At 47.2% G+C, this 57,671-nt stretch carries 52 protein-coding genes and 1 other annotated feature; of the genes, 38 read left to right on the top strand and 14 right to left on the bottom strand.

Features of this window, described 5'->3' with window-relative positions; genetic code table 11:
- Positions 1-49 precede the first annotated feature (49 nt).
- The gene (locus tag ACXAJH_RS07030) at positions 50-2,134 is read right to left on the bottom strand and encodes a methyl-accepting chemotaxis protein (protein WP_474993436.1); all 2,085 of its coding nucleotides are present in this window, start codon (positions 2,132-2,134) and stop codon (positions 50-52) included.
- Between the two features lie 192 nt (positions 2,135-2,326).
- On the opposite strand from ACXAJH_RS07030, the gene ACXAJH_RS07025 reads away from it, so the two are divergent.
- The 14 genes from ACXAJH_RS07025 (at position 2,327) to motS (ending at position 16,853) form a co-directional block, all read left to right on the top strand.
- Positions 2,327-3,355 (top strand): PTS sugar transporter subunit IIC, encoded by a 1,029-nt coding sequence (locus tag ACXAJH_RS07025; protein ID WP_474969230.1) that lies wholly within the window; start codon positions 2,327-2,329, stop codon positions 3,353-3,355.
- A 32-nt stretch (positions 3,356-3,387) separates the two neighbouring features.
- Positions 3,388-3,705: a thioredoxin family protein gene (locus ACXAJH_RS07020; protein ID WP_474969229.1), complete on the top strand. Its 318-nt coding sequence runs from the start codon at positions 3,388-3,390 to the stop codon at positions 3,703-3,705.
- A gap of 140 nt (positions 3,706-3,845) precedes the next feature.
- Positions 3,846-4,664 (top strand): DUF1444 domain-containing protein, encoded by an 819-nt coding sequence (locus tag ACXAJH_RS07015; RefSeq protein ID WP_474969228.1) that lies wholly within the window; start codon positions 3,846-3,848, stop codon positions 4,662-4,664.
- 3 nt (positions 4,665-4,667) lie between these two features.
- Entirely contained in the window at positions 4,668-5,276 is a 609-nt protein-coding gene (gene ytpR / locus ACXAJH_RS07010; RefSeq protein ID WP_474969227.1) for a YtpR family tRNA-binding protein, read from the top strand.
- Between the two features lie 150 nt (positions 5,277-5,426).
- Positions 5,427-8,582 (top strand): DNA translocase FtsK, encoded by a 3,156-nt coding sequence (locus ACXAJH_RS07005; RefSeq protein ID WP_474993434.1) that lies wholly within the window; start codon positions 5,427-5,429, stop codon positions 8,580-8,582.
- Between the two features lie 108 nt (positions 8,583-8,690).
- On the top strand, positions 8,691-9,806 hold the full coding sequence (locus ACXAJH_RS07000; protein ID WP_474969225.1) for a nicotinate phosphoribosyltransferase: 1,116 nt from the start codon (positions 8,691-8,693) through the stop codon (positions 9,804-9,806).
- Positions 9,807-9,996: 190 nt separating this feature from the next.
- Positions 9,997-11,292 (top strand): UDP-N-acetylmuramate--L-alanine ligase, encoded by a 1,296-nt coding sequence (gene murC, locus ACXAJH_RS06995; RefSeq protein WP_474969224.1) that lies wholly within the window; start codon positions 9,997-9,999, stop codon positions 11,290-11,292.
- 194 nt (positions 11,293-11,486) lie between these two features.
- The gene (locus ACXAJH_RS06990; RefSeq protein ID WP_027955113.1) at positions 11,487-11,906 is read left to right on the top strand and encodes a DUF948 domain-containing protein; all 420 of its coding nucleotides are present in this window, start codon (positions 11,487-11,489) and stop codon (positions 11,904-11,906) included.
- Positions 11,907-11,918: 12 nt separating this feature from the next.
- Positions 11,919-12,341 carry a YtxH domain-containing protein gene (locus tag ACXAJH_RS06985; RefSeq protein ID WP_474969223.1) on the top strand — a complete coding sequence of 141 codons (423 nt, stop codon included), beginning with the start codon at positions 11,919-11,921 and terminating at the stop codon, positions 12,339-12,341.
- A 52-nt stretch (positions 12,342-12,393) separates the two neighbouring features.
- Complete coding sequence (gene ytxJ, locus ACXAJH_RS06980; protein WP_474969222.1) at positions 12,394-12,717, top strand: bacillithiol system redox-active protein YtxJ; 324 nt, start codon at positions 12,394-12,396, stop codon at positions 12,715-12,717.
- Positions 12,718-12,901: 184 nt separating this feature from the next.
- On the top strand, positions 12,902-13,960 hold the full coding sequence (locus tag ACXAJH_RS06975; RefSeq protein ID WP_474993432.1) for a bifunctional 3-deoxy-7-phosphoheptulonate synthase/chorismate mutase: 1,059 nt from the start codon (positions 12,902-12,904) through the stop codon (positions 13,958-13,960).
- Positions 13,961-14,195: 235 nt separating this feature from the next.
- Complete coding sequence (gene ccpA, locus ACXAJH_RS06970) at positions 14,196-15,197, top strand: catabolite control protein A (protein WP_474993431.1); 1,002 nt, start codon at positions 14,196-14,198, stop codon at positions 15,195-15,197.
- A gap of 50 nt (positions 15,198-15,247) precedes the next feature.
- Positions 15,248-16,072, top strand: coding sequence for a flagellar motor protein MotP (motP, locus tag ACXAJH_RS06965; RefSeq protein WP_474993429.1), 825 nt, complete (start codon positions 15,248-15,250; stop codon positions 16,070-16,072).
- A complete protein-coding gene (gene motS, locus ACXAJH_RS06960; RefSeq protein ID WP_474993427.1) occupies positions 16,062-16,853 on the top strand; it encodes a flagellar motor protein MotS in 792 nt (263 codons plus the stop codon). The genes motP and motS overlap by 11 nt, the downstream gene beginning before the upstream one ends.
- Positions 16,854-16,883: 30 nt before the next feature.
- Here the strand turns inward: motS and ACXAJH_RS06955 are convergent, their stop codons facing one another.
- The 4 genes from ACXAJH_RS06955 to ACXAJH_RS06940 all read right to left on the bottom strand — a co-directional run bounded on the left by ACXAJH_RS06955 (position 16,884) and on the right by ACXAJH_RS06940 (position 22,585).
- Positions 16,884-18,056 (bottom strand): acetoin utilization protein AcuC, encoded by a 1,173-nt coding sequence (locus ACXAJH_RS06955; protein ID WP_474993426.1) that lies wholly within the window; start codon positions 18,054-18,056, stop codon positions 16,884-16,886.
- On the bottom strand, positions 18,046-18,699 hold the full coding sequence (locus tag ACXAJH_RS06950) for an acetoin utilization AcuB family protein (protein WP_474969215.1): 654 nt from the start codon (positions 18,697-18,699) through the stop codon (positions 18,046-18,048). The genes ACXAJH_RS06955 and ACXAJH_RS06950 overlap by 11 nt, the downstream gene beginning before the upstream one ends.
- Positions 18,700-18,704: 5 nt before the next feature.
- Positions 18,705-19,352, bottom strand: a complete 648-nt coding sequence (locus ACXAJH_RS06945; protein ID WP_474969214.1) for a GNAT family N-acetyltransferase — start codon at positions 19,350-19,352, stop codon at positions 18,705-18,707.
- 119 nt (positions 19,353-19,471) lie between these two features.
- A complete protein-coding gene (locus tag ACXAJH_RS06940) occupies positions 19,472-22,585 on the bottom strand; it encodes a transglycosylase domain-containing protein (protein ID WP_474969213.1) in 3,114 nt (1,037 codons plus the stop codon).
- A gap of 124 nt (positions 22,586-22,709) precedes the next feature.
- Positions 22,710-22,912, top strand: a binding site (T-box leader).
- 80 nt (positions 22,913-22,992) lie between these two features.
- Here ACXAJH_RS06940 and tyrS point away from each other — a divergent pair.
- Both tyrS and ACXAJH_RS06930 read left to right on the top strand, forming a co-directional pair.
- Positions 22,993-24,258 carry a tyrosine--tRNA ligase gene (gene tyrS, locus ACXAJH_RS06935; RefSeq protein WP_474993425.1) on the top strand — a complete coding sequence of 422 codons (1,266 nt, stop codon included), beginning with the start codon at positions 22,993-22,995 and terminating at the stop codon, positions 24,256-24,258.
- 66 nt (positions 24,259-24,324) lie between these two features.
- Positions 24,325-24,789 (top strand): GNAT family N-acetyltransferase, encoded by a 465-nt coding sequence (locus ACXAJH_RS06930; RefSeq protein ID WP_474969211.1) that lies wholly within the window; start codon positions 24,325-24,327, stop codon positions 24,787-24,789.
- 37 nt (positions 24,790-24,826) lie between these two features.
- On the opposite strand, the gene rpsD is transcribed toward ACXAJH_RS06930, so the two are convergent.
- Positions 24,827-25,429: a 30S ribosomal protein S4 gene (gene rpsD / locus ACXAJH_RS06925; protein WP_027955125.1), complete on the bottom strand. Its 603-nt coding sequence runs from the start codon at positions 25,427-25,429 to the stop codon at positions 24,827-24,829.
- A 374-nt stretch (positions 25,430-25,803) separates the two neighbouring features.
- On the opposite strand from rpsD, the gene ACXAJH_RS06920 reads away from it, so the two are divergent.
- Positions 25,804-27,696: a sensor domain-containing diguanylate cyclase gene (locus ACXAJH_RS06920; protein ID WP_474993424.1), complete on the top strand. Its 1,893-nt coding sequence runs from the start codon at positions 25,804-25,806 to the stop codon at positions 27,694-27,696.
- An 86-nt stretch (positions 27,697-27,782) separates the two neighbouring features.
- Here ACXAJH_RS06920 and ACXAJH_RS06915 read toward each other — a convergent pair whose 3' ends face one another.
- A complete protein-coding gene (locus ACXAJH_RS06915; RefSeq protein WP_474969209.1) occupies positions 27,783-28,262 on the bottom strand; it encodes a GAF domain-containing protein in 480 nt (159 codons plus the stop codon).
- A gap of 120 nt (positions 28,263-28,382) precedes the next feature.
- Between ACXAJH_RS06915 and refZ the strand changes: the two genes are divergently transcribed.
- The gene (refZ, locus tag ACXAJH_RS06910) at positions 28,383-28,985 is read left to right on the top strand and encodes a forespore capture DNA-binding protein RefZ (protein ID WP_474969208.1); all 603 of its coding nucleotides are present in this window, start codon (positions 28,383-28,385) and stop codon (positions 28,983-28,985) included.
- On the opposite strand, the gene hisJ is transcribed toward refZ, so the two are convergent.
- A complete protein-coding gene (gene hisJ / locus ACXAJH_RS06905; protein WP_474969207.1) occupies positions 28,966-29,778 on the bottom strand; it encodes a histidinol-phosphatase HisJ in 813 nt (270 codons plus the stop codon). The genes refZ and hisJ overlap by 20 nt on opposite strands.
- 158 nt (positions 29,779-29,936) lie before the next feature.
- On the opposite strand from hisJ, the gene ezrA reads away from it, so the two are divergent.
- The 5 genes from ezrA to ACXAJH_RS06880 all read left to right on the top strand — a co-directional run bounded on the left by ezrA (position 29,937) and on the right by ACXAJH_RS06880 (position 36,149).
- A complete protein-coding gene (gene ezrA, locus ACXAJH_RS06900) occupies positions 29,937-31,628 on the top strand; it encodes a septation ring formation regulator EzrA (RefSeq protein WP_474969206.1) in 1,692 nt (563 codons plus the stop codon).
- Between the two features lie 11 nt (positions 31,629-31,639).
- Positions 31,640-31,954 carry a hypothetical protein gene (locus ACXAJH_RS06895; RefSeq protein ID WP_474969205.1) on the top strand — a complete coding sequence of 105 codons (315 nt, stop codon included), beginning with the start codon at positions 31,640-31,642 and terminating at the stop codon, positions 31,952-31,954.
- 140 nt (positions 31,955-32,094) lie between these two features.
- Positions 32,095-33,234: a cysteine desulfurase family protein gene (locus ACXAJH_RS06890; protein ID WP_474971140.1), complete on the top strand. Its 1,140-nt coding sequence runs from the start codon at positions 32,095-32,097 to the stop codon at positions 33,232-33,234.
- Positions 33,235-33,241: 7 nt separating this feature from the next.
- Positions 33,242-34,453: a tRNA uracil 4-sulfurtransferase ThiI gene (gene thiI / locus ACXAJH_RS06885; protein WP_474993423.1), complete on the top strand. Its 1,212-nt coding sequence runs from the start codon at positions 33,242-33,244 to the stop codon at positions 34,451-34,453.
- Between the two features lie 106 nt (positions 34,454-34,559).
- On the top strand, positions 34,560-36,149 hold the full coding sequence (locus tag ACXAJH_RS06880) for an amidohydrolase (protein WP_474993422.1): 1,590 nt from the start codon (positions 34,560-34,562) through the stop codon (positions 36,147-36,149).
- Between the two features lie 47 nt (positions 36,150-36,196).
- Here the strand turns inward: ACXAJH_RS06880 and ACXAJH_RS06875 are convergent, their stop codons facing one another.
- Positions 36,197-37,000, bottom strand: a complete 804-nt coding sequence (locus ACXAJH_RS06875) for an NAD kinase (RefSeq protein WP_474969201.1) — start codon at positions 36,998-37,000, stop codon at positions 36,197-36,199.
- A 230-nt stretch (positions 37,001-37,230) separates the two neighbouring features.
- On the opposite strand from ACXAJH_RS06875, the gene ACXAJH_RS06870 reads away from it, so the two are divergent.
- The 4 genes from ACXAJH_RS06870 (at position 37,231) to ACXAJH_RS06855 (ending at position 40,981) form a co-directional block, all read left to right on the top strand.
- Entirely contained in the window at positions 37,231-38,217 is a 987-nt protein-coding gene (locus tag ACXAJH_RS06870) for a class I SAM-dependent methyltransferase (protein WP_474993421.1), read from the top strand.
- A 128-nt stretch (positions 38,218-38,345) separates the two neighbouring features.
- Positions 38,346-39,536, top strand: coding sequence for an acetate kinase (locus ACXAJH_RS06865; protein WP_474993420.1), 1,191 nt, complete (start codon positions 38,346-38,348; stop codon positions 39,534-39,536).
- 102 nt (positions 39,537-39,638) lie between these two features.
- Entirely contained in the window at positions 39,639-40,466 is an 828-nt protein-coding gene (locus ACXAJH_RS06860; RefSeq protein ID WP_474969198.1) for an EcsC family protein, read from the top strand.
- A gap of 2 nt (positions 40,467-40,468) precedes the next feature.
- Positions 40,469-40,981: a MogA/MoaB family molybdenum cofactor biosynthesis protein gene (locus tag ACXAJH_RS06855; RefSeq protein ID WP_474971144.1), complete on the top strand. Its 513-nt coding sequence runs from the start codon at positions 40,469-40,471 to the stop codon at positions 40,979-40,981.
- A gap of 171 nt (positions 40,982-41,152) precedes the next feature.
- Here ACXAJH_RS06855 and ACXAJH_RS06850 read toward each other — a convergent pair whose 3' ends face one another.
- A complete protein-coding gene (locus ACXAJH_RS06850; RefSeq protein ID WP_160836355.1) occupies positions 41,153-41,611 on the bottom strand; it encodes a universal stress protein in 459 nt (152 codons plus the stop codon).
- Between the two features lie 273 nt (positions 41,612-41,884).
- Complete coding sequence (locus ACXAJH_RS06845; RefSeq protein ID WP_474969196.1) at positions 41,885-43,213, bottom strand: purine-cytosine permease family protein; 1,329 nt, start codon at positions 43,211-43,213, stop codon at positions 41,885-41,887.
- A 106-nt stretch (positions 43,214-43,319) separates the two neighbouring features.
- Here ACXAJH_RS06845 and ACXAJH_RS06840 point away from each other — a divergent pair, with 106 nt between their 5' ends.
- From ACXAJH_RS06840 to ACXAJH_RS06820, 5 genes are all read left to right on the top strand, one after another.
- Complete coding sequence (locus tag ACXAJH_RS06840; RefSeq protein WP_474969195.1) at positions 43,320-44,078, top strand: SDR family oxidoreductase; 759 nt, start codon at positions 43,320-43,322, stop codon at positions 44,076-44,078.
- Positions 44,079-44,172: 94 nt separating this feature from the next.
- Positions 44,173-44,685: a DUF4178 domain-containing protein gene (locus tag ACXAJH_RS06835; protein WP_474969194.1), complete on the top strand. Its 513-nt coding sequence runs from the start codon at positions 44,173-44,175 to the stop codon at positions 44,683-44,685.
- 15 nt (positions 44,686-44,700) lie between these two features.
- Positions 44,701-45,372: a PspA/IM30 family protein gene (locus tag ACXAJH_RS06830; RefSeq protein ID WP_474969193.1), complete on the top strand. Its 672-nt coding sequence runs from the start codon at positions 44,701-44,703 to the stop codon at positions 45,370-45,372.
- A gap of 248 nt (positions 45,373-45,620) precedes the next feature.
- Positions 45,621-46,301, top strand: a complete 681-nt coding sequence (locus tag ACXAJH_RS06825) for a metal-dependent hydrolase (RefSeq protein ID WP_474971146.1) — start codon at positions 45,621-45,623, stop codon at positions 46,299-46,301.
- A gap of 175 nt (positions 46,302-46,476) precedes the next feature.
- A complete protein-coding gene (locus tag ACXAJH_RS06820; protein WP_474969191.1) occupies positions 46,477-47,790 on the top strand; it encodes a DRTGG domain-containing protein in 1,314 nt (437 codons plus the stop codon).
- A 37-nt stretch (positions 47,791-47,827) separates the two neighbouring features.
- Here ACXAJH_RS06820 and ACXAJH_RS06815 read toward each other — a convergent pair whose 3' ends face one another.
- Positions 47,828-48,130, bottom strand: a complete 303-nt coding sequence (locus ACXAJH_RS06815; RefSeq protein ID WP_027955148.1) for a YtpI family protein — start codon at positions 48,128-48,130, stop codon at positions 47,828-47,830.
- A 124-nt stretch (positions 48,131-48,254) separates the two neighbouring features.
- Between ACXAJH_RS06815 and ACXAJH_RS06810 the strand changes: the two genes are divergently transcribed.
- Positions 48,255-49,211, top strand: coding sequence for a DHH family phosphoesterase (locus tag ACXAJH_RS06810; RefSeq protein WP_474989545.1), 957 nt, complete (start codon positions 48,255-48,257; stop codon positions 49,209-49,211).
- Positions 49,212-49,227: 16 nt separating this feature from the next.
- On the opposite strand, the gene ytrI is transcribed toward ACXAJH_RS06810, so the two are convergent.
- Together ytrI and ytrH are read right to left on the bottom strand one after the other, a co-directional pair.
- Positions 49,228-49,725 (bottom strand): sporulation membrane protein YtrI, encoded by a 498-nt coding sequence (gene ytrI / locus ACXAJH_RS06805; protein WP_474969189.1) that lies wholly within the window; start codon positions 49,723-49,725, stop codon positions 49,228-49,230.
- Positions 49,725-50,057 (bottom strand): sporulation membrane protein YtrH, encoded by a 333-nt coding sequence (gene ytrH, locus ACXAJH_RS06800; RefSeq protein ID WP_027955151.1) that lies wholly within the window; start codon positions 50,055-50,057, stop codon positions 49,725-49,727. Before ytrH ends, ytrI begins: the two co-directional genes overlap by 1 nt.
- A gap of 131 nt (positions 50,058-50,188) precedes the next feature.
- Here ytrH and dnaE point away from each other — a divergent pair, with 131 nt between their 5' ends.
- From dnaE to ACXAJH_RS06775, 5 genes are all read left to right on the top strand, one after another.
- A complete protein-coding gene (dnaE, locus tag ACXAJH_RS06795; RefSeq protein WP_474993418.1) occupies positions 50,189-53,548 on the top strand; it encodes a DNA polymerase III subunit alpha in 3,360 nt (1,119 codons plus the stop codon).
- A 120-nt stretch (positions 53,549-53,668) separates the two neighbouring features.
- Positions 53,669-54,907, top strand: coding sequence for an NADP-dependent malic enzyme (ystJ, locus tag ACXAJH_RS06790; RefSeq protein WP_474993417.1), 1,239 nt, complete (start codon positions 53,669-53,671; stop codon positions 54,905-54,907).
- Positions 54,908-54,985: 78 nt separating this feature from the next.
- Complete coding sequence (locus ACXAJH_RS06785) at positions 54,986-55,579, top strand: FadR/GntR family transcriptional regulator (RefSeq protein ID WP_474993416.1); 594 nt, start codon at positions 54,986-54,988, stop codon at positions 55,577-55,579.
- A 100-nt stretch (positions 55,580-55,679) separates the two neighbouring features.
- Positions 55,680-56,540 carry an acetyl-CoA carboxylase, carboxyltransferase subunit beta gene (gene accD / locus ACXAJH_RS06780; RefSeq protein WP_474969185.1) on the top strand — a complete coding sequence of 287 codons (861 nt, stop codon included), beginning with the start codon at positions 55,680-55,682 and terminating at the stop codon, positions 56,538-56,540.
- Positions 56,537-57,499, top strand: a complete 963-nt coding sequence (locus tag ACXAJH_RS06775) for an acetyl-CoA carboxylase carboxyltransferase subunit alpha (RefSeq protein WP_474969184.1) — start codon at positions 56,537-56,539, stop codon at positions 57,497-57,499. The genes accD and ACXAJH_RS06775 overlap by 4 nt, the downstream gene beginning before the upstream one ends.
- Positions 57,500-57,671 lie beyond the last annotated feature (172 nt).

Here is a 57,671-nt window from a genome sequence, read left to right as displayed (position 1 = left end):
TCTTTTTCAGTATGAGAGAGATGGTGATTCAAGTCCAGTTGAAGCTCTTTCAGGAGCTTCGTTTTTTCGGTATATTCCATTTTTGATCTTCTATTGTAAGAACACCCTCATTCAATGGAGTTTCTTTTTCAACCGGACCTTCGTCATCATCCATGGGCTGTTGAAGAATGAATTGGCCTCCTTCTTCTTCAAGTTCGCTGGACAGTTTTTTAACATCTGAAGCCGAACGTGTCACCTGCTCGATGGCAGACAATTGATTTTCACTGGATGCCGCTACTTCTTCGGATGCTGCCGCTGCTTCCTCTGAAATGACACTTATATTGTGCAGGCGGGTCTTGACCTCTTCATTGGCTGTTTCGACTTCGTTGACCGCATCCGTTACTTTACCCGTCTGCTCATTTATATACGTGACGTGGGAAGCGATCGTTTTAAAGGCTTCTTCTGTCTGTTTGACGGAGGATTCCTGTGCAGCCCGGTACTGTTGGAATTGGTCGGCTTCATTGGTCAGCTTATCCATCTGGACGGTCATATGCTCAATCATGCTTTGGATGCTCCGCGCTTCTGTTTTGGACCGTTCAGCAAGTTTCTTCACTTCATCAGCCACAACAGCAAAGCCACGTCCGGATTCTCCGGCACGGGCAGATTCAATAGCCGCATTCAAGGCTAAAAGGTTCGTGCTGTCGGCAAGATCTTCGATCGTTGTTACGACATGATGGACTTCTTTGGACTGTTCGGCCGCAGCTTTCACTTCCTGCGTCATTAAATTAGACAAACGGATAAAATCGTCGGACGTTTCTTTTAAGCCTGTCATCCTCCGAAGGCCTTCATCTCCAGCTTCTTTCGCTTGATCAAGCTTCCCTGCTATGTCTGCTGCTGCTGTCTTTGTCTGTTGAATGGCCGCTGATACATCGTGAATGAAGTGATTGGTTTCATCAATCTGCTGAGCCTGCTCCTGGGAACCAACGGCCACCTCTCCGATGGCTGCATGAACTTCTGAGGCCTGTATGGAAGTTTGCGAAGATACTAGAGCCATCTGCTCCGATGTGTCGTTCATCACCCCGGAGGCTTGAAGCACTTTTCTGACGGACTTCTCCATCTTCCCGGCCATCTCATTGAATTGATCCGCCAGTTCGCCCATTTCATCTTTCGTTTCAAGCCGGATCCGGTGACTTAAATGTCCATCTCCGATAATGGAGGCTCCTGTTTTCAGCTGCTGGATGGATTTACTGATGGAGCGGATCAGCAGAAAACCTGTGAAGAAGAGAATGATAAGCATCAACGACCCTAAAGCTGTAAGGCCTGCTGTAAACCAGACCTGCTGTTGTTCCTGGTCAGCAGCCATGCGTTCGTTCATTTCACCGGCTGCATGCATCACCTGATCCACCCGGGTGGAAACCTGTGAAGCAATTTCCTCGAACGAGGTGCGTATGTTTCCTGCCTGTCCGTAAGTATTATCGATGGTGTTTAAGCCCTGCTCATACTTCAGCAGGCTTCTGCTTAGTACAGCGTTTTCTTCTTCCGGAAGGTTCAAACTTTCAGCGGACTCTTTTAAGGACGAGGAGCTCTCCTTAAAATCATCAAGCTGTTCTTCCTCCGGATTGTTTAAATAAGCCTGCTCCTCCATTTTCATTACCAACAGATCATTTTCCAGCGCTGGACTTCCGGATTGGCTGATCAGCTCACTGAACTGTGCAGAGGCTTCCTGGATCTGCTTACGCAGTCCTTCTGAATCGGAAAAGCCGATCAGCTTAAACATATTTACCAACGGTCCGAGCTCTTCTATGTACTGTTCGGAGCTTTCGTAAATCGACTGAAATCCTTCCTCAATGGATGGGTAGCTGCTGTAGGTTTCTCTGTAGCTAAGAGCTGCTTCCTTCACTTCAGTGACGGCTGTCTCCACAGCTGCGCCCTGGTCTTTTGATGGCTCATTGAAAAACTGCTGCTGTTCCAGTTTCACCTCGTTCATGAGAGCTTGGATGGATTCACTGTCTGTTACGGCCTGCTGAATCATTTGTCTCTCTTCGGCCTGCTTCGACTGCTCCATAAATAAATACGTCGATACGCCTACAAGAAGCAGCAGGGAGCAGAGTGAGGAGATAAGGATGAATCTTACACGTGCGCGAATCGTTTTCATAAGGACCCTCCCTGTGAATTTTCTGAAATTTATGTAGTTATGGATTTATTATAAGACTAATCGATTAGGAACACAATAAAATCCAGGCTTTTAGGAATGGGTCAAAAGACCTTGTCGGAATGCAAGTGACATGTCTTTACACGTGTTGTGTATAGGTGTATAATTTCTTTCGGTAAGACAGGAGGTCATGGAATGAAAAAGTTCTTAAATAAAAAAGGTGTGTACATTTCGGTTCATGCCTATTTCATAACGGCTCTGAGTTATATGGCTCTTGGACTTTTTTCTTCATTAATTATCGGGCTGATTATGAAAACGATTGGTGAACAGCTGGATTTGGGGATGTTTTCAGCTTCTCTTATTGATATGGGAACCTTCGCTATGGATGCAAAGATATGGGGAGGAGCCATCGGGGCGGCTGTAGCCTACGGGTTGAAAGCACCGCCGCTGGTCATCTTTGCTGCCTTATTCAGCGGGGCTTACGGAGCGGATCTCGGCGGCCCGGCCGGCAGTTATATTGCTGCCTTGTTTGCAACGGAATTTGGAAAGGTTGTCAGTAAGGAAACGAAACTTGATATTATCCTTACTCCTTTTTCTACGATTTTGGCAGGGTACTTCGTTGGTGTGATCATTGGAGCGCCGATTGGAGCATTTATGACCGGAATGGGTGAAATCATCAATTGGTCCACTCAACAGCAGCCACTGTTGATGGGTGTCCTTGTTGCCGTTCTCATGGGGCTGGCTTTAACCGCTCCGATCTCGAGTCTGGCAATCGCTCTTATGCTGTCTTTGGAAGGGGCAGCTGCCGGAGCGGCTACTGTCGGCTGTGCAGCCCAGATGATTGGGTTTGCGGTGACAAGTTATAAAGATAATGGATTTGGAGGCGCCGTCGCCCAGGGGATCGGCACATCCATGCTCCAGGTAGCCAATGTCGTGAAAAAACCGTTGATCATCCTTCCGCCGACGCTGGCCGGGGCGCTGCTGGCTCCATTGGCGACGATGTGGCTGTCGATGGAAAACAATGCAGCCGGAGCCGGCATGGGTACAAGTGGATTTGTTGGTCAGATTATGACATTTGAGACGATGGGACTTTCGCTTGAAGTGGGTCTGATCATCCTTTTCCTCCATTTTATAGGGCCTGCGGTCATCAGCTATGGCTTCTATTATTGGTTTTCCAGAAAAGGGTGGATTGAGCCTGGAGACATGAGAATTGAATATGAGTGATCCTGTGCTAGAATAGCGGTGGAGGTGTCCTTATGATTACATTAGAATCGGATCAGCAATTAAAAGAATTGATAGAAAATGAATCGGTCATCCTGCTCTTTTCGGCGGACTGGTGCCCGGACTGCCGGGTGATCGAGCCCTTCCTTCCTGAGCTGGAAGAAAAATATTCCCAATGGACATTTGTTTATGTAGACCGTGATCAATTTATCCACGTCTGCGCCGAGAATGACATTTTTGGAATTCCGAGCTTTCTTGCTTTCCGCGAAGGCGGAGAAGCCGGACGGTTTGTCAGTAAAGATCGTAAGACAAAAGAAGAAATCGAAGCTTTCCTAACGAACGTTTCCGGTTAACCTACAGACAGGCTGTGCAGATGGCGCAGCCTGTCTGCTTTTTTTACTACAAAGATGTGTGTATAATGGAAGAGTATGCAAATCGAAAAGAAATCAACGACATGATCTTCTTTCTTCCCATGTAAAAGGAGGAAAAACCAATGAAAATGACGAGTATTAAAATGAAGAAGAAATTAGAGGAGCGGCTGGCCCGGGACGAGTGGAAAGCTACCTTTAACCGAGATAAGGACACATTCAGAATTGAATGGGCAGAGTCTGGAAAAGGGATCACAATCACCCTCCCCAATGTCATATCTAAATACCAAGCGCGTGGGGAAGAGGCTCTTGATGAGCTGGAAGACCATGTAACAGAAGCCCTGCGTGTGATGGAGGAAGATCACCAACTGACAGGAAAGGAACAGTATATCTTTCCTGTTATTCGTGCGGCTTCTTTCCCAACAGAGACAGAGCAGGGGAAAAAGCTCGTTTATACAGATCATACGGCTGAAACCCGTATTTATTATGCCATTGATCTTGGGAAGTCCTATCAGCTGATTGATGAGGATATGCTGAAAAAAGAAAAGTGGGATCTTGACAGGATCCGGGAAATTTCAGGTTTCAACGTCCGGTCTCTGAAAACCAATCTGAAAAAAGATACGGTCTATGGCAATGATTTTTATTTTCATTCCGCCGGTGACGGGTATGATGCAAGCAGGATTCTGAATGAAGCCCTGCTTGAACAGCTCAAGGCAGAAGCCAAAGGAGAGCTTGCCATCAGCATTCCGCACCAGGATGTTATCATTTTTGCGGATGTTCAAAATCCAGAAGGCTATGATATATTAGCTCAGATGGCTATGAAGTTCTTTGCTGAAGGAACGGTCCCCGTAACTTCTTTGAGCTTTCTTTATGAAGATAAACAATTGGAGCCGATATTCATTCTGGCTCAGAAAAAACCGAAAAAGGACCGAAAGGAAGAGTAGATCATGCACGTATTTTACAACAAGCAAGGAATTGGAGACGTTTTACTTATTCCCGTGAAGGAAGGCAGCCGGGACGAAATCAAACAGGAATCCTATGGTGATGTCGTAAAAATCACTGATAAAAGAGATGGATCCCTGCTTGGGTACAACATCTTCCATGCCTCCAAGTATTTCAATATTGAAGGACAGGGCAAAATCCGTTTAACGGAAGACGTGCTGGCTCCTATCAAGGATCTTTTTACGCAGAATGAATTGAATGATGTCCTTGATTTCGACCTCAGCCCTAAGTTTGTCGTAGGGTACGTAAAAGAAAAAGCCCCTCATGAAAATGCGGATAAATTAAGCGTGTGTCAGGTGGACGTTGGAGATGAAATTCTTCAAATCGTCTGTGGTGCACCGAATGTGGATGCAGGACAGAAGGTGGTTGTAGCGAAAGTAGGAGCTGTCATGCCAGGTGGAATGAAGATTAAGGACGCGAAGCTTAGAGGTGTTCCATCTTCAGGAATGATCTGCTCTGCCAAGGAACTCAATCTGCCGGATGCACCTGAGGAGAAGGGTATTCTTGTATTGGATGACCAATATGAAACAGGGCAGACGTTTGAAATGGAATAACTCTGTCTAAAAGCAAAGCAGCTGGTCTGCTTTGCTTTTTTTGATTCAAAAGTCATTTTTAAAGCGATTGTAAACCAAACCCTGCTGTAAACCTGTTAAAATATAAGGGAATCAGCATTATGATTTAAATTGGAAAAGAGTGTGAACTTAATGTGGAAAGACTTAAAAGATAAAATGAAACGCTTGTTTGAACAGGAAGAAAACCATGCTGAAGAAGCTGCCGTACATAAAGAAGAAAAGAAAGATGTCAACGCAAAAACAAAAATGACCTATCGATACCCGAAGCAGGGAGAATTCCGTTTCCCTGTCATTCCAGATCAGGATCAGGAACGCAGAGAACATGTGTCACGCGCAAGATCTGAGCGCAGACGTCATGTTCAGGAAGAAGAGCCGGAAGTAGAAAAACGACCACAGCGCAGGCAGAGAAAACAGCCGGAACCGGAAGAGGAATTGAAAGAGACACTTGAAACGACGTCCATTCCTTTTACTCCAAGTGATGTTCCCTCCCCTATCTTTGGCTATCAGACCAGGCAGATGACGAAAGGGCTGCAGAACCTGGAGTATACAGTCGAGGAAAATTCCAAGCCGGAATTTTATACAGGTTCCTATGAAGAGAAAAAGTGGCAGGATTTACGGGAAAAATTGAGAGAGCGCGTCCAGGTTGGCAGGAAACAGCCGGATGCTGTGACTCCATCCGAGAGTGAGCCGGAACGGGAAAGCCGTCAGGAAGGTGCGGCGTCGCTGGAAATGGAAGTGCCTGTCCAGGAGGAGCTTCCAAATAGAAATGAAGAGCTGTCGAAGCTCAAAAATGATTCCATGCGCGACGAACATACCGAAGAGACGCCGGCAGACACAGAGTCCCACGAACACGAAGACACATCCACAGTAGATTTGGAAATGCATGCATTGAATCCGGGGACGGGAGACAGCTCTGTGGAAACCGGTTCAGATCAGGAAGTCCATTCAGAAGCGCCTGAAGAAGAAACATACAGGTACCGTCTGCAGGATATCTTCGACCAGGATGCTCCAACCATAGACAAAACCAATGCATATGGTAATGGAGAGGTTTATACAGAAGAAGAGAAGCCGGAGAATGAAGAAACTCAAGATGCCCCGTTTGAAGATGATACTTCTGAGGCGGCAGAGCGGCCGTTGATCAATGAAGAGGAAGAAGAAGCCGCTCCAGACAGTGTTGGAGAGCTTCCTGACCCGGAAGAATATAGGGCAGAGGAAGAAACAGCAGAGCTCGAAGTTGAGATGGAAACCGAGCGGACTGAGGTAAATCAAGCTGAATTCGAGGAGTCGGAAGCTCACACGGCTGAGGACGTTTCTGAGGCGGCAGAACGACCGTTGATCAATGAAGAGGAAGAAGAAGCCGCTCCAGACAGTGTTGGAGAGCTTCCTGACCCGGAAGAATATAGGGCAGAGGAAGAAACAGCAGAGCTCGAGGTCGAGACGGAAACCGAGCGGACTGAGGTAAATCAACCAGAATTCCAAGATATGGAAACTCACACGGCTGAGAACGAAGCCGGAGATAGGGCAGAGGGAACCGAAGAACTTCCAGATGCCGGCACAGGACATGAGGCTGTGTCTGAATTGGATGAACAGGAGAGGGGAACGGAAGAAGACATGGAGCCCCAACCGCTTGGGGAAAAACCGTCAGGATCCCGGGAAGACCAAGAGGAAACACGAAAATCCTCTTCCAGAAGAAGCGTGCCATTTAATGTGCTTATGACGCCTCGGGATAAGCGGTCAAGAGATCATCAGAAGACGGAAGCTCCTAAACAGGAAGAACCCAAGCCTGAAACTGTCCAAACGAAGGAAACTCAGGTGGAGAAACCAGCACCTGAACAGGAAGAAGAAGCAGGAAAAAGACCTCCTGAATATGTACGGAGTGAATATCAGACACCGCTGCATCTACTCGAGGATCCTGTCCGTCCATCCACAGATGATGACAGCTGGATTACCGGACAGATGGAACTGCTCGAAACAACCCTGCGTCATTTCCATGTCCGGGCGAATGTTATCAATGCAATGAAGGGGCCTTCTGTCACACGTTTCGAAGTTCAGCCGGAGCCGGGAGTGAAAGTAAGCAAAATCACCAACCTCGCGGATGATATAAAACTGAGCATGGCTGCAAAAGATATACGTATAGAAGCTCCGATTCCAGGAAAGCAGGCCGTCGGAATTGAAGTTCCCAACAAACAGCCACAGATGGTGGGACTGCAGGAGATTTTTGAGGATGAAGCCTTTTCTCAAGAACAGTCCCCGCTTTCTGTCGGACTCGGCCTTGATATCGGTGGGGAGTCGATTGTGACCAACCTGAAAAAGATGCCGCACGGGTTGATTGCAGGGGCTACAGGTTCAGGGAAAAGTGTGTGTATCAACACCATTCTTGTCAGCTTGTTATACAAAGCACACTATGATGATGTGAAGTTCCTGCTGATTGATCCTAAGATGGTGGAACTGGCGCCTTACAATGACCTCCCTCATTTAGTCGCACCAGTCATTACTGATGTAAAAGCGGCCACGACAGCTCTGAAGTGGGCCGTAAAAGAAATGGAAGAGCGGTATGAAAAGTTCGTAGCCGAAGGCGTCAGGGATGTGGAGCGTTTCAACGATAAGATGATTAAACAGGGACGTGCTTCTGAGAAGCTTCCTTATCTTGTAATCGTGATTGATGAGCTTGCCGACCTGATGATGGTTTCTCCGCAGGATGTCGAAGATGCCATCTGCCGGATTGCTCAAAAGGCTCGTGCCTGTGGCATTCACCTGCTGCTTGCTACTCAGCGTCCGTCTGTAGATGTCATTACAGGCCTTATCAAAGCGAATATTCCAACGAGGATCGCCTTCAGTGTATCTTCCCAGGTGGATTCCCGTACCATCATCGACTCGTCAGGTGCCGAGAAGCTGTTAGGAAAAGGGGACATGCTTTTCGTTGAAAATGGTTCAGGTCAGCCTGTCCGGATTCAGGGAGCTTTCGTATCAGATGACGAAATTGAACGGGTCACGAGCTTTGTGAAGAAAATGGCTCCTCCTCAGTATCTGTTCCATCAGGATGAATTGATCAAGCAGGTATCGACCGAAGAAGAGACGGATGAGCTGTTTGATGAAGCGGTTGATTTCGTCCTTGCTCAGAACGGAGCCAGTGCCTCTTTGATCCAGCGCCGCTTCAAAGTCGGGTACAATAGAGCCGCCCGCCTCATTGACCAGATGGAGGACTATGGGATTATTTCTGAACAGAAGGGAAGCAAACCGAGGGATGTCCTTCTGACCAGACAGCAGATCGAAGAAATAATGGACTAAAATCTTGGAGATTGGTCGAAAGGCTTGTGAAACAGGTCTCAATTTTATATGATGGACTATGAATAAAAATTCGACCAATTACGACCTATATGTTTAAGGAGTTAAGCCATGAAGGAAATTGCACTTAAATTAAATGGGGAGATCAGCCGACTGACCAACAAGACATTCAAGTTTGATGAACGCGTTGCTGAAGGCTGGTTCTCTGCCGTCTATTTTTTGAAGACCCGGGATATCGTTAAAAGCCACCTTCCTGATAATAAGGTGACGATGCAGTTTTTCCAGAAGGATCATGCCGTTTTATGCGGGACGGATGAAGTGATTGCCCTTATCCATACCTTTGCGGACCATCCGGAGGAATTGGAGATTCATTCTCTGAAAGATGGCGATAAGATCAGTCCGTATGAAACTGTTCTTACAGTCACGGGCCCTTATCAATATTTCGGATTTCTGGAGGGGATCATTGACGGTATTCTGGCCCGGCGTACATCTGTGGCCACCAATGTCTACAATGTCGTAAAAGCGGCCAGATCCTCCGGCAAACAAAAACCGATTATTTTTATGGGAGACCGGGATGACCACTTTACGCAGCAGTCCGGGGATGGATATTCTGCATTCATCGGGGGATCGACTGCCCAGGCCACCCACGCCATGAATGAATGGTGGGGGAAAGAAGGAATGGGTACGATGCCCCACGCGCTGATCCAAATGTTTAAAGGTGATGTAGTCGCGGCTACAAAAGCCTATCATGAACAATTCCCGGACGATCAGCTCATGGCTCTCGTTGATTATAATAATGATGTCATTACAGATTCCCTTAGCGTTGCCCGGGAATTCGGAGACGAGTTGAAAGGCGTCCGCCTGGATACGTCAAGGAATCTCGTGGACAAATATTTCCTGAGAAATCAGCATCTGATGGGGACATTTGATCCGAGAGGGGTCAATCCTGAATTAATCTTTGCCTTACGCCGGGCATTGGATCAGGAAGGATTCCGTCATGTGAAGATTGTCGTGAGCGGCGGGTTCACGAAGGAACGTATCCGCGCGTTTGAAGAGAAAAAAGTTCCTGTTGATATGTATGGAGTAGGTGGAAGCCTCTTGAAGATAGGAATCGGATTTACGGGGGATAACGTCATCATTGATGGCGAAGCGGAAGCCAAGGAAGGCCGTCGTTTCAAACCGAATCCAAGACTGGAATATGTAGAATATACAGGACCAGCCGAATAGCAGTTTGGAAGGTGCGGACGATCCTCGTTGGTGCCTTCCCGGCAGGTCCTGCTTTTTCTAAAGCGATTTCCGTGATAAGATAAGGAAATGCAGACAAGGACTCATCTGTGCAGAGAGGTGAAGCGCAGATCGATCCTCGTTACATATACTATACCTAAAGTGACCCACTTTATTTTGGAGGTTCTTGTTTATGACAACTTACCATTTCATTGGTATCAAAGGAACTGGAATGAGTTCGCTTGCCCAGATTCTCCACGACTCGGGCGAGAAAGTTCAAGGATCAGACGTAGATAAACGCTTTTTTACACAAGACGTACTAGAAGCTAAAAATATAGAGATCATGTCTTTTTCAGAAGAAAACATTACTGACGGCCAGACGATTATTGCCGGAAATGCCTTTGGGGACGATCATGAAGAAATCGTGGCAGCCAGGGAGAAAGGTCTGCCGTTTTACCGGTACCACGATTTTTTAGGTGAGTGGCTGCAGAAGTATACAAGTATAGCTGTCACAGGCGCACACGGGAAAACGTCGACAACCGGCCTTCTTGCACATGTGCTGACAGAGAACTACCCGACGTCCTTCCTGATAGGGGACGGAACCGGGCAGGGTCATGAAGACAGTCAATACTTTGCTTTTGAAGCATGCGAGTACCGCCGTCATTTTCTTGCTTATGAGCCGGATTATGCCATCATGACAAACATTGACTTTGACCACCCGGATTACTTCTCAAGTGTGGAGGATGTTTTCCAGGCCTTTCAACAGATGGCAAAACAGGTGAAGAAAGGGATTATTGCGTGCGGGGATGATGAGCATCTGCAGCATATTCAGGCCAACGTCCCTGTCCTTTACTATGGACTGGCTGACACGAACGATTTCCAGGCTCAGAATATCCGTGAAGGTGAAGATGGAACGACGTTTGACGTGTTTGTGCGCAACAACTTTTATGATACATTCACGATCCCGCAGTACGGAAACCACACCGTTTTGAATGCCCTCAGCGTGATTGCTCTCTGCCATTATGAGCAGATGCAGCCGGAGCAGATCAAAAAGCTTGCCACATTTAAAGGTGTAAAGCGCCGCTTTACCGAAAAGGTCTGGCATAATCAGATTCTTGTCGATGACTATGCCCATCACCCGATCGAAATTACAGCGACCATCGACTCAGCACGTAAGAAATATGCCGATCGACCGGTCATCGCTATTTTCCAGCCCCATACCTTTACAAGGACAAAAACGTTCTTGAATGAGTTTGCGGAAAGCTTGAAGGAAGCGGATCATGTATACTTGTGCGATATCTTTGGTTCGGCCCGTGAAAATGGCGGAAAACTGACCATTGACCATCTGCAGGAGCTGATTCCTGAATCCAAGGTCCTTCAACTGGATGAAACGCAGCAGCTGGCCGAGTATGATGATGCTGTTCTTCTTTTCATGGGAGCCGGGGATATTCAAAAGTTCCAGGACGCTTACGAAAAGCAGTACAATTAAGCAGGCATGCGGCTTTCAACTTTGAAAAGCCGCATGTTTTTTCAATAAAAGTAGAAAATTGGCTGATAAAAAAAGGATATTATGTTTAAGATAGCGAATATGTCCATTTATAAGCAGCCTTCACGTTTAGGAAAAGCCTGATTAGGGCAATAACTAAACTGTGTTGATTACATAAGAAGGAGTGTGCAGGGGGAATGATCAATATCCTTTACATTGCTGCTTTAATTGCAGCAGTGGCTTTTGCTGTTCTTGTAATTTTCTTAGCAAGAACGTTAACGGCTGTACGCCGTACAATGAACAACGTCGCTGATACCCTTGAGGGTGTAGAGAAACAAATGGAAGGCATCACTCTTGAGACCACTGAGCTGTTGAATAAAACGAATAAGCTGGCTGAGGATGTAGGCGAGAAATCGCAGAAACTCAATACATTAGTTGATGGTGTAAAGGGTATAGGGGATACCGTACAGGAATTTAACCAATCCATACGTTCTGTATCCAAGGGTTTTACTCAGTCAGCCAATGAGCACACAGACTCAGCTGCCCAGGCAGTCAAGTGGGGGCAGGTGGCGATCAGCCTTTGGAAGAAAGCGAAGAAAGAAGATAAGAATTCATAAGGAGGAATTAACATGGGACAACAAAACAAAGAACAAAATAATGGTAGAGATTTTGTACTGGGTTCGCTGATCGGCGGTTTAGTCGGTGCAGCTGTTGCCTTGCTCTTTGCTCCGAAATCCGGACGTGAACTGCGCGAGAACATCAATCAAGGCTCCGGGGAGTTGAGAGAGCGTGCCGGCGAGTGGAAGGATGTCGCTTATGAAAAGGGCGGAGAATGGAAAGACCGTGCTGTTGAATCCTCTTCCCATCTGACAAAATCCGTTTCTGAAAAATCTCAGGAGTGGAGCGGACTGATGAAGGACAAAGTGAAAAACATCCGTACAAATGAAGAAGATGAAGCGGAAAGAGCCGCTCAGGAAGTAGCTGAAGCCATCGAGGAAGCTGCTCAGGAGCTGGAAAGACAGCAGGACTCTACGACATCGACAAATATTTGACACAGTATGGAGACTGTCCGCAGTCTCCATCTTTCTTTTAGGAGGAATAGAAATGACAATCGAAGTGATTCAAGACAAACAGGCATTTGAACAGGTGGTTAGCGAAAAAGAGGCATTTATCCTGCTCAAGCACAGTTTAACATGCCCGGTCAGCACGTTTGCTCATCACCAATATAAGCAGTTCACCGACGGAGCGGATGTACCGTGCTACATTCTTCATATCCAGGAGGCAAGAGATTTGTCCAATCATATTGCTGCGGAATATGATGTCCAGCATGAATCCCCACAGGCCCTTTATTTTAAAAACGGGCAGGTGGTATGGCACGACAGCCATGGCGCAATTACAGCAGATCAGCTGAAAGAAGTCACAGCATAAGAACACGGTTTTATGGAGGAAGGTTCAAGATAAGCTTGATCCTTCCTCCAACTTTTTAGCCAGTTTTTCATGAAAACACTTTCAAAGGGATGACAATATTCAAAAAGTTAGCTATAATTGTCCCTAATTATTTCATAATACTTATGATTCTAATTATCAAATATCATTGTAGGGGGACGTAAGCATGAGTAATCAAAAGCTTGACCAGTTGCGCAGCGAGTTGGATAAGGTTAATTTAGACCTTTTGAGTTTAATCAATAAACGCGGTGATCTGGTAAAGGGAATTGGTCAGATCAAAGAACAGCAGGGGATGAACCGCTTCGATCCAGTAAGGGAGAGAGCGATGCTGGACCAGTTGTCCCAGCACAATGATGGACCTTTCGAGGATTCAACAATCGTACATTTATTCAAGGAAATCTTCAAAGCAGCGCTGGAACTGCAGGAAGATGACCACCGTAAAGCACTGCTTGTATCCAGGAAGAAAAAGCCTGAAGATACAGTCGTTGAAATAAAAGGAGAACAAGTCGGAAACGGCACACCTTCCTTTGTTATGGGGCCATGTGCGGTGGAAAGCTACGAGCAGGTATCTGAAGTGGCCAAAGCTGTGAAAGCAGAAGGTCTGACACTGCTTCGTGGTGGAGCCTTCAAACCGAGAACTTCTCCATATGACTTCCAGGGACTTGGTCTGGAAGGATTGAAGATTTTGAAACAGGCGGCAGATGAGCAGGGACTTGCAGTCGTCAGTGAAATCGTGAACCCAGGAGACCTGGAAGAAGCTCTGGAATACCTGGATGTCATTCAAATCGGTGCCCGAAACATGCAGAACTTCGAGCTTCTGAAAGCCGCAGGTTCTGTGAACAAGCCGGTACTACTTAAACGTGGATTGTCAGCAACGATTGCCGAGTTCATCAATGCAGCTGAATACATCATCTCACGTGGGAATGAAAACATCATTCTCTGTGAGCGCGGTATCCGCACCTACGAAAAAGCAACAAGGAATACATTGGACATTTCCGCTGTCCCGATCCTTAAGCAGGAAACCCACCTGCCGGTCATGGTGGATGTAACGCACTCAACCGGCCGTCGCGACCTACTGCTTCCTACAGCGAAAGCAGCAATCGCTGTCGGTGCCGATGGTGTCATGGCTGAAGTTCACCCGGATCCGGCTGTTGCTCTTTCGGATTCAGCTCAGCAGATGGATATTCCGACCTTCCACGCCTTCATGGAAGAACTGAAAAAATAACGGAGAAAAAAGATAAAGACAGGCTGATCAAACAGCCTGTCTTATTTTTTATTCATAGTTTCTAAAAAAATCAGGAAGACTATAAGTAACCTTTTGCACGAATTTAGGAATCCGTTATAATGGATAGGGTACAAACTCTAGAGAACCGTATGATTATTGCGCAGGCAGGCGATCTGTCGTATGATTGTTCTTATAAGTACTACGGTACGACAGGATTCGATGAGGAGGAAATTAGATGAATGTAACAATATATGATGTAGCACGCGAAGCTAACGTTTCAATGGCAACCGTTTCGCGGGTCGTCAACGGCAACCCGAATGTGAAACCCGCCACAAGAAAGAAAGTACATGATGCGATTGAACGGCTCGGCTACCGTCCAAACGCAGTAGCGAGAGGTCTTGCGAGTAAGAAGACAACGACAGTGGGTGTCATTATTCCGGATATCTCCAGCATTTTCTTCGCAGAATTGGCACGGGGAATTGAAGATATCGCAACCATGTACAACTATAACATTATCTTAAGTAACTCAGACCAGAACAAAGACAAAGAGCTTCATTTGATCAATGCCATGCTCGGCAAGCAGGTGGACGGACTGATCTTCATGGGTGGCGACATTACCGATGACCACATCCGTGAGTTCAAGACGTCTTCTGTACCGATTGCGCTGGCGGCGACTGTTGATGAGACTCAGGAAACGCCATCTGTAAACATTGATTATGAAGAAGCGTCCTATGATGCAACGAAGATGCTTCTGGACTCCAATAACGAGCGGATTGCCTTCATTTCCGGACCGGAGAATACATTAATCAATACAAGAAAAGTGACAGGCTTCAAACGTGCCATGAGTGAAAAGGGCGTCGAGGATGCTGACAAATACATCGTAACTGGAGATTACTCCTACGATTCCGGTCATGAAGCGCTTGAGCAGATCCTTGAGATGGACGAACAGCCGTCAGCCGTTTTCGTTTCTTCTGATGAAATGGCCCTCGGGGTTATTCACGGAGCGCAGGACCGCGGCATTCGTGTACCTGAGGATATGGAAGTGTTCGGTTTTGATAATACACGTCTGGCTACCATGGTGCGTCCAACGCTTTCCACTGTTGTACAGCCGATGTATGACATCGGAGCAGTGGCCATGCGTCTGCTTACGAAATTCATGAACAAAGAAGAAGTAGAGGAACAGAACGTGGTTCTTCCACACCGAATTATTGAAAGAAACTCAACTCAGCAGAAATAGTACCGATATATGTACTAAAAGGTACTTGTTCGAACTGAGGAGAGAGTGAAATGACAAAAAAAGATTTAATGACTCCCATAGGAATTACTCTTGGATTTGCTATGGTTATGGTTGGAATCATGTCCAACGCAGGCATCGGAGGGGCCGCCTCCTTTATACAAATGTCCTCTATCGTGATTGTGCTGGGAGGGCTGGCCGCCGCTATTCTCGTGAACTTCAATCTTACTGAAGTGAAGCTGACCTTCCGTGTGACGAAGGAAGCCTTCAAAGAAAGCAGCATGAACCTGAGAGAGCTGATCAGCCTCTTTGTGAGGCTTTCTGAGCGGGCCCGGAGGGAAGGGCTGCTTGCCTTGGAAGCTGAGCTTGAGGAAGTGGAGGATCCTTTTATAAGGAAAGGGATTCTTCTGGCTGTTGACGGTGTAGAGCCTGATGTCATTAATGAAATTATGAATGCGGAGATTTCCGCTGTGGAAGAGCGGCACCAAAAAGGAAGAGCTCTTATTGAAAAGGCGGGGGAATATGCTCCTGCCTGGGGAATGATTGGAACGCTGATTGGTCTTGTCCTGATGCTTTCCAGCTTATCCACTCCGGAAGAGCTTGGTCCTAAAATGGCCGTCGCTCTTCTTACTACTTTCTATGGAACACTGCTCGCCAACCTTGTTTTCATTCCGATGGCGGGGAAACTTGAGAACAAAACGGACCAGGAAGTGTTCATGAAGCAGATTATCATCGAAGGGGTCATCGGTGTCCAGTCCGGCCAGAACCCGAAACTTCTGGAAGAAAAACTGGGAGCATTCCTGTCTGAAAATGATAAGAAGATTCTGGAAGACGAAGAACAAAACGATCCACTTGGGGAAGCAGCCAATGAGGCGTAGACCTAAAAAGAAGAAGCAGGACGGCGCACCCAAATGGATGACTACATATGCAGACATGATCACCCTTGTCCTTGTATTCTTTATTCTTTTATTTTCCATGTCCCAGATTAACCTCGATAAATTTGAGGCGATAGCAGAAAGCTTCCGAAACCGGATGATCCTGGACTTTTATCCTTCTGCTGTGGAAAACGAGAATCCCACTGATCAGGCTGAGATAGAGGAAAACGGTGAAAAGAATAATGAATTTGACATGCCGCCGGAAGAAGCGGAAGCTTCACAATCAAGTGAGGCTGAAGCGGAAAAGGAGCAGGACCTGGATGAACTGAAGCAGGAGATCGATGAATACCTGAAGGAAAACGATTTGAGCGACATTATTGCTGCGACAAATTCCGACCGCGGCGTCGTCCTCGTTCTTGAAGAACAGCTGCTCTTTGAAACAAGTGAGGCAGAAATTCTGGACCAGGCTAAGCCGTTCTTATCCAAGGTAGGCACCCTGCTTGAAAACATTCCGAACTTTGTCAAAGTGGAAGGGCATACGGATAACCGTCAGATTTCCAGCTATCGCTATCCTTCAAACTGGGAATTGTCCGGAGCACGGGCGAGCAGTGTTATCCGGTATATCCTGGATAACACGGAGGACATGGACCCGAAGAGGTTTACCGCTGTTGCTTACGGAGAGACGAGACCGGTCGCTCCTAATGATTCTGAGGAGAACTGGAGCAGGAACCGAAGGGTTGAAATTGTCATTTTAGATCCGGCTTACGAAAATTCCGGATCTTAAAAGCCACTACATAAGTAGTGGCTTTTTTTACTACAAGGAATTGAATTTCTTTTGGTTATGAATCAGCTGCAGTGCTTTTTCCAACAGCTTATTGTTCTTTTCTGTAATTTCTTCTCTTCTCGGTATAGGTTTGAAAGCGTTTGGTGGATCGTTCCATGCATCGGGTAGAGAAACGGGGGATTCTTTTTCCCATTTCTTCAGCCATTCGACAGGGAGGGGACCTGTAAAAGGTTCTTCTTCCAACATAACTTTCCAAATTTGAGCCCAAGCTCTCGGGACAACACGCCAGATGTCATACCCGCCCCCGCCAAGTGCCACCCAGCGCCCTTCACAGTATTGATGAGCCAGTTCATGGGCAATTGCAGGTATGCGCTCGTAAATGGCCATCGTTGAGCTTAGATGGGTCAGAGGATCAAGGAAATGAGCATCCGCCCCGTTCTGCGTAATAATGATGTCGGGCTTGAAATAATCGGTAATTTCCTTGAAAGCGGATTCATAAACGTGCAGAAATGACTCATCCTCAGTGAAGGCATCGATTGGCAGGTTAAAAGAATATCCGTATCCTTCTTTCAATCCTCGTTCATTCACATGTCCTGTACCGGGAAACAGGTACCGCCCTGTTTCGTGGATGGACAGTGTACAGACGTTGGGATCATCGTAAAAGGCCCACTGTACGCCATCCCCGTGATGAGCGTCTGTATCAACATAAAGGACCTTGTAATCGTATTTCCGGCGGATGTATTTAATACCTACGGCTCCGTCATTGTAAATACAGAAGCCTGAGGCTTTGCGTTCAAATCCATGATGGAGGCCGCCTCCCAGATTAAGGGCGTGTGTGACATCACCGTCAAGAACCGCATCAATAGCAGACAATGTACTGCCTACAAGCAGCTGTGAAGCTTCATGCATACCTTCAAACATTGGTGTATCTTCTGTTCCTATTCCGTATTCAAGCCCTTCCTCTTCCGACAATTTACCTTCTGATGCTTTTTTCACCGCCTGGATATATGCTGGACTGTGGGCAAGACGGAGTTCTTCCTCTGTTGCCATTCTGGGAGTGATCAAGTGATTTTCCTCAAGCATGCCTGCTGCATCCAGAAGTTCCTTTGCCAGGACGACTCTCATCTGATTGAAAGGATGGTCATCCCGGAACCGATAGGAAGTGAAATCGTTGGAGTATACAAATCCTGCTTTACAAGTCATAGGGACTCTCCGGCTTCTTAGGCCACAAAACTTCATAGCCTGCTTCCTCCAGATCTTCAACGGTGGGAAGTGGGTTCATCGTCTGAATCCGGACCACGACGACTTTGTACTTGGCATCCGGCTTGTAAGGATAAATGAGGATGGAGCTGATATTCACTTTGCGTTTTCCGAATACTTGCGTCACTTGAGGAAGAATCCCTGGTTTGTTCATGACTTTCACTTCAATCTGGGAACTCTGGACGTGGGTGCCCGTTAATTGAATCAACGTATAGAGCATGTCTTTTTCCGTTACAATTCCGACCAGTTTCCCGTCTCTGGTGACAGGAACACAGGCAATTTCCTGTTCATAAAAGATGGAAGCTGTTTCTTCGACAAAATCAAGAGGGTGCACGGTCGTCACCGGATAAGTCATGATGGAGCGGATCGGATACTGCAGTTCCTCCTGTCCGGTGTCTTCTTCCAAAATCGATGGACTGGCATCTCTGACATCACGGTCAGAAACAATACCTATGACAGCCCGGTCCTCGTCTATAATAGGGATATGCCGGATATGGTGTTCATGGAGAAGTTTCAACGCTGTTTCAATCGTTTCATCCGGAGTAAGTGTAATCACCTGGTCCTTCATGATTTCTTCTACTAACAATTCCGCTACCTCCTCAGCTGGCGATTTCGGTGCCTCGTTAAAAAGCGCAGTTGATCAAATGTCTCTACTGATGATTCAGGAACCCGGCTGCCTACTCTGACCATAAGGCAGTTGGCTGGGTGGGATATGATTTCAGGATCATCGGTGGGGGAAGGGGTCAATCCGCCTGCAGCCATCATCTTTTCCATGACCTTTCGATAATCCCATATGTTCAGCCCTGTTCCTTTCAAGTCCCAATGCCAGTAATATTCAGTGGAAATGATAATGTAATTTTCCATATAGTCATCCATCATGGAAAGTTTCAAGAGACGTGAGCCAATCCGGTACCCGCGAAACTTCGGGCTGACTTCAATGGCGCCCAGTTCAATCAAATCTTCCATGTTTCCTTCCGACCACCGTTCCAGGGGGTCTGGATGCAGGTAGGTCACATAGCCGATGATCTCTTCGCTGTTTCTTGCAATGATGATCCGGCCTTCTTCGAAATCCGCGATGCTCTTTACAGCTTCAAATTGTTTTTCCGGCGGTCGGAAAGCGACAAGGCCTTCGTTAAACGTAAAATGTGATAATTCTTCTGATGTCAGCGGTCCTTCAACAATAATCGGCCCATGCTCAGAGCTGAAGGATTCGCTGTAATAAGTTTTTTCATGATTCATTCAGTCACCACCTGAAAAAGAGATTCATAGAGCGATTGCTTCTATTATACAACAAAATATGGGATTGTTAATTGTTCTCCAAAAAGAAAACCAGCCCATGATGGGCTGGTTTGATTCATTTATTCTTGATTTTCCGTTGTTTCATCTCCGCTGGACTCGTCGCTGTTTTCGTTATCTGCGTCTTCTTCCGGTGGTGTATCGCTTGAACCATCATCGGAATTACCTTCTGAGTCATCAGATTCGCCGCTTTGATTATTGTCATTAGCGGAATCATTATTCTCTTCTGTACTTTCATTTGACTCGTCTGCATTGGAGTCGTTCGTGTTTTCATCGTTGTTGCCATTGTTACCTTCGCTGCTGTTTTCACTACTGGAATCATTCGTATCCTCTTCTGGTTCCGGCTCTGGTTCCGGTTCCGGCTCAGGGTCCTGCTCCGGCTCCGGTTCAGGCTCCGGCGCCCCTGGATTTCCGACCGTCACGGAAGAGGAAAGACTGGATGATTGACCGAAATAATCCACCGATCGAACCGCGTAGACACCTTCGCCTGAAAGGCTGTACGACGTGTTCACTGTGCTGCCAAGCAGGGAATAGCTGCCACCCGGCTCAGAAGCGCGGTAGACCCGGTACCCGACGACATCGCTGCTTCCGGATGCATTCCAGCTGATGGTTGACCCGCTGGCAGAAACCGATCCCGGAGCGGAGGGCGCATTGCCATCATTATCAATAGACGACACGGTTGATCCGATGGAAGAAGAGGAAGGCAGAGCTACATTGCTCCATCGAGATGAATTAGGAATTAATTCACTTAATTCTTCAGAGGAAGTCAACCCTTCCTCTTCCAGCCATTCAGGACTCAATGTGACACCGCCGCCGTCTTTGACGAATTCACGCGGAGTATCCGGTCCAGCGATAACCAATTTATCTTTCACGCGTACGAAGTCGCCGCCGATCAAGCTGTCATCGACTTTTGATGGAGCATAGTCGGCATCAAAAATGTCACTGTCTACAAGGCCTGCGGATGAGCATAAGTCAGAAGGCAGCATTCCTGATGTCGCACAGTAGGAACTCGTTACAAGCCCGCCCGGGTTCTCGAAATCATTGCTTGGAGCCATCAGTTCCGGACGTAATTCCGTGACTGCATTGACTACATCGGCCCACAGCCCCTGTGTCCGCTGGTTGTAGTTCATGTTCTGCATGTTGCCTTCATCAAACCCTGTCCACATTCCGACAGAGACATTCGGGTTCGTAGCAACAAACCAGGAGTCTTTCGTTGCCTGTGATGTCCCGGTTTTACCCGCCCACTCGACACCGCGGTTAGCGAGCAGCCCGCGTACACGGGAGCCTGTCCCGTAATCGAGTACATCTTTCATGACATCCAGGGTAAGGTAGGAGGCCTGCGGACTGAACACCTCTGTTTCTTCCGCTTCGTGCTGATAGACGGTCTCCCCGTCCTTCGTTTCAATTTTTTCAATCATATACGCATCGACGAATTTACCCATGTTGGCAAAAGTAGCAAATGCATTCACATTCTGTTCGACGGATATGCCGTAGGTTAATGCGCCGAGGGCCATGGATTCATTCGTATAGTCATCCTTGTGTAATCGATCTTTCATCCCCATTTTCTCTAAATAACTTTTTACTGGGTTATCGCTCTTAATCTCATTGTACTGTTTAACAGCTGGCACATTATAGGACTGGGCCAGCGCATATCGGGCACTGACAAAGCCTTTATGGCTTCTGGAGAAGTTCCTTACCTCTGTACCGCTGTCGTAATAATAAGGGACATCGGCAATAACGGATCCCGGCTGGGCAGCCCCCATGTCAAAGCTCGGACCATAGACGAGCAACGGCTTCATCGTACTACCGTTGGAACGGTAGGCCTGTGTGGCATGGTTGAGGTTTGTCTCATCAAAGTCATGTCCGCCAATAAACCCGTGAATTTTCCCTGTGGAGTTTTCTATTATTACGCTGCCAAGCTGGAGGGAAATATCTTTGGTATCCCCTGTAGGATCTCCGTTTTCATCACGGATGGGAACGGTTTTCACTGGCCAGTTGGATGAATAGGAGTCTTTTACATCCTGCATCGCATCATAAACTTCTTTATCCAGTGTTGTATGGATTTGATAACCGCCGGAGGACATTTCCCGCTCCGCCAGTTCATCGTACTCCCGGGCCAGTTCTTCATCATCGTCCAGGTCTTCCTGGGTATGACCGTTTTCTTTCATTAAGTAATCTTTAATGAGACCTCTAGCACGACTCTGTACTTCCTGGTTGATGGCGGGGTATTGGCTGATTGCTGTTGGTTTAGCATCAGCCAGCGTTTCATCGTTCAACGAGAAAGTCATCGCCTCGTCGTATTCCGCTTTTGTAATGTATTCCGCTTCCAGCATACGTTCGAGCACTTCGTGCATCCGGTCTATGCCGGGTTCCAGTCCTTCTTCGTCCTTAATCGTCCCATCATTGTTGAAAGGGGTATAACCGAAGGGGGATTGTGGCAGGCCGGCAATAAAAGCCGATTGGGCCAAGGAGAGTTCACCGGCATTTACGCCGAAGATGCCCTGGGCAGCTGTCTGTACACCCGCTACGTTCTGCCCGTTCGCATTCCGCCCGAACGGGACGATGTTCAAGTAAGCTTCGAGTATTTCTTCTTTTTCAAAGAAACGCTCGATCCGGAGGGCAATGAGCATTTCCTTGGCCTTCCGCTCAAATGATACTTCGTTCGTTAAAATCTGGTTTTTAACGAGCTGCTGAGTCAGTGTACTTCCACCGGTTTTCACGGAGGAGTTCGTCACTTCCTGAACGACCGCACGCATGACGGCTTTCGGGACAACACCCTGGTGCTCTTTGAAATACTCGTCTTCCGTAGCGATGACGGCATTTCTTAAATAATCACTGACTTGATCGAGCTCAACGACCTCCCGGTACAGGTCGGAACTGACATCTCCAATTTCTGTTTCGTCCGTGAATAACATCGTCGACGTCTGCGAATAATTGTAAATATCATCTTCCATATCCGCCTGGCTCCGTACCGGCTCATCCTTTACGAGGGAGGCAAAGTATCCAGCTCCGACACCGCCGGCGAAAAACAAACCGATCACACCGATAATGATAAAAAATAAGATGACGTTCCAAACGACATCGTATGTGATCCGAGTGTTTTTCTGTATACGCCCCTGCTCCCATAAAGAGCGGAAATCTATCTTATTTCGACCGTTCTTCTGGTTATTAGACATGAATAAAACCTCCTAAAAAATCCAACAATATTATAACATACCCCTCTGTATTAAGACACGACGGGACTTGGGGATTTTGTTGCATTTTTTTCTGGGATGTGTTAAATATAGTACATAGTTTCATAAGTGTGCGTGGATGGATTGAAGTAGAATGAAGATCCCTGTTGCAGAGAGCTGACGGTTGGTGCGAGTCAGTACATATTGGATTTCGAATTACGACCCGGAGCATCTTCTGGTAGGAATCAGAAGACGGTGGAAACCGTTATCGATAGAAGTGGCACGTTTTATGTGCAACAAGGGTGGTACCGCGAAGACCTCGTCCCTTTTTCAGGGATGGGGTCTTTTTTGTGTTCCGAATCTGAAACCACAGCTTAATGGAAGTTATGACAAGTAGAGGAGTGTTTGTAATGAAATTATTAGAGGATCTGCATCAGCGGGGACTGGTCAATCAAATGACGGATGAAGAAGGCCTGCAAAAGCATTTGGAGAACAATCAGGTGACATTGTACTGTGGGTTTGACCCAACGGCTGACAGCCTGCATATCGGCCACCTGCTTCCTGTACTGATGTTGAAAAGGTTCCAGGTAGCGGGTCACCGTCCGATTGCTCTTGTCGGTGGTGGAACAGGGATGATCGGAGACCCAAGCGGACGGTCATCAGAACGTCAATTGAACAGTGCTGATGTTGTGAAAGGATACAGCGACCGTATCAAGGATCAGCTTGCTAAGATCCTTAACTTTGATGATGGGGAAAATGCTGCTGTCGCACGCAATAACCACGACTGGCTTTCTCAAATGTCAATCATCGACTTTCTACGTGATACAGGGAAGCACTTTGGCGTCAATTACATGCTGGCAAAGGATTCCGTGGAATCCCGGATTGAACAGGGGATCAGCTTCACAGAATTCAGCTACATGATTCTACAGTCCCTGGACTTCCAACAGCTGTATCAGAAAGAAAACTGTACGCTGCAGATCGGCGGCAGTGATCAGTGGGGAAACATTACAGCGGGTCTTGAACTTCTGCGCCGTTCTACAGCGGGGGAGGAAGAAGTAGAAGCTTACGGACTGACTGTTCCTCTTATTACGAAAGCAGATGGATCCAAATTCGGAAAAACTGCGGGTGGAGCGGTTTGGCTTGATCCTGAAAAAACTTCTCCATACGAGTTTTACCAGTTCTGGCTCAATGCAGATGACCGTGATGTGATCCGTTACTTGAAGGTCTTTACATTCATGGGCATGGATGAAATTTCAGCACTTGAAAAAGAGCTTCAGGAGCGTCCGGAAAAACGTGTGGCGCAGCGCCGACTTGCAGAGGAAATGACGAAGCTTGTCCATGATGAAAAAGCACTTCAGCAGGCGGAGCGTATTTCAGAAGCTTTATTCAGCGGCGATATCAAAGCTCTCACAGGGGAAGAAATTGAACAAGGCTTTAAAGATGTCCCGTCCTTTACGTCTGAATCCAAAGACCCTCAGCTGCTTGATTTGTTGGTAGATGCCGGGATCTCATCGTCCAAGCGCCAGGCGCGGGAAGATATCAGCAACGGTGCAATTTACATCAATGGGGAGCGGAACCAGGATCTGAAACATACCATTCAGCAGGAAGAACGGATGGAAGACCGCTTTACGATCATTCGTAGAGGGAAGAAGAAGTATTTCCTTATCCGTTACTAATATCACGAAAAAAGCAGGGATTCCCCTGCTTTTTTCTATAATGAAACCGGGAGGCACGATGAATCGATGGGTGAAAACCAAGGGTTGATAAGAGAAGCTGCAGCAGGAGATGCGCCGCAGTTGAAAACTTGTATGCAAAAAGCATACAGGGTTTATGAAGAACGGATGAAAGGAAAAAGACTTCCACCATTGGATGTAGATTATGAAGAAGAGATCGCCTCCTATCCCGTATGGGTAATAGAAAGGGAAGGGGAAATCATAGGTGCTGTTATTCTTACGTTTGACTTCTCCTGCACACAGGTCGCCAACATTGCTGTGGATCCGGATTATCAAGGACGGGGGTTAGGTCGGAAGCTTTTGGATTTTGCAGAGCAGCAGGCCCTTGATCGTGGGTGTGTGGAAATGCGCCTGGCCACGCATGTACTCCTGAAAGAAAATGGAGCGTTCTATACAACCATGGGATGGGAGGAAGTAGGAAGGGATGACGCCCGTGTTTTCTTCAAGAAATCTTTAAGCATCAAGGATAAATAAAAAAACCGCCGGGAAAGGCGGTTTTTTTGAAAAGCTATTAACGAGAGTAGAATTCAACGATAAGAGCTTCGTTGATTTCAGATGGAAGCTCAGAACGCTCAGGGAAACGAGTGTACGTACCCTCACGCTTGTCTTCGTCGAAAGTAAGGTATTCTGGAACGAAGTTGTTCACTTCGATCGCCTCTTCTACGACGTTAAGCTTTTGAGATTTTTCGCGAAGGCTGATCACTTGACCAGGAGCTACGCGATAGGATGGAATGTCAACGCGGCCGCCATTAACAGTAACGTGACCGTGTGTAACAAGCTGACGCGCCTGGCTGCGTGTACGTGCAAGACCGAGACGGTACACAAGGTTATCCAGACGAGATTCAAGAAGAATCATGAAGTTCTCACCGTGGATACCTTTCATATTTCCGGCTTCTTCGAACATGCGGCGGAATTGACGCTCAGTCAAGCCGTACATGAAACGAAGCTTCTGCTTCTCTTGAAGCTGAAGACCGAATTCAGAAAGTTTTTTACGTTGGTTAGGACCGTGTTGTCCTGGTGCGTAAGGGCGCTTTTCAAGCTCCTTACCTGTTCCGCTTAAAGAAATACCATAGCGACGTGATTTTTTCCAAGTTGGACCTGTATATCGTGCCATAGGAATTTCCTCCTTTTTATTTTATTTCGCATAAAATAAAAACAGTGTGTCCTGCTTCCATTGCTCATTATGTTTTCATGCACCATCGCCCCAGCAGCAGAGGGTTACACGATGCACCTCCTTAGAGGAACAAAATGATAACAACGGCGGCTCACATAGGCTGCCATTTATTTTACACAACGAATATTATATAAAGAATAATAGAGGAAGTCAAGGTGTTCTCTGCTTTTTTCATTAAAGATTTTCAACGTATACCGCGTGTCTGCTGTCACAGCACATTGGATTGTCATTTTTTACATATACATATCTGTTTTTGGGTATAAAGAGATGGTACAATATACTTAAAAGTGTGTGCGGGAAGACAGGTGAATCGGATGAGTGTCCCATGCTCTATCGAAATGAAGTTTAACCGCTTGAACAGTCGTCTCTTTGAATGGATGATGACTGAGACGCCCCCTGCGTTTGAACCATTCCTCATCAGGCTGATGAAGGAAATGAAGGATTTTATGCACGCAGAGGGCACAGCCTGCTACATGTTTCATCAATGGAGAGGCGTGTATCAGCTTTACAGACAAGAAGATACACCCGTCTATTTTCATCAATCCTTTGCCATGGCTGCTGCACCCGGTCCGGAAGAGGAGATGGCTGCTCCTTCTATAAAGCGGCATATGCTGACACAACCTGGTCATGATGATCAGGTGATTGTCCTTCCTTTGAAAAAAATGGGAGAAGTCGTCGGGTATCTGGCTTTCACTTACAGAACTAAAGCTTCTTCTCTGATGCCTTCCTCCGATCTGAAAGCTGCAGCTGAAAGCTTGGAGAAGATTATAGAAAAAGCGGATGCCTTTTATACGATGAAGGAAGAGAAGAGAATGTTTGACCGTCTTTTGAATGTGACCGCTCACTTTCATTCCTCTATCGATATACAAACCGTGTTAAAGGAGATCATTGCGACGCTTTCTGAAGTGTACCCATCCTTTCAATACCATCTTCACCTTTCTCAGGAGTTTGAGGAAATGGCTGACGTGCCTGTGTACGTCCTCTCCTATAATGAAAGCTTCAGCAGCAATCCGGGTCTTCAGGCTTTTATCACAGGGGAATTTCGAATCATTGAAAATCCGAATGGGCAGGAGTTCTTATTATATGCACCGCTTAAAGGGAGGCAGGGGGTGTATGGCGTGCTTCAGATTACTATTCCCTATCCCCTTCCCATCAGGGGGAAAGAGGTGGAGTTCTTCATACAAATTGCCGGTACGGCGGGAAAGGCATTTGAGAATGCACGTTTATATGAGCAGGCCCGGAAAAAGAATAATGACCTCCAAATTATTACCGCAGCCTCCCGGCGTTTGAATTCCTATACCAAACTGTCGGAAAAGGCGGCATTTATGGTAGAACAGATCCAGGAAGTTTTTCAAGCAGACGAGGCAGGCTTTCTTACCTATGCAGGGGAAGGGGGAGCGAGCGTCCTGGAAGGCAGTTCCAACTACTTCGCGTCGGTTTTCAATCTTGAAGAAGTTTCAGCTATCCAATCGCTGTTCGAAAGGGAGGGCGGCGGTCCGGTTTTTATCAGTGATCTTCATGGGGAGAGTGCGGATGTCCTTCATCCTTACCGATCACTGATGGCGGTTCCCATGAAGGATCATCAACAACAAACCGGGTTTGCGGTCGTCCTGCATAAGAAACCGTCTTTTTTCTCCTTTGATTCCTTTAAGCTTCTGCAGTCCCTTGTTCAACATTCGGCTCTAGCCTTTGCCAATTCCATCCTTCAAGAGGAACTGGAACGAACAGTGATCACCGATTACTTAACAAAACTTCATTCCAGGATTTATCTGGATGATCGTTTGGATAAGCACATCAAGGAAGATGAGCAGGGGCATTTAATATTGGTAGATATCGATCATTTCAAAGCGGTGAATGACACGTATGGACATCAGACAGGAGACGAAGTCATCTGCCAGGCTGCGGCGGTGATCCAGGAGGAAATGGCTGGTTCTTCCGGCCTGGCCGCGCGCTGGGGTGGGGAGGAGCTGGCCGTGTATTTCCCTTCGACCAGTGCAGGAGAGGCCTTTCAAATCACGGAAAGTATCCGTGAGCGAATCGCTTCAGAGACCCATCCAGGGGTCACCGTATCCTGCGGGTTTGCCTCCTGGAAAGCGATACATGGCAGACCGGAAAGGAAAGCGCTTATCCTTCAAGCCGACCGCGCCCTCTATCAAGCAAAAAAAGCAGGACGGAACTGCACTAAAAAAAATGATCCAGATATTTAACCTATATGTTCTTGGTATCAGCGAGTTCAAAGGAGAGATAGATATAAAAAGTCCCGTTCTTTTATAGAACGGGACTTTTTTGTCTATTAAATATAGTGTTGTAGAGTTTCCACGAACTCGACCAGCTTCTGCTCGTCCACTTCATCGAAGCGGCCTTTAGAAGGACTGTCGATATCCAGAACGCCGTAAATGTCTCCGTTTTTAACAATGGGAACGACAATTTCGGACTGACTGGCTGCATCGCAGGCAATATGGCCCGGGAAAGCGTGGACATCTTCTACGCGCTGAACTTTTCTTTCAGCGACGGCTGTCCCGCATACGCCTCTTCCAGAGGGGATGCGTACACAGGCGGGCATACCCTGGAATGGTCCGAGCACAAGCTCGTCTTCTTTCCATACATAAAAGCCGACCCAGTTTACATCATCGAGGAACTGGTTGAGCAGAGACGATGCGTTGGAAAGGTTGGCCACAGCATCTTTTTCATCCTCGATCAAGGCTTTCAACTGCTTATTAAGCAGATCATACTGCTGCTCTTTTGTACCTGAATAAGTCATGGATTGGAACATCATAGACCTCCTAATCATTTTTATTCGACAAAACATGGGAGATTTGTCGGGATTTGCAGGGCGATTCTAAGCAGGATTTCCCAAGATTATAGAGAATCCTATCCCGAGGGGGAAAAAATAATGAATCGACCGAATGGAACACGCAACAAAGTGTTGGACGTAGCCTGCCGCCTATTCTACAGCCAGGGGTTTAATGGAACATCGGTCAGAGATATTGCTAAGGCAGCCAATGTGAATGTTTCATTGATCCATTACTACTTCAAAAGCAAGCAGGGCCTTTTTGAATCGCTCGCTGTCAGTTACTTTGAACCCTATCTTGAAATGCTTGAAAGTGAGCAGCCCTCTGAGGATGGCAGCCGTCTTCATTCGTTAGTGAAGCAAATTCTACATTATAAACAGACTCATTATCAACTATCCTGTCTCTTAAACCGGGAGCTTTCCCTGAATACCGTTTTCGCCAGGGAAATGCTCGTCACCTATCTGGCTAAGGAAAATCATTTGTTCACGCAGATTTTATTTGATAAACATTCCCACATTGAAGTGACCTTCAAAGAGAAGCTCTGCCTTTTACAGCTGAAGGGGCTCTTGAATGCCCCCTTCACGATGCCTCATGAATTTAAAGATCCGTTTATTACAGAAGCCTCCATTGACCATTTTGTTGAGGTATACAGCGACTTAATGAATGAACATCAATCAGTACAGCTTATCGCGGCCAGGGTTTGATCAAGGAATGATCAACAGCGTCCCAGCCCTGCTTCAAAGCAGAAGCGGTATGGGCATCCGATCCATAAATCAATGGAATTCCCATGGAAGAAGCCTCCCGGGCGATGGCAAGCGGCGGGTAGGTTTCTTTACAGTGGTTTTTTTTCATTCCTGCCCCGTTATAATCGAGTTCAAAGCCATGTTCCCTGACCAGGGCCAAAAAGCGGGAAGCACTGGCCGGCCATTCTTCCGGACCGGGATAAAGCTTCTGAAACTTCCTTACTAAAGTCATGTGGCCGATCCGTTTTGGTTTATGAGAGCCTAAGGGGGTTCGAACGGATTGGGCAAGGGCTTTGTAATAGGCGTGGTAGAGAGCCTCTATGCTTCCGAAGTCTGCCGCTGCCTCTTCGAACATATCCGGACTGTAATCGATACAGTACCACGCCCTGTTCCCTTTGAGAAAATGGACGGAGAGGATGCTGTCGTCCAGTTCCGGACCATAGGTGTCAAGAAACGATGAGATTTCCTTCTCGTACCCTTCGATATAATCCACTTCGAGTCCTTTCAAAATCGTGAGGTCCTTTTTGTATTGTTTCTGCAGCCCGGCCAGATCCGCCAGGTAGTTTTCCAGGTCTTCGATTGTCATGCTGCTGTCTTTAGCTGGTGCGGGATCTGTAAAGGAATCAGGAAGAGGAGCGTGTTCGGTGAACGTCAACGCCGAATATCCTGCTTTTATGGCATTTTCTATATAACTTTCAAGCGAATCCTTCGACCCGTGAGGGCAGTAGGGAGTATGGATGTGACCATCTTTCATCCGGCCGTCCTCCTTTAATAGAATTTTTTGTCAGTACACTAATAATTTTGAAATAATTTAGCCAAAAGGCTGTTTTACATGGTATCATTATAAACAACTAAATCACATATCGGAACGTAATTCATCCGTAGGACATGTTTATTGTAAGGAGGCTATTTATGAAGTACGTCATAGGGGCTATATTACTACTTATTGCAATGTTCATCATCGGGCTGATTTGGCGTAAAAAGGTCTATGATGAAGTGGATCGTCTGGAAGGTTGGAAAATGGATATTATGAACCGGCGCGTAACGGAGGAATTATCCAAAGTAAAAAACCTGAACCTTTCCGGCGAGACACAAGAAAAGTTCGAAACATGGCGTGAACGTTGGGATCAAATCCTTACAAAAGAACTGCCCGAACTGGAAGAATACCTTTTTGACGCAGAGGAAGCGGCCGACAAATACCGGCTGAAGAAAGTCAGGTCCGTGATTGAAAATACTGAAAAGAAACTGGAATCGATTGAAGAAGATATAAAAACGATGCTGACAGAATTGGAATATCTTCTGAACTCTGAAAAAGAGAGCCGTGTGGAAATTGAATCCATCGCTCCTGAATTGAAAGAATTGACGAAACGTCTGATCCAGAACCGTCACCAGTACGGGAAAGCCGTCAGTTTTTTTGAAAAAAGGGTGGATGCACAGAAAGAAAAGCTGTCCCAGTTTGAACAGCTGACAGAGCAGGGGGATTACCTGGAGGCCAATAAACTGGTGCAGACCGTTAAGGAAGAGACCGTCCTGCTTCAGGAGGATGTAGAAGCTTTCCCCGAACGGTACCGTAAAGTGAAAGTTGAACTTCCGGAACAGCTGAGGGAGTTGAAAAGCGGAATCGAGGAAATGAAAGCAGAAGGCTATCGGATTACCCATTTCGAATTTCTGCCGGAAATACATAAACATGAGCGCACACTGACTGAAGCTTTTGAAAAGCTGGAGCAAGGGGATCAATCCGATGTTCAGGAAGCTGTAGAAGCCATTGAGTCCAGGATCCAGGAGATGTATCAGGTGCTGGAAGGCGAAGCCGTTGCTCATCAATATGTAGAAAAACAGTTTGAACCTCTTAAAGCGAAGCTGGATGAGCTGGAAAGCATGTTGAGTGTGACAGAACAAGAACTGAATGAGCTGCTTGTAACCTATCAGCTCGAAGAAGATGATGTGGAATCCCACCAAGGATTGAAAAACTGGTTCAATCAGCTGAGAAAGAAAATGATCAGTCTCGAATTCAAGCGCCAGGATGGGGAAACCGCCTATTCCGAACTGCGTGATGATCTGGAACAGCTGCAGAAACAGACCGCTGACCTCCAGGAGAAACATGCATTCTTCCAGGAGCGGGTGGAAAACCTGAGGAAAGACGAACGCGAGGCGAAGCAGCAGTTGAGAAAAATGGAAGAGCTGTTGATGGAAACCCACCGTCGTCTCAAGAGGAGTAATATCCCGGGAATTCCTGTTTTTATCTTTGAAGATATGAAAGCAGCGAGTGAAAAAGTGGATGAAGTTTTTCAAAACCTGGAGAAACAGCCCCTGGATATGAATGATGTTCACGCATCTTTAGACGAAGCGGTTGAACTGGTGGAAAAACTGAGAAACGATGCTGAAAAGGTAATGGATAAAGCTCATTTATCAGAGCGCCTCATCCAACATGGGAATCGATATCGGAGCAAGCATCCACTGCTGGCGGCTAAGCTGCTTGAAGCTGAAGAGAAATTCCGCTCCTATCAGTATGACGAAGCTTTAACTCTGGCGGCTGAAGCGGTAAAAGAAGTAGACCCCGGAGCGCTTGAGAAAATGGAAGCAGAAGAAGAAATGCTTGTCTAGGACGTGGATGCATGAGAAAAAAACTGCTAATAGGCTTATCCGCAGGTGTCGTCCTCCTATGGACAACAGTACTTGTTTTTCTCCTCCTGCCTGGTGACAGCGGACGTCTTCCCGCATCGGAACACAGCTACAGCCGGCTGGACGACGGAGTGGAGGAAAAGCTGATGAAGCAGACGGATAGTGAGAACCCGTCCGTCATCCTATCAGGTCAGCCTGAAGATATTTTGGGAAGCATGGAATACACGCAGTCCTGGGTGGATGATGTGACGGAAGATGGAAAGCTGAGTATAGATACGATCCTGGAACATTTGGATTCAATGGAATAAGCCGTCTTCCGGTGAAAAAGGCATCTGCAGTCCTGCAGATGCCTTTTTTTGCGGGGCTGCGGCGGGGGCCGGCTGTTTCATTTCTGCCGTTGGTGTGGTAGAATTATGGACTGCAATTTGAAAAAAAGGAGTCAAAGCCAATGATATACTTGGATAACAGCGCGACGACCCAGCCTTATCCGGAAGTGCTGGCAAGTTTCCAGAAAGCCGCAGAGCAGTATTTCGCCAATCCTTCCTCCATTCACAGTCTGGGAAGTGAAGTGGAGCGGCTGCTTGATCGTTCCCGAAAGCAGGCAGCCAGTCTGCTGCATGTGGACCCGAATGAGGTGATCTTTACCTCTGGTGGTACAGAGGGGAACAATATGGCGGTGAAAGGGGTGGCTCTGCAGCATCAAAATAGAGGAAAACATCTGATTACAACTTCTATTGAGCACCCATCTGTCATGGAAGCTTTTCGAGCCTTGGAGTCATTGGGCTTTGAAGTTACCTATATAGATGTAAATCGAAACGGCCTTGTAGATGCTGGAGCTGTTATGAATGCCGTCAGGCCGGATACCATTTTAGTCAGTGTGATGTCTGTAAATAACGAGCTGGGTTCCATTCAGCCCATTAAGGACATCGGACAGAAACTGAAAGCACATCCGAAAATTCACTTTCATGTAGACCATGTCCAGGGACTTGGTAAAATCGATCTTCCCATGAATGAATGGGGCATTGATTTGTGTACCATTTCGGGTCATAAAATTCATGGTGTGAAAGGGACCGGAGCCCTTCTTGTCCGGAAGCGTGTTTCCTTATTCCCAATGCTTCATGGGGGAAGCCAGGAAGCTGAATTGAGAGCGGGTACCGAGAACCTCCCTGGAACGGTAGCCTTTGTTAAAGCCCTCCGCATCCTGAAGGAAAAAGAGCACCACCACCGGGACCATTTATGGAAGTTGAGATCCCGGCTGAGGGAAGCCTTAAGGAAACGGTCCTATTGTGTGTTGAACTCTCCAGAGGATGGCGTTTCCCACATTACGAATTTTTCTATACCCGGCTTGAAACCTGAAGTGGTCATCCACGCATTAGGGGAGAAAGAAATTTATATTTCGACCAAGTCCGCCTGCTCCTCCAAGCAGCCGGATGTGAGTGCTGTCCTGAAGGCTTGTAATTTTGATTATGACCGTACCACATCAGCGTTAAGAGTCAGTTTTTCTTCACAGAATACGGAAGAGGATATTAAACAATTTGTAGATGCACTGGATGAAGCTGTCCATCACTTACAAGCTGCAATGAGGTGAGCAATCAATGAAATTCGATCGTATTATGATCCGTTATGGTGAAATGGCGTTAAAAGGAAAAAATAAAAAGTTATTTGAACAGAAGCTGAAGTACAATTTGTCGGGTAAACTCAAGGAGTTCCCTGAAACGACGATTGAAAAGACCCAGGGGCGTATGTATGTACACTTAAATGGAGAGCATCCTCAGAAGGTTATGGAAGCGTGCCAGAAGGTATTTGGGATTCACAGCCTGAGCTTTGCTGTGAAGGTTGAGCAGACAGAGGAAGCGATGAAAGATGCTGTTCTGCTGGCTTTTCGTGATGCTGAGGGAGCCCGGACCTTTAAAATCTCTTCCAAGCGAACGGACAAATCATTCCCGCTTCCATCCCAGGAAATCAACCCGATGCTTGGCGGGCATATCCTTAGGAACACAGACGGTGTCACGGTCGATGTCCACCATCCTGACGTAGAGATCAAAGTGGAGGTCCGCCACGAAGGTGTCCTCATCACGGCACGTGATTATCCGGGAGCCGGCGGTCTTCCGGCGGGTACGACAGGAAAGAGTCTGCTGATGCTTTCCGGAGGAATCGACAGTCCTGTGGCCGGTTATTTGACGATGAAGCGCGGGGTGGAACTTGAAGCGGTCCACTTCCATTCTCCGCCTTATACGAGTGAACGTGCGAAACAGAAAGTGATTGATCTTGCCCAGGAACTGGCTAAGTTCGGAAGCAAGGTGAAAATCCATGTCATCCCGTTCACAGCTGTTCAGCAGAAGATTCACCGTGAAATGCCGTCCGGGTACAGCATGACGATTACGAGACGGATGATGATGAGAATAAGTGAGAAAATCGCGGAGCAGCAGGGAATTCTGTCCATAACGACAGGCGAAAGTCTTGGTCAGGTGGCCAGCCAGACGATGGAGAGTATGAACACCATCAATGAAGTAACCAATTACCCTGTGATCCGTCCACTTGCAGCGATGGATAAGCTTGAAATCATTGATATTTCCCGGAAAATAGGAACGTATAATATTTCGATCCGTCCATTTGAAGACTGCTGTACGGTCTTCGTACCAAAAGCGCCGAAAACAAAACCGACAAGAGCGAATGCAAATTACTACGAATCCAATACCGACTTTTCGGAAGATCTTGAGAAGGCGGTCCGTGAATCCTACACCATCGAAGTCGATGCGCAGGGAAGTACGGACCAGCAGGAAGACGCTTTTGATGATCTCTTATAAGCTCTTGAAACCCTGACCTATCCTAGGTCAGGGTTTTGTTTACAGTTCTCTTTTTTTCCTGAATATGTTATAGATAGTAGTAAATGAAAAGAGAGGAAGTGTTGGCATGAAGCTTTGGTATGGTGGAAAAATTTATACCCTGACAGCTGAAGACGCCTGGGTGGAATCTGTTGTGACCGAAGGCGGGCGCATAAAAGCTGTAGGGGATACTCAGGATTTGTTTGAATCCTATAAAGATGATATTAAGGAAGAAATCGATCTGAAGGGCGCGGTGATGTACCCTGGTTTTACAGACAGTCACCTGCACATCCTCGGTCACGGCGAACGGCTGATGCGTCTGGATTTATCTTTTATGAAATCGGCCGAGGAAGTCAAGCAGGCCCTTCAGCTGCACGCGGAACAGCTTCCTGAAGGTGAATGGATTATCGGGGATGGCTGGAATGAGAACCAGTGGGAGGAAAAGCGGATCATACATAAGGACGAACTGGACGAAATCTCCAGAGATCATCCCATGATGCTTACGCGGGTCTGTCGTCATGCTCTGCTTGCCAATACAAAAGCCATGGAGCTTGCGAAGGTTACAGATCTTACTCCCGATCCTCAGGGAGGGGTGGTCGTTAAAGATGAGTCCGGACGTGTGACCGGATATTTCCATGATAAAGCTCAGGATCTGATCAAATCAGCCATGCCTGAGGTTACACCGGAATATTTAAGGAAAGCAGCAGATCTTGCGGTCAAGGATATGCATGCCTTCGGACTTGTCGGTGGTCACAGTGAGGATTTGAACTATTACGGAGGATTCAAAAGAACCTATGACGCCTTTTTGGATGTGATTGACGGGAAAACAACAAAGTTCAGGGCCCACCTGCTCATTCATCACGGTGTAATCGAGCAGGTGGATGCGTATGGGCTTGGATTCAAACAGGGAACGGACTTTGTAGAACTGGGAGCGTTGAAAATTTTTTCTGATGGAGCTCTTGGAGGACGGACAGCCTGGTTGAAACAACCTTATGCGGATGATCCGGACAATTATGGGGTAGCCATCCATACGCAGGAGGAACTGGACACCCTCGTCGGCGAAGCACGGAAGCGGAACATGCCTGTGGCCGTTCATGCTATCGGAGACGGAGCGGTGGAAGCTGTAGCAGATGCAGTAGCCAGAAATCCTCTCAAGACAGGCGAGCGTGACCGTATCATTCACGCCCAGATTTTAAGCAGTGAATTGATTCATAAGCTTCAGCATTTGAACGTCGTTCTGGATATTCAGCCGACCTTCGTAGCTTCTGACTTTCCGTGGGTGATGGAAAGGCTTGGGAACATGCGTCTGAAAAACTCGTATTCGTGGAAAACGCTTCTGGATGCCGGCCTTACGTGTGCCGGTGGATCGGATGCTCCAATTGAAGAAATTAATCCGCTTCTTGGAATCCGGGCTGCGGTGGACCGCCGAGCTTCCTATGATCATGAAGTGTACCAGGCAGAAGAAAAGCTGAGCGTTTATGAAGCCGTCAGTCTGTATACGAAAGGAAGTGCAGAAGCGATTCATAAAGAGGGAGAGCAGGGGATGATCCAGCCTGGATTCACCGCTGACTTTACAGTGCTGGACAGAGACCTCTTTGCACTGAAATCGCATGAACTTGCAGATGCAAAAGTGACGATGACAGTGGTCGACGAAGATATTGTCTATCAGCGCTCCTGATATCAAAGGCCTCCACGGATATTTTCCGCGGAGGCCTTTTGTGATGGTTATAGGAATGTGCGTTTCACACGATCCCAGTACGTATTATTTTTAAGCTTGACCGTTTTGATCACTTTTTCACTGAGGTTTACTGTAACGTCATGGATGTTTCGGATGGAGAACGCTTCATTGTCCATGCCGATAATCGGGTAGTCGTTTCCATCTTGTCTGACTTTAAGGTTCAAGGTTCTTTCTCCACTGAGGATGAAGGATGAACCGAGGGTCCGGTAACGGTTGTTATTCAAGGAGGCAAGCTCACTGATTTGGAAGCACGGGAGTTTTGGATCGACAACGGCTCCATTGATGGATTTGTTGTAGGCTGTACTTCCAGTTGGAGTGGCGATGATCAATCCGTCTCCCCGGAACGTTTCAAAATGAAGATCATCAATATACACATCAATGACAATGGATTTAATCAATGTCGACCGTACACTGCATTCATTCAGGCAGGAGAAGGTGGATTCATCGTTGATGGTGGTATCGATAACAGGGAAGCGCCGTACCTCTACTTCTGCATTTTTCATGGCTTCGATCATTTCATCGTGATCATCAATATTAAAGTCACAGTACAGGCCGGCTTCATTCTCACTGCGGATCCCTACATACAGGCAGTCCTGCCGGAATCCCGTTTTTCTGACAGCTTGAAGAAAGGCCCCGTCTCCTCCGACAGCAATAATGATATTGGCGTCATTAGATTCTTCGACAATCTGGAAGTCATTGTCTCTTGCCAGTTGGAAGAGCGCCTCTAATTTATCCTGAAGTTCGCTTTTTTGATGATAATAAAAGTATAGGTTTCTACGTTGATCTGTCATCATGACTCCTCCTTTAAGTTGTACAGCTTCAGCCATATCATATCATTTCAAAAGTGTAAGCGCACACAGTTTTCAAATAAATCGGGAAAGTTTCACATTGTTGAATTACGGCATGGTTTTCGTTATGGTTAGTTTAGACCATAATGGAACAAGTACGTAAACGGGCGCATTTTGTTATTGACAACGTGCGTCATTTCTTTGGAATTTTACGGAGAAGGAGTCTAATAGTTATGAAGCAGGAACATGTAGAACAACTATTTCAATGGATTGATGATACAGCAACAACGATTTCAGAGGATATGAATATTACCTACCTCGAATCCATTGCGGAAACAATGGATGTATTATTCAACGGTCAGCCGTTTGATGACATGAGTGAAAACCTTCAAACGTATTTGACAAATGAATTGACGAAAGTGAATAAGGACAATCATGAGAAGGAAGAAATCCGGAAAGCTGTTCAGCTGGCGATTCTGAAAGGGATGAAAGGAGCCACACAGCAGCAGCACTTGATCACTCCGGATTCTGTCGCGATGTTTATGGGGTATCTCGCCTCCCGCTTGTTTGAAGGCGAGGAGGAATTGAAAATCTTCGATCCGGCTGCGGGAAGTGCCAACTTGATTACGTCGGTGATGAACCAGCTTGACATGACGGTGAACGCTTATGCCAGTGAAGTGGATCCTACATTGATCCAGCTGGCAGTCACCAACGCCAACCTGCAGAAAAACAAGATTGAGTTCTTCCACCAGGACAGCCTGGCCCCGTTTTTAATGGAGCCTGTTGATTTTGTTATGGGAGATCTTCCGGTGGGTTACTATCCGGATGACGCGCAGGCAGCGAAGTATGAGTTGAAAGCAGAAGAAGGCCTTTCCTACGCTCATCACTTATTCATTGAACAGGGACTGAACTACACGAAAGAAGGCGGGTACCTGATGTTCATCGTGCCGAACTTCCTGTTTGAAAGCGATCAGTCCAAAGCTTTGAATGCCTACCTGCGTGAACACGCCCATATTGTAGGAATGCTTCAGCTTTCTGATTCTCTCTTTAAGGATGAGAAGCACGGCAAGAGCATACTAATCCTGCAGAAGAAAGGGAAGGATACAAAAGCGCCGAAACAGGCCCTTCTTGTGAAACTGCCGTCCTTTAAAAATCCAAATGGTATGGCGGATATCCTCAGTCAAATGAACGCCTGGTTTGATGAATATAAAAGTCGGTAATTGTGAGAAAATAATGAATATAACAAGTAAACGTTAACATCACCGAACTGCCTTGAAATCAAAGGGTGCGGGTGATTAAATAGTAATGGTAGAAAGTTACGAACCTATAGTTAAGGGGATGAGCATCGTTGAGTAATAACATTCTTGCTATCAATGCCGGCAGTTCATCGTTGAAATTCCAACTGATCGAAATGCCTGAGGAAACAGTCGTTACAAAAGGCCTCGTCGAGCGGATCGGTCTGGATGACGCTGTGTTCACCATTGAATTTAATGATGAAGAAGATAAAGCGGTAACAGAAATTCCTGATCATGCCGAAGCGGTAAAAATGCTTTTGGATAAGCTGACAGCCAACGGCATCATCAACTCTCTGGATGAAATTAACGGTGTCGGCCACCGTGTCGTCCACGGAGGCGAGCGCTTCAGTGAATCTGTATTGATTACAGACGAAGTGATTGAAGAAATCGAAGAGGTATCAGACCTTGCACCGCTGCATAACCCTGCCAACCTGACAGGAATCAATGCTTTCCGTGAAGTGCTGCCGAACGTTCCGCACGTGGCCGTTTTCGATACAGCCTTCCACCAGTCCATGCCTGAGCAGTCTTACTTGTACAGCCTGCCATATGAGTACTATGAAGAGTACGGCATTCGTAAATATGGTTTCCACGGTACGTCTCATAAGTATGTTTCCGAGCGTGCAGCGGAAATGCTCGGCCGTCCGGTTGAGGAGCTTCGTCTGCTTTCCTGCCACCTTGGTAATGGAGCAAGTATTGCAGCGATTGAAGGTGGAAAATCCATTGATACATCCATGGGCTTCACACCGCTTGCCGGGGTAACAATGGGAACCCGTTCCGGGAACATTGACCCTGCCCTTATTCCATTCATTATGGAAAAGACGGGTAAGACAGCGTCAGAAGTTATGAATGTATTGAATAAAGAAAGTGGAATGCTGGCTCTTTCCGGTTTCTCCAGCGATCTGAGAGACATCGAATTGCAGGCGAATGAAGGGGACGAACGTGCAGAGCTTGCTCTCGAAGTGTTCGCAGCCCGTATCCACAAATATATTGGTTCCTACGCCGCCCGCATGCACGGAATCGATGGCATCATCTTCACAGCAGGTGTTGGTGAAAACAGTATCACAATGCGTGAACGTGTCCTAAAAGGATTGGAGTTCATGGGTGTTTACTGGGATCCATCCTTGAACAAAGTCCGTGGAAAAGAAGCGTTTGTGAACTACCCGCACTCTCCGGTCAAAGTTATGGTCATTCCTACCAACGAGGAAGTCATGATTGCCCGCGATACTGTGGAAAAAGGTTTATAAGAAAGGTCAAAGCAGTGAATCCGGTTCTCCGGGTTCATTGCTTTTTTTTCGTTGTTAAGGCTACAATAGAGGAAAAGGCTGCCTTATAAGGGGGAGAATGGATTGGCTGATGATCGAATCCGTAGAGAACTTGAGGTATGGCTTCAGCAGTTCCGGCAGTACCAGCCGAATGATTTTGAAAACATGTATGATCAATGGATGCATCAAAATTTTCAGAACCTGGACCCTGGAGTCAGGGATAAATTCTTTTCCAAGCTGGATGCGTGGTTCTTCCACACCCATGCGTTTCTCCAAGGGACGTCCTATCAATATGAGGCGCGTGAGCGGATTTTGACCGCCGGCAGGATCTTTTCTTCCAACATCCATCACATTCAGGATATGGAAAAAGAGTTAACCACTGATCAATTGACTTACATTGCTGAGCAGCAGATGGCTCGTGGGCGTCTGTATTCTTTTGCTCAGGGTGGATTGACGGGGGCTGGAGGATGGTTGTTTCTCGGTGTCGACTATCCGATGATGATGCTTATGAACATCCGGGCCATTCAATTGATCGGACTTACCTTTGGCCATGAAATGAATCATCCTTACGAAATGATGATTTCCTTGAAGGTGTTTCATGCGGCGACACTACCCAAGCGTTTGAAAGCGCAGGCCTGGGAAGATTTGATTCAGGAAGTCGAGAAAAAAGAACATAACTTCATTGTTGCCGGTGATGACCGCCTGACGGATGAAGGATGGCTCGAGCAGCCGCTGAAGCACTGCTTCAAGTCCCTGTTCATTTTGATGTTCAGAAAAAAACTGGTGCAGGGTCTTCCCTTTATAAGCATAGCCATCGGCGCATATTCGAACTACCATTTAACGAAGCGGGTGACGGAATTCGCTATGAAATTTTACCAGTATCGTCACATCACGAGTGAGGAAGGAGGCTGAACGTGTCTGTTGATGAACATAAGCAAGCAGTAAAAGGGCCTGTCCGCTGCGGGATCATTACCGTTAGTGATACAAGGACAGTGGATACGGATAAGAGCGGCAGACTGATGAAGGAAAAACTGCTGGAGCACAATCATGAAATCCTCCGCTCTTCGATTGTGCCTGATGAGAAAGCGTCCATTCTCCAAGAACTTCGCGAGTACATGGCTCATCCCTCTATGGACGTCATTTTACTGAATGGCGGCACAGGAATCGCTGCCAGGGATGTCACGATTGAAGCAGTGGAACGTGTTTTTGAAAAGGAAATGCCGGGCTTTGGAGAGATTTTCCGTATGCTCAGCTACACCGAAGACATTGGATCTGCCGCTATCCTATCCAGGGCAGCGGCGGGGGTGGCAGGTGGAAAAGCGGTCTTTGCCACGCCTGGTTCAACAGGAGCGGTGAAACTGGCTATGGAAAAGCTGATTTTACCGGAACTTCGCCATGTTGTCCGTGAATTAAGAAAAGATCAATGAAAAAGGAGCCCTTGGAGAGGCTCCTTCAGCTTGTAGAGAAACCTCTGTTTCTTTACAAGCTTTTTCTTTCCTACCGCCAGGAGCGAAAGCCCCTTGGGAGTGCTTAAAATCGAAAAAAACAAGGCTGTCGAGAAAGTCTCGACAGCCTGAAGGAGCCCTTTAAAGGGCTCTTTACTTCTCTTGTTTATCGGCACCGGCCCGGACAACGAGAACGTCACATGGGGAATAGCGGGTAATGTGCTCGGAAACACTTCCGATAAAGAAGCGTTCCATTGCATTCAGACCGGTCGCACCGCAGATAATTAAATCAGCGTGGTGTTTAGGCGCAATATCTTTAGCGATTTTCACTTTCGGTGACCCATACTCAATATCAATCACGACGTTGGTGACGCCGGCTTGTTCCGCTTTCTTTTGATAGTCGTTCAACAGCTCCGTGGCGTACTGCTCTGCCCGTATCGCTAAGGAACGGTCATACGCTTCCACAGTAGCAAAAGCTCTTGTATCCACGACGTGAGCAAGAATCAGTTTTGCCCCGTTTCGGTTGGCTATGTCGATCGCTTTTGAAAAAGCCTCCTCTGCTGTAACGGAACCATCCACGGCAACGACGATATCTTTATATTCATAAGTCATCCCAATTACCCCCTCCCATTTAATTACTTTTATTATATCATGCGATCCGCTGTTGTAGACGGCTGTTCCATACATAATCGGGAGAATTGTGTGAACAATAAGACAGAGGTGATAGCAATGAAGAAGCCAATGAACCCTCTTGAAAAAGAAAGCATGGATCAACGCCGGATCGTGAGTGCATTGAATGAGAGCTACCAGTCCGGTGACCGTCGTCAAAAACGTCGATAAATAAGAAGTCCCCCGCCAGAAAAAAAGCGGGGGATTTTTCGTAACTTATGATTCCTTGTGCTCTTCAGCGTATCTCTGGGTAAGCGGGTATATCACTGCAATCACTACAAAGGTAAGAAACCCGGGGGACCAATCGTCCGGAAAGATAAAGTACAACAGTGTCCCGATGGTCACTGCCCCCATCGCTGCCCGATTGACAGCCGGGGCAGAAGCAAGCAGGTTCAAATCCTCGTTGGTCAGACGACTGCGTTTCACCACAAGGAAATCACTGACAATAACGGCAGAAATCGGAATGATCAAGCCGCCGAGAAGAGAGATAAATGACTCCGCTTCATTCACGAGGTCTGGAAATCCACTCAGAATAACGCCTGCGCTGCCAAAAAGCACGGCACTCTGCACCCTGGAAAGCTTAGGGAAAATGTTGAGAAGACTGAAACCGCCGGTATAGGCATTGCTGACGTTGATGCTGATCATGGAAATCACAGCTGTCAATGTAATCACCGCGATGATCACGGGGGATGCCGTCTGGTTTGAAGAGGATACGTAAGGGTTGAGACTTCCATAAAGAGTAGCTGAGGCACATCCAATCACTGCTGTTAAAAGAAACCCGGCGGCGTTGCCTGTAAGCAGTCCCCAGAAACCTTGGGCCGGTGTCTGCGCATATCTCGTCATATCAGCTGATGCGCTCACTCCAGAAACATACTGGACGAAGGCCAGGCTTGAGAAGAACAGCATCATCGGGATAGAGCCGCTCCAGCCATCCATAGCAAGCGTTAAGGATGCACCGGATTCATTGTTTGTAGTAAAGTATACATAGAGCATAGTCCCCTCTCCAAAAAGCAGGAGCGGAAGGAAATAACTAGTCGCTTTCTTAACGGCGTTAAAACCGAGGATAGCTAATAGGACCATCAACAGAGATAACGGCAGGGAAACAATCCAGAAGGGAAGCGCAGCTCCGGTAATTCTGGATACCAGTTCTTGAATGACGTACGTTCCTCCGATGGTCTGGACCGCAAACCAGTACAGAGAAGTCAAGCTCCTTACAGGAGATGATAGAAACTGGGCGCCCCGGACACCAAGCATCGTGCGGATCGCATACTGGGCTGGGATGCCGAGCCGTGCCCCGGGTAAAGATAAATAGGATACAAATAGAAACCCAAGCCAGGCGCCTGCACAGGTGCAGAGAACAGCGCTCCAAAAGGAAAGCCCGCCTTCCATGACAGCAAGAGCGGGAACGAGGAAGTTTCCGGCATTGGCCGCAACGGCCATCTGGATAAAAGCGAAACGGTACCAGGGCGTATTTTTCTGATGGGCAGGGACGGCTTCAAGTCCGTACCTTTCCACAACAGACTTACTGCCTGCAGCAGCTCTCATGATTGTCACGTCCTTTCTGACGAGCTCATTGTACAGAACGGGGCAGAAGAAGTAAACAATACAACTGTTTGAAAATAGAGACGGATTGATAAAAGGAGGGGTTTAGATGCGCCATGCCATCATAACAGCCGGCACGAAAGGCCTCGGCAGAAAAGTTACGGAACACATGCTTGCTCAGGGGTATTCCGTAACGGTGACCTATTTTAACGACGAGCAGAAGGCGCAGACACTCCTGAATGACTTTGCTTCCGCGCGCGGGCGTATTCAGCTCGTGAAGGCGGATGTCACAGTGGAACAGGATTTGGAACGTGTGGTCGCGGAGGCGGTGGACCGCTACGGCCGCATCGACTTCTTAATTAATAATGCAGGGCCTTATATATTTGAACGGAAAAAGCTGATGGACTATTCTAAAGAAGAATGGAATCAAATGATCCGTGGGAATCTGGATGCCGTCTTTTACCTGCTTAAGCTGACCATTCCATATATGCGCAGACAGCATTTCGGCCGGATCATCAATTATGGATTTCAAGGAGCTCATGCGGCATCCGGATGGATTTACCGATCAGCCTTCGCTGCAGCGAAAGTCGGGCTCGTTTCCCTGACCAAAACGATTGCCTATGAGGAAGCCGAGCACGGCATCACCTCAAATATGATCTGCCCCGGGAATATTGTAGGTGAATGGAAGGAGTCATCCATCGATCAAAGCCGGAATACGACGGATGAGGAGACACCGATAGGAAGACCCGGGACAGGAGAGGATATCGCACGGACCATCGATTTTCTCTGTGATGAACGCTCGGATATGATTACAGGCACAATATACGAAGTCACCGGCGGTCTTGATGTCATCCACCGCCATCGTTAAGGGAGAAAGGTGAATATTTTTGAAAAAGTGAAACCTCTGCCCGTGGCTTTCCGTACATAAGGTACACAGGGCAAAGCAGAAGGGAAGTGAAGGATTGGGTTTTTTCTCTCGATTGTTTCAAAAGAAAGACCAGCAGGTGCCCGAGGTGAAAGAACGGACGCCGCTGACGATTGAAGTAGGAGATATCGTGACCTACGACCTCGCCGATTACGAAGTAGTAGGGAAAATCACCTACCGGGACGGTTCTTATGAATGGTATGCCTATCAGCTGCTGGAAGGGAATCGAACCAAATGGCTCGCTGCTGAAATGGATGACGAGCTGGAGCTTGGGATGTATGAGAAGGTCAATCTGCCCGTGAGCAGGCCGTACCCCGCTTCTCTTGAATACGAAGGTGTGACCTACACGAAGGATGAAGAAGGGGAAGCCCAGGTGACAGGGGAAGGCCGCAGTGCGAACGTGAACGGCCGGACCGTCAACTATGCGGACTATATATCTGAAGATGAAGAAGCATACCTGAGTGTGGAAGCCTGGGGGACGGAAGTTGAAGTCAGTATCGGGTCAGACATCGAAGCGTATGAATTGAAAATTATAGCAGGTTCTAAATAATAAGGAGGAATTTACATGTTCAAATTTTTCAAACGTGTGAAGACGGTCGTAGGTTCTGAAATGAATGCGATGCTCGATAAAGCTGAAGATCCAGTGAAAATGCTCGACCAATTTATGAGGGACATGGAAAATGACATTCGTGAAGCAGAGAGCGCTGTTGCTAAGCAGATCGCCAATGAGAAAATGCTGAAGCGCAAGTACGATGATGCCCAGGCTCTTGCGGATAAGCGGATGCAGCAGGCGGAAAAAGCCATTGAAGCCGGTAATGAAGATCTTGCCCGCCGTGCCCTGGAAGATAAGAAAAATCATCAGGAACAGGCCGAGCAGTTGAAAGCGTCCTGGGAACAAGCGCAGACAGACGCTTCCAATCTCCGTGAAAAGCTCGATGAAATGAAGAAAGAATACCAGGAAATGAAACTGAAGAAAGATTCCTTGAAAGCCCGTGCGGAATCAGCGAAAACCCGTACGAAGATGAACCGGACCATGTCCAGCATCGGCGGGGATGAATCCCGTCAAGGTTTTGAGCGTATGGAAGAAAAGGTCATGCAGTATGAAGCGGAGGCGGATACGAGTGATGATCTTTCATCAGAAGCCCGCTCCATTGATGATGAATTCGAGGAAATGGACAAAAAAGATGATGTGGATGATGAACTGCAGGCGCTGAAGCGTAAAATGAATAAAGAGTAACGGTGAGACCCCCGGCTTCCGGGGGTTTTCGTATGTATGAATACCTCTGGCACAGCTCTGCTTCGGGATAGGTCAGACACGTCCTTTCTTAGCGGATAGGGTGGAGATCAAGGACTTCCTCTGAAAAAGTCCGCCTGTGTTTTAGGAGTAGAAAGACAGGGAAATGAAAAAAAGTGTAGAAGGAAATGGAAAGCGCTGGATAAATGCATCCGGCCGTATACATTACTTTTGTGAGAAGGAGTGGAAGGATGAAAGTTTCTTATCATGGACATGCCGTAGTCAAAGTGGAAGCCAATGGAAAAACGATTTTGTTTGACCCATTCATATCCGATAACGGGAACACGGATTTGGATGCCGATCAGGTGGAACCGGATGTCATTCTGCTGACTCATGGACATAACGATCACGTAGGGGACACGTTCGAGATTGCCGAACGGACCAATGCGCAGATTGTTGCTCCGTTTGAACTGGCTACCTATCTTGGGAACAAAGGGTTAAATGCCCACCCGATGCATATCGGCGGAGGGCATGAATTTGATTTCGGACATGTGAAGTTTACCCAGGCTTTTCATGGTTCAGCTTATACAGAAGAGGATGGCACGATTGTCTATACAGGGATGCCGACGGGGATCCTGCTGACTATCGATGGCAAAACCATTTTCCACGCCGGGGATACCGGGTTGTTTTCTGATATGAAACTGATCGGGGAACGCAATGATATTGATCTGGCTTTTCTTCCGATCGGGGATAATTTCACGATGGGACCCGAGGATGCTTTAACCGCAGCAGAATGGCTGCAGGCGAAACAGGTCGTTCCAGTTCACTATAACACCTTCGATCTCATCAATCAGGATGGAGAAGGATTTGCTTCACAGGTGAAGCCTGGAACAGGACGTGCGCTTCAGCCTGGAGAAGTCATAGAATTGTAGAGAGTTGAAAAGCGGCGGGTCATTGTGGCTCTGCCGCTTTTTTTTATCCAATACCGGTTTAATCCTCGAAACCATGCCCCCTGATTTCTGGAAGAAATTGCAGAACATCTGTATCAGTTGTATAATAACAATAAAGTGAGAAATGACTAGTACAGATAGAAAGTTTGGTGGGTGAATGGCTACAAAACATGAACAGATCCTGGAGCACATCGAGTCCTTATCGGTAGGAAGTAAAATATCCGTACGCGGGATTGCAAAAGCGCTGAATGTCAGTGAAGGAACGGCCTATCGTGCCATTAAGGAAGCGGAAAACCAGCATCTTGTCAGTACGATGGAGCGTGTGGGGACCATCCGGATTGAGAAGAAGAAGAAAGAGAATATTGAGCGTCTGACGTTCGCTGAAATTGTCAACGTCGTTGATGGGCAGGTTCTGGGCGGCAGAGAAGGCCTTTATAAAACCCTTGGGAAGTTTGTCATCGGAGCTATGAAACTGGAAGCGATGATGCGTTATACTGAAGCGGGTTCACTCCTCATTGTCGGAAACCGGACGAATGCCCATGAACTTGCAGTGAAGGAGGGGGCGGCTGTGTTAGTAACGGGTGGATTTGATACGACAGATACCGTGAAAAAACTGGCCGACGAAAAGAAGCTCCCTGTTATTTCTACAAGTTATGATACATTTACTGTAGCGACAATGATTAATAGAGCCATTTACGATCAGCTCATCAAAAAGGAAATCGTGCTGGTGGATGATATCTACACTTCTTTTGAAGATTCCAGGTATCTTTCCACAAGGGATACTGTCCAGCGCTGGCATGACCTGAATGATGAAACGAAGCACAGCCGCTATCCGGTGGTGGATGAGCAGAACCGTGTGGTTGGAATTGTCACTTCTAAAGATGTCATCGGGCAGGAGAAAACGGTCAGGATCGATAAGGTGATGACCCGTAATCCGATGACGGCTCACACGACGACATCCCTGGCTAATGCGGCGCATGTGATGGTGTGGGAAGGAATCGAACTGATGCCGGTCGTTGACACCAGCCATAAATTCCAGGGGATTATCTCCCGGCAGGATGTACTGAAGGCGCTGCAGCACATTCAACGGCAGCCTCAAGTTGGAGAAACCATCGATGATCTGGCTACAAACCGGATGGTGATGGTGGAGAGCGATCAGAGCCCGCAGCGCTGGAGCACGACGGTGACTCCGCAGATGACCAACCAGCTTGGCACGATGTCGTACGGCGTTTTTGTGTCCTTGATTACAGAGGCCTCCAGCCGGATGCTCCGGAAGTACAAAAAAGGGGATCTGGTCGTCGAAAATATTTCCGTCTATTTTATCAAGCCGGTTCAAATTGAAAGTGATATTGAAATTATTCCACAGATTTTAGAAGTCGGCCGCAAATTTGCTAAGGTGGACATTGAAGTTCATCACGGAAAATCGATTGTCGGAAAAGCCCTTCTTATGGCTCAGTTGATCGATCGATAAAAAAAGCCGCTGTCCGGGCAGCGGCTTTGTGAAGCATTCAGGTCTGTGAACGGGCTTCCTGCTTTTTATATTCCTGCTGGTAATGGCGGCTCGCCTTAAAGCCGAGCCGAGCCTGTGCAGCTCCGAGGATAAGGAAAACCAGCCCGACAAACAAGGAAAGCCTTGTTTGATAAAATACATACTGGTTAATCGCAAAGAAAAACAAGAATCCGCCGAGGAAAATCTTCGATCTGCTGTTCAAGTATTCCTGTGTAAGTGGATCCCGGGCCCGGATGACCATCACTTTGTAGTAAATGTAAAGAACAAGGGAAACTAAGATGAGAATCGGAAAAATAATCAAGGTGAATCGACTCCTGATCGTTAAGAATTCCTTTTCATTGTAGCTTGTTTTGTTGGAAAAGGCTACCTGGGCCGGGAATTCTGCAGGCGGTTGTCAGGAAAAAATTAAAAGGAGGCTTTATTTCATGTCTACACAAGCCATCATTCAGTCCATTAAATCTTATTCGACTATCATTATCCACCGCCATGTCCGGCCGGATCCCGATGCCTATGGTTCCCAGGCCGGACTTGCCGAAATGATTCGTGCGAGCTTTCCGGAAAAGCAGGTGTACCTTGCAGGCGAAGGGGAGCCGTCACTGGCATTTCTTGCCGAAATGGATGATATTGCTGATGATACTTTTAAGGAAGCTTTAGTCATCGTCTGTGACACAGCCAATCAGGCCCGTATTGACGACCAGAGATTTGGAACAGGAAAACAGCTCGTGAAAATTGATCATCACCCTGACGTCGATCAGTATGGAGATATTCAATGGGTGGATACGACATCCAGCTCCACCTCCGAAATGATCTATCATTTATATATGGAAGGAATCGAGGCCGGGCTGAAAATGAATGAACGTTCTGCAAGGCTTCTGTATGCAGGAATTGTAGGGGATACCGGGCGCTTTCTTTTTCCAAGCACTACGAAAAAAACGCTCTCCTATGCTGCGGATTTAGTGCATTACGATTTTGATCGATCTTCCCTGTTTAACGAAATGTATAAGACTCCTGTCCACGTAGCCAGGTTAAAAGGCTATGTTCTTGAGAACTTCACGCTTCACCCGGCCGGCTATTCCACCATTCGTCTTGATAAGGATACACTGGAGCGATTTGGTGTGACAGCGACCGAAACGAGCCAGCTGGTCGGCCTTCTCGGAGATATTGAGGGCATTCTTGCGTGGGCGTTCTTCGTGGAAGAAGAAGATAATATCCGCGTCCGCCTGCGTTCCAAAGGTCCGGTGATTAACGGAGTCGCCGCTGCTCATCATGGTGGTGGACATCCGATGGCCTCCGGGGCTTCTGCTTCCGACTGGGCAGAAACCGAGGACATTGCCCGGGAATTGGAAGAGGTTTGTAAAGCATATCGAAACGAGCAGGCATAAGATGGCCTGCTCGTTTTTAACGTACCAGCTTTATTTCAAGTCTTAACGTAATGACTTCTGAAATGATCAGCCGGTTCACTTTCAATTGGTAAGTGAAGTCATCCACCACATAGTTTTTGTTTTCAAGGGCGGTTAAGATCAGATCCGCCTGATCAGCTACCACTTTTACAGGCTTCCCTGGCAGGGAAGAAAGCTGATCCTTGACCATCGTTGTCAGCTGGTGCTGCGTAAGCAGGTCGACTTCCAGCTTTTTGGCATTGGTGTAGGATACGTCCATTTCGCCCACCGTCAGTGGTGCGGATTCAGAATCCTGGTTTTTATTGTTCAGCAGTCCCTCATACTTCACTTCCAGTTCATGCAGCTCTGTAGTCAAGGCGATGTGTTCTTCCGTGTATTTCTGCTGAAGCTGCCCATGAGTATAAAGAAAAAAGAGCCAGCCGGCCAGGGTGCCCAGCAGCACACCGGCGAAAAAACGCCTCCATTCCCTGCTTTTATGGTAAGGAGGGAAATGCATCAGGTCACCTCTTCTCCAAGCAGCCACTCAAACAACAGAAGTGCTGCCTTCACCCCGCCCATAGCTGCAACGATTATGACGATCTGCTTGAACATATCGAAAGTGGATCCGTCGAGAATGCCTTTTTCAAAGTTGCTGATGGCATCGAAGGTTCCCCCGATGGCTGCAACAACAGCCCAGATTCTTAAACTTTTGGCGATGCGGAACATGGCGGTCAGCGGAGCTTCCCCTGTTAAGTAACTGCCGATACTTCCAATCAGTGTTCCACCTACAATAACTCCAAAAGCGATAAAGAAGCATTGGATCATGGATACGATTAAACGGTCTTCCATCTTGTCCCTCTTTCCGCCTGGAAAATGTGTTTCTATTTAAACGAATATTCTTTTTCCTGTGGTTTTATGCAGAGGGCTTTATTCCCTATCCAATAGTAGCTATAATTTACACATGAAAGAAGGTGTGCGAAATGACTTTCACCCATTTAAATGTCCGCAGCGGCTATAGTCTTATGAAGAGTACGGTGAAGATTAACGATTTGGTCCATGAGGCGAAGGCCCTTGGGTTTGAATCCATCGCTTTGACGGATGAGAACACGTTGAGCGGGGCGCTGGCATTTTATGAGGAATGCCGGGCACAGGGGATCAAGCCGGTAATCGGTTTAACGACGACCATCGAGGACCGTTCCCTTCTCCATCCCGTTCGGCTTCTCGCGACGAATCAGACCGGGTATAAAAACCTGATGAAAATAGCTACGTGGGCCAATACAAAAGATCATCCGTTGGATCTGGAAACGTTCGCCGACGTGAGTCAGGGGCTGATCGTCATTCATATGACCTCTGCCTCTCCATGGGGAGAACCCTTATCCGACCGGATGTTCGAGCATATGGAGGACGGGTTGAACCGATGGATGCACGCAGTGAAGAAAGAGGACTTTTTCTTAAGTATTCAAGATGTGGATCTTCATTCTGAACGGCAGCTGCACACCCCTCTGCGGGAATGGGCGGATGAAAAAGGGCTGCAGGTAACGGCTGTCGGGGATGTGCGTTACATAAAAAAAGAGGAAGCCGACGCCTATCTATGCTTACGGGCGGTGGATGAAGGTACGCGTTATACACCGAAGAGTGCTCACGGCCCCTTCTACTTAAAAAGTGCGGAAGAGATGGAATCCTTCTTTGGGGAATGGTGGCCGGAAGTCCTTGAAACAGCAGACCACATCGCGCGCCGCTGTCAATGGGACATGGATCTGAACCAGCAGCTTCTTCCTACATATCCGGCACCGGAAGGGAAAAGCGGAGCGGATTATCTGCGTGAACTCTGCGAGCTTGCCCTGAAGAAAAAATATGCCGGCAAGGCAGAGGCTGTCGAGCGGCTGGACCATGAATTAAGTGTCATTGAATCCATGGGTTTCAGTGATTACTTTTTAATTGTCTGGGACTTTATCGATTTTGCCCGCGCAAAGGGGATCAATGCCGGACCTGGGAGGGGATCGGCGGCTGGGTCGATTGTCGCTTATCTTCTCGACATCACGAAGGTGGATCCGCTCGAATATCAACTGCTCTTTGAACGGTTCTTAAATCCGGAACGTATTACGATGCCGGATATCGACATCGATTTTCCTGACCAGCGCAGGGAGGAGGTCATTTCCTATGTAGCTGAAAAGTATGGAAGGCAACATGCAGCTCAAATCAGCACGTTCGGTACATTCGCTGCAAAAAGTGTGCTGAGGGAATTGTTCAAGGTTCTCCATATTGAGGAGAGCGATGCGTCTTTTATCCTTCATCAGCTGCCGAAGCAGGCGGCTCAACCTCTTGTAGAAATCGTCCGTCAGTCGGAAGAATTGAAAGATTATATTAGAAACTCGGAAAAACTGAAGCATCTGTTCAAAATTGCAGCCAAGCTGGAGGGCCTTCCCCGCCATATTTCCACACATGCGGCAGGGGTCGTGCTTTCAGAAAAACCGCTGATGGAATATACACCTTTAATGAAAAGCCAGGGAGAGGTGTATGTAACACAGCTTACTATGGGGGATTTGGAAAAAATCGGTCTTTTGAAAATTGATTTTCTGGGACTGAGGAACTTGACCTTTATGGAAAATCTGGAACGGAAGATTCAAAGGGCGGGAAACCGGTCCTTTTCTCTGGATCAGATTCCATTGAATGATGCTGCAACCTTCTCCCTGCTCACGGAAGGAAAAACCAATGGTGTCTTCCAATTGGAGTCGCAGGGCATGAAGCAGGTACTCACAAAGCTGAAGCCCACTCATTTTGAAGATGTGGTCGCCGTTAACGCCCTCTACCGGCCGGGTCCGATGGAATATATCGATACTTACATTGAAAGAAAGAACAAGAAAGCAGCGATCGAACTTCCACACGAGGATCTGGAAAGAATTTTAAGCCCGACTTATGGCGTACTCGTCTATCAGGAGCAGATTATGCAGGTGGCGGGACTTGCTGCGGGCTATTCGCTTGGACAGGCGGACATGCTTCGGAGAGCGGTCAGCAAGAAGCAGGCCGGGGTTTTGGAGAGTGAGAGGAAAGCATTTGTATCAGGAGCATTGGAAAATGGATATTCCGAGCAGGTGGCTGAGCAGCTGTTTGACTGGATTGTCAAATTTTCCAATTATGGATTCAACCGGAGCCACGCTGTTGCCTACAGCTTAATTTCCTACCAGCTGGCCTTTATGAAAGCTCATCATCCGTCTGCATTCATGGCCGAGCTTATCAACGCGAATCTGGGAGACCGGGACAAACTGGCCGCATACATTCGGGAAGCGCGGGAGATGCACGTACGGGTGAAGGCTCCTTCCATAAATAAAAGCGGGGCGACTGCTCAGGGGCAGCGTAGGGAAATCACTATGGGTTTTCTTTCCATCAAAGGCGTAGGGTATCAGGCGGCTAAAGCGATTGTAGAAGGGCGTGGACAACAGCCTTTCCGCCATTTGAACGACTTCTGTCTGCGTGTGGATACGAAAATTGTATCGCGGAAAGTGATTGAAGGGCTCATTATTGCCGGGGCTTTTGATGAACTGCACTCCAACCGTGCAAGTGCTCTGGCCACCATCGATCAGGCTCTTGAGCAGGGGGAATTGTTCAAGGAATTCCAGGACCAGCCCGGTTTCTTCGATCAGGAAATGGTCATGGATATGGTGGATGTGGAACCTTTTCCGCTTTTGAAGAATCTGGCGATGGAAAAAGAAGTCCTCGGCACTTATTTATCTGATCATCCCCTTGAGAGTCAGCGGAAATCTCTCCGGAGAAGAGGCATCCTTGCTCTTGCTCAGCTATTCAGGATGAAAATGAATAAAAAAGTCGATACGGCTGCGGTCGTTGACAGCATTCGGGAAATTCGTACAAAGCGCGGGGACCCGATGGCCTTTTTATCCATGAGTGATGAAAGTGCTGAAGTGGATGCTGTCATCTTTCCGGATACGTACCGGGACGTCAAAGTGTGGCTGAAAGAACAGATGCTTGTGACAACGTCGGGGAAAGTAGAGGAAAGAAACGGAAGGAAGCAGCTTATTATTCAGTCCCTTCAGCCTTTTGAACTGGATGAACCATCCCATGAGTCAGCTCAGGGAGAAAGACGGCTGTTCGTTAAAGTAACGGATGAAAACGAAAATGAAGCCCTTCAACAGTTAAAAGAAACGGCACAATATTTCCCGGGGAATACACCAGTTTTTCTTTTCCGGTCAGAAGATCGGAAGACCTACCGCCTTGACGAAAGTTATGGCCTTCAGCCCACCAGAGACTGTCTTGATCAGTTGCACGCATTTTTTGGGGAGAAAAATGTCGCATTAAGAAGTAACAAAAAGAAGGCGGAAAATTAAAAACTAAGTCCATATTTTTGAAAATCTTTACACGACCTTATCATCTGTTATAATTAAGGAGTTACTGGTGGTCAGACCACCTGGGTCGGTTCTATCATTCATTTAAAGGAGCGTGTTGTTGTGTCAAATCTGCGAGATGAAGCATTGCATATACACCGGGTGAACAAGGGGAAGCTGGAAACACATTCAAAAGTACCTGTACGGAATGCTAAGGATCTAAGTCTTGCCTACTCCCCTGGAGTGGCTGAGCCATGTAAGGAAATCTACGACCATAAAGAAACGGTCTACGATTATACGATGAAGGGGAACATGGTGGCCGTGGTCAGTGACGGTTCTGCCGTGCTTGGACTTGGAAATATCGGTCCTGAAGCTGCTCTTCCAGTCATGGAGGGGAAAGCCGCATTGTTCAAAAGCTTTGCCGGTGTTGATGCTTTTCCTATCTGCCTGAACACGAGAGAGATCGATCAGATTGTGCAGACGGTGAAGTTGATGGAGCCCACGTTTGGCGGCGTAAATCTGGAGGATATCGCTGCACCAAACTGCTTCATTATTGAAGAGCGGTTGAAGAAGGAAACGAACATCCCTATCTTCCATGATGATCAGCACGGAACGGCTATCGTGACGGTCGCAGGTCTGATGAACGCTTTGAAGCTCACAGGAAAATCATGGTCGGATATTAAAGTGGTGGCCAACGGGGCAGGGGCCGCAGGAATTGCTATTATCAAATTACTTTATCATTTCGGTGTACGTGATATTATTATGTGTGATTCCAAAGGTGCTATCTTTGAAGGCCGCGACTACGGAATGAATGATGTCAAAGATGAAATTGCTAAAATTACGAATAAAGACCGTGTCGAAGGCGCTCTTGAGGAAGTCATGGAAGATGCTGACGTCTTCATCGGTGTATCTGTTGGTGGTTTGTTGTCCAAGGAAACGGTCTCCCGTATGAAGGATGACTCCATCATTTTTGCCATGGCCAACCCGGAACCGGAAATCATGCCGGACGATGCGAAGGAAGCAGGGGCTCGTGTCATCGGTACAGGACGATCTGATTTTCCTAACCAGGTGAACAACGTTCTGGCTTTTCCAGGAATCTTCCGAGGGGCTCTTGATGTACGCGCGACTCGAATCAATGAAAAAATGAAAATCGCAGCTGCGGAGGCGATTGCTTCCCTTGTAAGTGATGAAGAGTTGAATGAGGACTATGTTATTCCTGCTCCCTTTGACCCGCGTGTAGCTCCAGCTGTGGCAGCAAGCGTTGCAAAAGCTGCAATGGAATCAGGCGTAGCTCGTCATCATGTAGACCCTGAAGAGGTGGCAGAAAAGACGAGACAGCTCACTTTAATTGATGAAGAATAAGTGCCGGAAAAGGGGAAAGAGATCTTTCCCCTTACATATGGCCATAGGATAAAAGCGGGAAAGAGGTGTTCGGGTACGTTGACTAAACCACAAGGGAAGGTATATGAAGGGGTTTTGTATCAATTGAAAGCCTACATTGAGGAGAATCAATTGAGCCCTGGCGATAAGCTGCCTTCTGAACGCGAACTAAGCGAACAGCTCGGTGTAGGAAGGTCATCGATCCGCGAGGCGTTCCGCGCCATGGAACTGCTCGGTCTGATAGAAACCCGCCGCGGAGAAGGTACCTATATGAGATCCTACCGCCCGTATCATATGGTTGAACTGCTGTCGAACTTCCTGTTGACGGAAAAGAGGACAAAAGAGGAACTATTGACAGCTATGCAGATGATCGAAAAAGAAGTATTGACGATTCTGCAGCATAAACTGACCAGCGAACAGCTGTACCGTCTAAAAGACATCATAGAAGGACATGTTGGTAAGGAAAGGCATTACCATGTGTTTGACTATCTTTTTTCTACATGTGGGCAGGAGCTGCTTTTCTCCATGTGGCAGTTTATAGCCGGATTTACCAATACCGTACATCATGTGCACTATGATAAAAGCTGGTATGATTCTGTGGCGGAAGCCCTGCAGAAGGGCAGTACAATGGATATCATACAGCTCTATCGTTGAAAATGATGTCGAAACCATAACGACAAATTCAGTGGTATTACGCAAAGTACTTTTTGTATATTGAATAGAAAGGAAGCTTTGTCCCAAAGGAGGAATCACCTTGCTTAGAGACTTTTTCAGCAAGAAAAAAAGGTATGCATCCATACCAAGCCAGGAAGCCAAACAGGATGTACCGGAAGGTTTAATGCAGAAATGCCCCAACTGTCAAAAAATCTTCTATCGTAAAGAATTAAATCGGAATATGAATGTCTGCCCATATTGTGATCATCATCACCGCCTCAATGCCTATGAACGGATTGAGCATTCGTTTGATGAGGGTACGTTTACCGAATGGGATAAGCATATGATTTCCAGCAACCCGCTCGGCTTTCCAGATTACGAGGAGAAATTAGAGAAAGACCGGTTGAAATCCGATCTCAATGAAGCTGTAGTCACTGGGAAAGCCCGGATGAACGGCCTTGAGGCGGCTGTAGCTGTCATGGATGCCCGGTTCAGAATGGGAAGTATGGGGTCCGTGGTCGGTGAAAAAATAACGAACGCCATTGAAAAGGCCCGCGAAGAAGGAATTCCATTTATCATCTTTACGGCATCCGGGGGCGCACGTATGCAGGAAGGAGTCCTCAGTCTCATGCAGATGGGAAAAACTTCTGTAGCGCTGCAGCGCCTTCATGCAGATGGAGGTTTGTTTATTTCTGTCATGACTCACCCGACTACAGGCGGTGTATCCGCCAGTTTTGCTTCCCTTGGTGATTATAACTTTGCAGAACCTGGAGCTTTGATTGGTTTTGCGGGACGAAGAATTATTGAACAGACCATCCGGGAAAAACTGCCGGATGATTTTCAGACGGCTGAATTTCTGTTGGAGCATGGCCAGCTGGACCGTGTTGTCCACCGCCATGAGCTGAGAGAGACACTGACAACTGTTCTGGATCTTCACGCAGTAGGAGGAAGCCGGTTATGAAACACGTGTTAGAATTTGAAAAACCAGTCATCGAACTAAGAGAAAAAATTGTAGATTTGAAACAGCTCACAGACAGCAGTGAAATGGATTTAAGCGATGAAATCGCCAAGCTGGAAAAACGTCTGGAAAAACTGGAAACGGACGTTTATGATCGGATGGCACCATGGGACAGAGTCCAAATGGCCCGCCATCCGGAACGGCCCACGACTCTTGATTATATTGAGCACTTATTTACAGATTTCCTGGAGCTTCACGGGGATCGTACATTCGGTGATGATGCGGCAATCGTTTCCGGAATTGCCAGATTCAATGAACAGCCCGTCACAGTCATTGGTCATCAGCGGGGGAAGGATACGAAAGAAAACATCCGGCGTAACTTCGGGATGCCTCATCCGGAAGGCTATCGTAAAGCGCTTCGTTTAATGAAACAGGCAGAGAAGTTCAAGCGCCCGATCATTACGTTCATCGATACGAAAGGCGCTTATCCAGGGAAAGCAGCAGAAGAACGCGGGCAGAGTGAAGCGATTGCCCGCAATTTGATGGAAATGGCCGGCTTGACTGTGCCCATCATCTGTATTGTCATTGGTGAAGGAGGAAGTGGTGGAGCTCTCGGACTCGGCATCGGAGATAAAATTTTCATGCTGGAAAACTCCACGTATTCCGTTATTTCTCCAGAAGGAGCATCGTCCATTTTATGGAAGGATGCAGGTCTTGCTCAGGAAGCTGCCGAATCGATGAAGATTACTTCCTACGACTTGAAGAAATTAAACGTCATTGACGGTGTCATCCCGGAAGTGAGGGGTGGAGCCCACCGCGATGTCGAGACACAGGCGCAGGAAATTAAGCAGGTCCTGACCGATTCCCTGAATGAACTTCACACCTTGAATCATGATCAACTGTTGGAGAATCGTTTCAAAAAATATAAAAACATTGGCGATTACTCATATCTTGATTTATAATGATAGGGTTGAAATATAAAGGTCCGTTATTGGAAGGTCGCACATTTCGTGCGGCTTTTCGCATCTTTACAGGATGGTAACGTTATCACGGGAAAAAGAATGGTCCAGCTGTGCAGAAAAGGGTAGACTGTAAAGGGAGTCCTAGAGATCAGGGGGACTGAGGTTTCAATTC

The sequence above is a fragment of the Halobacillus sp. ABD4_316 genome, assembly GCF_056161385.1.
Note: the sequence above shows the minus strand (reverse complement) of the source record. Positions and strands in the feature narration are given on the sequence as shown.

Excerpts from the sequence above, each read along its gene's own strand:
- ACXAJH_RS07030 (WP_474993436.1), bottom strand. The coding sequence starts at position 2,134 with ATGAAAACGATTCGCGCACGTGTAAGATTCATCCTTATCTCCTCACTC.
- ACXAJH_RS07025 (WP_474969230.1), top strand. The coding sequence starts at position 2,327 with ATGAAAAAGTTCTTAAATAAAAAAGGTGTGTACATTTCGGTTCATGCC.
- ACXAJH_RS07020 (WP_474969229.1), top strand. The coding sequence starts at position 3,388 with ATGATTACATTAGAATCGGATCAGCAATTAAAAGAATTGATAGAAAAT.
- ACXAJH_RS07015 (WP_474969228.1), top strand. The coding sequence starts at position 3,846 with ATGAAAATGACGAGTATTAAAATGAAGAAGAAATTAGAGGAGCGGCTG.
- ytpR (WP_474969227.1), top strand. The coding sequence starts at position 4,668 with ATGCACGTATTTTACAACAAGCAAGGAATTGGAGACGTTTTACTTATT.
- ACXAJH_RS07005 (WP_474993434.1), top strand. The coding sequence starts at position 5,427 with ATGTGGAAAGACTTAAAAGATAAAATGAAACGCTTGTTTGAACAGGAA.
- ACXAJH_RS07000 (WP_474969225.1), top strand. The coding sequence starts at position 8,691 with ATGAAGGAAATTGCACTTAAATTAAATGGGGAGATCAGCCGACTGACC.
- murC (WP_474969224.1), top strand. The coding sequence starts at position 9,997 with ATGACAACTTACCATTTCATTGGTATCAAAGGAACTGGAATGAGTTCG.
- ACXAJH_RS06990 (WP_027955113.1), top strand. The coding sequence starts at position 11,487 with ATGATCAATATCCTTTACATTGCTGCTTTAATTGCAGCAGTGGCTTTT.
- ACXAJH_RS06985 (WP_474969223.1), top strand. The coding sequence starts at position 11,919 with ATGGGACAACAAAACAAAGAACAAAATAATGGTAGAGATTTTGTACTG.
- ytxJ (WP_474969222.1), top strand. The coding sequence starts at position 12,394 with ATGACAATCGAAGTGATTCAAGACAAACAGGCATTTGAACAGGTGGTT.
- ACXAJH_RS06975 (WP_474993432.1), top strand. The coding sequence starts at position 12,902 with ATGAGTAATCAAAAGCTTGACCAGTTGCGCAGCGAGTTGGATAAGGTT.
- ccpA (WP_474993431.1), top strand. The coding sequence starts at position 14,196 with ATGAATGTAACAATATATGATGTAGCACGCGAAGCTAACGTTTCAATG.
- motP (WP_474993429.1), top strand. The coding sequence starts at position 15,248 with ATGACAAAAAAAGATTTAATGACTCCCATAGGAATTACTCTTGGATTT.
- motS (WP_474993427.1), top strand. The coding sequence starts at position 16,062 with ATGAGGCGTAGACCTAAAAAGAAGAAGCAGGACGGCGCACCCAAATGG.
- ACXAJH_RS06955 (WP_474993426.1), bottom strand. The coding sequence starts at position 18,056 with ATGACTTGTAAAGCAGGATTTGTATACTCCAACGATTTCACTTCCTAT.
- ACXAJH_RS06945 (WP_474969214.1), bottom strand. The coding sequence starts at position 19,352 with ATGAATCATGAAAAAACTTATTACAGCGAATCCTTCAGCTCTGAGCAT.
- ACXAJH_RS06940 (WP_474969213.1), bottom strand. The coding sequence starts at position 22,585 with ATGTCTAATAACCAGAAGAACGGTCGAAATAAGATAGATTTCCGCTCT.
- tyrS (WP_474993425.1), top strand. The coding sequence starts at position 22,993 with ATGAAATTATTAGAGGATCTGCATCAGCGGGGACTGGTCAATCAAATG.
- ACXAJH_RS06930 (WP_474969211.1), top strand. The coding sequence starts at position 24,325 with ATGGGTGAAAACCAAGGGTTGATAAGAGAAGCTGCAGCAGGAGATGCG.
- rpsD (WP_027955125.1), bottom strand. The coding sequence starts at position 25,429 with ATGGCACGATATACAGGTCCAACTTGGAAAAAATCACGTCGCTATGGT.
- ACXAJH_RS06920 (WP_474993424.1), top strand. The coding sequence starts at position 25,804 with ATGAGTGTCCCATGCTCTATCGAAATGAAGTTTAACCGCTTGAACAGT.
- ACXAJH_RS06915 (WP_474969209.1), bottom strand. The coding sequence starts at position 28,262 with ATGTTCCAATCCATGACTTATTCAGGTACAAAAGAGCAGCAGTATGAT.
- refZ (WP_474969208.1), top strand. The coding sequence starts at position 28,383 with ATGAATCGACCGAATGGAACACGCAACAAAGTGTTGGACGTAGCCTGC.
- hisJ (WP_474969207.1), bottom strand. The coding sequence starts at position 29,778 with ATGAAAGATGGTCACATCCATACTCCCTACTGCCCTCACGGGTCGAAG.
- ezrA (WP_474969206.1), top strand. The coding sequence starts at position 29,937 with ATGAAGTACGTCATAGGGGCTATATTACTACTTATTGCAATGTTCATC.
- ACXAJH_RS06895 (WP_474969205.1), top strand. The coding sequence starts at position 31,640 with ATGAGAAAAAAACTGCTAATAGGCTTATCCGCAGGTGTCGTCCTCCTA.
- ACXAJH_RS06890 (WP_474971140.1), top strand. The coding sequence starts at position 32,095 with ATGATATACTTGGATAACAGCGCGACGACCCAGCCTTATCCGGAAGTG.
- thiI (WP_474993423.1), top strand. The coding sequence starts at position 33,242 with ATGAAATTCGATCGTATTATGATCCGTTATGGTGAAATGGCGTTAAAA.
- ACXAJH_RS06880 (WP_474993422.1), top strand. The coding sequence starts at position 34,560 with ATGAAGCTTTGGTATGGTGGAAAAATTTATACCCTGACAGCTGAAGAC.
- ACXAJH_RS06875 (WP_474969201.1), bottom strand. The coding sequence starts at position 37,000 with ATGACAGATCAACGTAGAAACCTATACTTTTATTATCATCAAAAAAGC.
- ACXAJH_RS06870 (WP_474993421.1), top strand. The coding sequence starts at position 37,231 with ATGAAGCAGGAACATGTAGAACAACTATTTCAATGGATTGATGATACA.
- ACXAJH_RS06850 (WP_160836355.1), bottom strand. The coding sequence starts at position 41,611 with ATGACTTATGAATATAAAGATATCGTCGTTGCCGTGGATGGTTCCGTT.
- ACXAJH_RS06845 (WP_474969196.1), bottom strand. The coding sequence starts at position 43,213 with ATGAGAGCTGCTGCAGGCAGTAAGTCTGTTGTGGAAAGGTACGGACTT.
- ACXAJH_RS06840 (WP_474969195.1), top strand. The coding sequence starts at position 43,320 with ATGCGCCATGCCATCATAACAGCCGGCACGAAAGGCCTCGGCAGAAAA.
- ACXAJH_RS06830 (WP_474969193.1), top strand. The coding sequence starts at position 44,701 with ATGTTCAAATTTTTCAAACGTGTGAAGACGGTCGTAGGTTCTGAAATG.
- ACXAJH_RS06825 (WP_474971146.1), top strand. The coding sequence starts at position 45,621 with ATGAAAGTTTCTTATCATGGACATGCCGTAGTCAAAGTGGAAGCCAAT.
- ACXAJH_RS06820 (WP_474969191.1), top strand. The coding sequence starts at position 46,477 with ATGGCTACAAAACATGAACAGATCCTGGAGCACATCGAGTCCTTATCG.
- ACXAJH_RS06810 (WP_474989545.1), top strand. The coding sequence starts at position 48,255 with ATGTCTACACAAGCCATCATTCAGTCCATTAAATCTTATTCGACTATC.
- ytrI (WP_474969189.1), bottom strand. The coding sequence starts at position 49,725 with ATGCATTTCCCTCCTTACCATAAAAGCAGGGAATGGAGGCGTTTTTTC.
- ytrH (WP_027955151.1), bottom strand. The coding sequence starts at position 50,057 with ATGGAAGACCGTTTAATCGTATCCATGATCCAATGCTTCTTTATCGCT.
- dnaE (WP_474993418.1), top strand. The coding sequence starts at position 50,189 with ATGACTTTCACCCATTTAAATGTCCGCAGCGGCTATAGTCTTATGAAG.
- ACXAJH_RS06775 (WP_474969184.1), top strand. The coding sequence starts at position 56,537 with ATGAAACACGTGTTAGAATTTGAAAAACCAGTCATCGAACTAAGAGAA.